The organism is Burkholderia sp. AU38729, from assembly GCF_020419725.1.
GTDB lineage: Bacteria > Pseudomonadota > Gammaproteobacteria > Burkholderiales > Burkholderiaceae > Burkholderia.
In genome coordinates this window covers 1-57,411 of sequence record NZ_JAIZQO010000003.1, presented here as the reverse complement: position 1 = coordinate 57,411, position 57,411 = coordinate 1, and the positions used below count along the sequence as shown (strand labels likewise).

Annotated in this window: 50 protein-coding genes and 1 tRNA gene (1 of these 51 only partly in view); 15 read left to right on the top strand and 36 right to left on the bottom strand. The window is 65.5% G+C overall.

Annotation, left to right across the window (positions count from 1 at the left end; translation table 11 throughout):
* The 6 genes from LGM56_RS09165 to LGM56_RS09140 form a co-directional block, all read right to left on the bottom strand.
* Window positions 1-287: the 5' portion of a hypothetical protein gene (locus LGM56_RS09165; protein ID WP_076841698.1), read on the bottom strand. Its footprint begins 40 nt before the window's first position; 287 of the gene's 327 nt are visible here — the first part of the coding sequence; its start codon is at window positions 285-287; its stop codon lies off the left edge, out of view.
* Window positions 288-369: 82 nt separating this feature from the next.
* Window positions 370-1,581, bottom strand: coding sequence for a ribonucleotide-diphosphate reductase subunit beta (locus tag LGM56_RS09160; RefSeq protein WP_039353057.1), 1,212 nt, complete (start codon window positions 1,579-1,581; stop codon window positions 370-372).
* A 365-nt stretch (window positions 1,582-1,946) separates the two neighbouring features.
* Complete coding sequence (locus LGM56_RS09155) at window positions 1,947-4,943, bottom strand: ribonucleoside-diphosphate reductase subunit alpha (RefSeq protein ID WP_226204275.1); 2,997 nt, start codon at window positions 4,941-4,943, stop codon at window positions 1,947-1,949.
* A gap of 462 nt (window positions 4,944-5,405) precedes the next feature.
* A complete protein-coding gene (gene ampD / locus LGM56_RS09150; RefSeq protein ID WP_089494056.1) occupies window positions 5,406-5,996 on the bottom strand; it encodes a 1,6-anhydro-N-acetylmuramyl-L-alanine amidase AmpD in 591 nt (196 codons plus the stop codon).
* Window positions 5,993-6,310, bottom strand: coding sequence for a PP0621 family protein (locus tag LGM56_RS09145; RefSeq protein WP_089430577.1), 318 nt, complete (start codon window positions 6,308-6,310; stop codon window positions 5,993-5,995). The genes ampD and LGM56_RS09145 overlap by 4 nt, the downstream gene beginning before the upstream one ends.
* Window positions 6,311-6,323: 13 nt before the next feature.
* Entirely contained in the window at window positions 6,324-7,217 is an 894-nt protein-coding gene (locus LGM56_RS09140; protein WP_089494055.1) for an inner membrane protein YpjD, read from the bottom strand.
* 89 nt (window positions 7,218-7,306) lie between these two features.
* Between LGM56_RS09140 and ffh the strand changes: the two genes are divergently transcribed.
* Entirely contained in the window at window positions 7,307-8,674 is a 1,368-nt protein-coding gene (ffh, locus tag LGM56_RS09135; RefSeq protein ID WP_089424440.1) for a signal recognition particle protein, read from the top strand.
* Window positions 8,675-8,768: 94 nt separating this feature from the next.
* Window positions 8,769-9,320, top strand: coding sequence for a hypoxanthine-guanine phosphoribosyltransferase (locus LGM56_RS09130; RefSeq protein WP_089424439.1), 552 nt, complete (start codon window positions 8,769-8,771; stop codon window positions 9,318-9,320).
* Window positions 9,321-9,413: 93 nt separating this feature from the next.
* Here the strand turns inward: LGM56_RS09130 and LGM56_RS09125 are convergent, their stop codons facing one another.
* Window positions 9,414-10,016, bottom strand: a complete 603-nt coding sequence (locus tag LGM56_RS09125) for a MarC family protein (RefSeq protein ID WP_011350864.1) — start codon at window positions 10,014-10,016, stop codon at window positions 9,414-9,416.
* A 21-nt stretch (window positions 10,017-10,037) separates the two neighbouring features.
* Complete coding sequence (locus LGM56_RS09120; protein WP_226204273.1) at window positions 10,038-11,774, bottom strand: proline--tRNA ligase; 1,737 nt, start codon at window positions 11,772-11,774, stop codon at window positions 10,038-10,040.
* A 218-nt stretch (window positions 11,775-11,992) separates the two neighbouring features.
* On the opposite strand from LGM56_RS09120, the gene LGM56_RS09115 reads away from it, so the two are divergent.
* A complete protein-coding gene (locus LGM56_RS09115; RefSeq protein WP_069247070.1) occupies window positions 11,993-12,640 on the top strand; it encodes an RNA pyrophosphohydrolase in 648 nt (215 codons plus the stop codon).
* Window positions 12,641-12,653: 13 nt separating this feature from the next.
* Window positions 12,654-13,262 (top strand): CNP1-like family protein, encoded by a 609-nt coding sequence (locus LGM56_RS09110; RefSeq protein WP_089424437.1) that lies wholly within the window; start codon window positions 12,654-12,656, stop codon window positions 13,260-13,262.
* 95 nt (window positions 13,263-13,357) lie between these two features.
* Here the strand turns inward: LGM56_RS09110 and proB are convergent, their stop codons facing one another.
* The 4 genes from proB to rplU all read right to left on the bottom strand — a co-directional run bounded on the left by proB (window position 13,358) and on the right by rplU (window position 16,467).
* The gene (gene proB / locus LGM56_RS09105; protein WP_089439177.1) at window positions 13,358-14,476 is read right to left on the bottom strand and encodes a glutamate 5-kinase; all 1,119 of its coding nucleotides are present in this window, start codon (window positions 14,474-14,476) and stop codon (window positions 13,358-13,360) included.
* A gap of 90 nt (window positions 14,477-14,566) precedes the next feature.
* On the bottom strand, window positions 14,567-15,679 hold the full coding sequence (gene obgE, locus LGM56_RS09100) for a GTPase ObgE (RefSeq protein ID WP_089455548.1): 1,113 nt from the start codon (window positions 15,677-15,679) through the stop codon (window positions 14,567-14,569).
* 188 nt (window positions 15,680-15,867) lie between these two features.
* A complete protein-coding gene (gene rpmA / locus LGM56_RS09095) occupies window positions 15,868-16,131 on the bottom strand; it encodes a 50S ribosomal protein L27 (protein WP_006476999.1) in 264 nt (87 codons plus the stop codon).
* Window positions 16,132-16,155: 24 nt separating this feature from the next.
* A complete protein-coding gene (gene rplU, locus LGM56_RS09090) occupies window positions 16,156-16,467 on the bottom strand; it encodes a 50S ribosomal protein L21 (protein ID WP_006025184.1) in 312 nt (103 codons plus the stop codon).
* A gap of 210 nt (window positions 16,468-16,677) precedes the next feature.
* Here rplU and LGM56_RS09085 point away from each other — a divergent pair, with 210 nt between their 5' ends.
* The 9 genes from LGM56_RS09085 to LGM56_RS09045 all read left to right on the top strand — a co-directional run bounded on the left by LGM56_RS09085 (window position 16,678) and on the right by LGM56_RS09045 (window position 24,556).
* Window positions 16,678-17,673: a polyprenyl synthetase family protein gene (locus LGM56_RS09085; protein WP_089424435.1), complete on the top strand. Its 996-nt coding sequence runs from the start codon at window positions 16,678-16,680 to the stop codon at window positions 17,671-17,673.
* A 149-nt stretch (window positions 17,674-17,822) separates the two neighbouring features.
* Window positions 17,823-17,899 (top strand) — tRNA-Pro (locus LGM56_RS09080).
* Between the two features lie 140 nt (window positions 17,900-18,039).
* Window positions 18,040-19,332, top strand: coding sequence for an HlyC/CorC family transporter (locus LGM56_RS09075; RefSeq protein ID WP_179254791.1), 1,293 nt, complete (start codon window positions 18,040-18,042; stop codon window positions 19,330-19,332).
* Window positions 19,333-19,415: 83 nt separating this feature from the next.
* Window positions 19,416-20,690, top strand: a complete 1,275-nt coding sequence (locus LGM56_RS09070) for a GspE/PulE family protein (RefSeq protein WP_226204271.1) — start codon at window positions 19,416-19,418, stop codon at window positions 20,688-20,690.
* Window positions 20,687-21,898 carry a type II secretion system F family protein gene (locus LGM56_RS09065; RefSeq protein WP_226204269.1) on the top strand — a complete coding sequence of 404 codons (1,212 nt, stop codon included), beginning with the start codon at window positions 20,687-20,689 and terminating at the stop codon, window positions 21,896-21,898. The genes LGM56_RS09070 and LGM56_RS09065 overlap by 4 nt, the downstream gene beginning before the upstream one ends.
* Before the next feature lie 45 nt (window positions 21,899-21,943).
* Window positions 21,944-22,855 (top strand): prepilin peptidase, encoded by a 912-nt coding sequence (locus LGM56_RS09060; RefSeq protein ID WP_226204267.1) that lies wholly within the window; start codon window positions 21,944-21,946, stop codon window positions 22,853-22,855.
* 1 nt (window position 22,856) lies between these two features.
* The gene (gene coaE / locus LGM56_RS09055) at window positions 22,857-23,465 is read left to right on the top strand and encodes a dephospho-CoA kinase (RefSeq protein WP_226204266.1); all 609 of its coding nucleotides are present in this window, start codon (window positions 22,857-22,859) and stop codon (window positions 23,463-23,465) included.
* Window positions 23,466-23,574: 109 nt separating this feature from the next.
* Window positions 23,575-24,330 carry a cell division protein ZapD gene (gene zapD / locus LGM56_RS09050; protein ID WP_039353119.1) on the top strand — a complete coding sequence of 252 codons (756 nt, stop codon included), beginning with the start codon at window positions 23,575-23,577 and terminating at the stop codon, window positions 24,328-24,330.
* A gap of 25 nt (window positions 24,331-24,355) precedes the next feature.
* The gene (locus LGM56_RS09045; RefSeq protein ID WP_027788444.1) at window positions 24,356-24,556 is read left to right on the top strand and encodes a DNA gyrase inhibitor YacG; all 201 of its coding nucleotides are present in this window, start codon (window positions 24,356-24,358) and stop codon (window positions 24,554-24,556) included.
* Between the two features lie 60 nt (window positions 24,557-24,616).
* Here LGM56_RS09045 and LGM56_RS09040 read toward each other — a convergent pair whose 3' ends face one another.
* From LGM56_RS09040 to secA, 4 genes are all read right to left on the bottom strand, one after another.
* On the bottom strand, window positions 24,617-25,060 hold the full coding sequence (locus LGM56_RS09040) for an NUDIX domain-containing protein (protein ID WP_089494048.1): 444 nt from the start codon (window positions 25,058-25,060) through the stop codon (window positions 24,617-24,619).
* Window positions 25,057-25,926 carry an ATP-binding protein gene (locus LGM56_RS09035; RefSeq protein ID WP_089439171.1) on the bottom strand — a complete coding sequence of 290 codons (870 nt, stop codon included), beginning with the start codon at window positions 25,924-25,926 and terminating at the stop codon, window positions 25,057-25,059. The genes LGM56_RS09040 and LGM56_RS09035 overlap by 4 nt, the downstream gene beginning before the upstream one ends.
* A 19-nt stretch (window positions 25,927-25,945) precedes the next feature.
* Window positions 25,946-27,187, bottom strand: coding sequence for a bifunctional glutamate N-acetyltransferase/amino-acid acetyltransferase ArgJ (gene argJ, locus LGM56_RS09030; protein WP_226204264.1), 1,242 nt, complete (start codon window positions 27,185-27,187; stop codon window positions 25,946-25,948).
* A 144-nt stretch (window positions 27,188-27,331) separates the two neighbouring features.
* Window positions 27,332-30,130 carry a preprotein translocase subunit SecA gene (gene secA, locus LGM56_RS09025; RefSeq protein WP_089494047.1) on the bottom strand — a complete coding sequence of 933 codons (2,799 nt, stop codon included), beginning with the start codon at window positions 30,128-30,130 and terminating at the stop codon, window positions 27,332-27,334.
* A 256-nt stretch (window positions 30,131-30,386) separates the two neighbouring features.
* On the opposite strand from secA, the gene LGM56_RS09020 reads away from it, so the two are divergent.
* Window positions 30,387-30,863, top strand: coding sequence for a DUF721 domain-containing protein (locus LGM56_RS09020; protein ID WP_226204262.1), 477 nt, complete (start codon window positions 30,387-30,389; stop codon window positions 30,861-30,863).
* A 73-nt stretch (window positions 30,864-30,936) separates the two neighbouring features.
* On the opposite strand, the gene lpxC is transcribed toward LGM56_RS09020, so the two are convergent.
* From lpxC to coq7, 18 genes are all read right to left on the bottom strand, one after another.
* Window positions 30,937-31,854 carry a UDP-3-O-acyl-N-acetylglucosamine deacetylase gene (lpxC, locus tag LGM56_RS09015; RefSeq protein WP_226204260.1) on the bottom strand — a complete coding sequence of 306 codons (918 nt, stop codon included), beginning with the start codon at window positions 31,852-31,854 and terminating at the stop codon, window positions 30,937-30,939.
* Between the two features lie 240 nt (window positions 31,855-32,094).
* Complete coding sequence (locus tag LGM56_RS09010) at window positions 32,095-32,601, bottom strand: peroxiredoxin (protein ID WP_011350844.1); 507 nt, start codon at window positions 32,599-32,601, stop codon at window positions 32,095-32,097.
* Window positions 32,602-32,789: 188 nt separating this feature from the next.
* A complete protein-coding gene (ftsZ, locus tag LGM56_RS09005; RefSeq protein WP_011350843.1) occupies window positions 32,790-33,986 on the bottom strand; it encodes a cell division protein FtsZ in 1,197 nt (398 codons plus the stop codon).
* Between the two features lie 112 nt (window positions 33,987-34,098).
* Window positions 34,099-35,331 (bottom strand): cell division protein FtsA, encoded by a 1,233-nt coding sequence (gene ftsA, locus LGM56_RS09000; RefSeq protein ID WP_006487138.1) that lies wholly within the window; start codon window positions 35,329-35,331, stop codon window positions 34,099-34,101.
* A 26-nt stretch (window positions 35,332-35,357) separates the two neighbouring features.
* Window positions 35,358-36,110, bottom strand: coding sequence for a cell division protein FtsQ/DivIB (locus tag LGM56_RS08995; RefSeq protein ID WP_011350842.1), 753 nt, complete (start codon window positions 36,108-36,110; stop codon window positions 35,358-35,360).
* 19 nt (window positions 36,111-36,129) lie between these two features.
* The gene (locus LGM56_RS08990; protein WP_089424424.1) at window positions 36,130-37,071 is read right to left on the bottom strand and encodes a D-alanine--D-alanine ligase; all 942 of its coding nucleotides are present in this window, start codon (window positions 37,069-37,071) and stop codon (window positions 36,130-36,132) included.
* Between the two features lies 1 nt (window position 37,072).
* On the bottom strand, window positions 37,073-38,470 hold the full coding sequence (gene murC, locus LGM56_RS08985; RefSeq protein ID WP_089494045.1) for a UDP-N-acetylmuramate--L-alanine ligase: 1,398 nt from the start codon (window positions 38,468-38,470) through the stop codon (window positions 37,073-37,075).
* A 94-nt stretch (window positions 38,471-38,564) separates the two neighbouring features.
* Window positions 38,565-39,668, bottom strand: coding sequence for an undecaprenyldiphospho-muramoylpentapeptide beta-N-acetylglucosaminyltransferase (gene murG, locus LGM56_RS08980; RefSeq protein WP_226204258.1), 1,104 nt, complete (start codon window positions 39,666-39,668; stop codon window positions 38,565-38,567).
* A gap of 121 nt (window positions 39,669-39,789) precedes the next feature.
* Window positions 39,790-41,073 carry a putative lipid II flippase FtsW gene (gene ftsW / locus LGM56_RS08975; RefSeq protein ID WP_089439163.1) on the bottom strand — a complete coding sequence of 428 codons (1,284 nt, stop codon included), beginning with the start codon at window positions 41,071-41,073 and terminating at the stop codon, window positions 39,790-39,792.
* On the bottom strand, window positions 41,070-42,584 hold the full coding sequence (gene murD, locus LGM56_RS08970; RefSeq protein ID WP_226204256.1) for a UDP-N-acetylmuramoyl-L-alanine--D-glutamate ligase: 1,515 nt from the start codon (window positions 42,582-42,584) through the stop codon (window positions 41,070-41,072). The genes ftsW and murD overlap by 4 nt, the downstream gene beginning before the upstream one ends.
* A 28-nt stretch (window positions 42,585-42,612) precedes the next feature.
* A complete protein-coding gene (gene mraY / locus LGM56_RS08965) occupies window positions 42,613-43,782 on the bottom strand; it encodes a phospho-N-acetylmuramoyl-pentapeptide-transferase (protein ID WP_006477019.1) in 1,170 nt (389 codons plus the stop codon).
* 16 nt (window positions 43,783-43,798) lie between these two features.
* Entirely contained in the window at window positions 43,799-45,205 is a 1,407-nt protein-coding gene (locus LGM56_RS08960) for a UDP-N-acetylmuramoyl-tripeptide--D-alanyl-D-alanine ligase (RefSeq protein ID WP_226204254.1), read from the bottom strand.
* Window positions 45,202-46,740 (bottom strand): UDP-N-acetylmuramoyl-L-alanyl-D-glutamate--2,6-diaminopimelate ligase, encoded by a 1,539-nt coding sequence (locus LGM56_RS08955; RefSeq protein WP_226204252.1) that lies wholly within the window; start codon window positions 46,738-46,740, stop codon window positions 45,202-45,204. Before LGM56_RS08955 ends, LGM56_RS08960 begins: the two co-directional genes overlap by 4 nt.
* On the bottom strand, window positions 46,737-48,584 hold the full coding sequence (locus LGM56_RS08950; protein WP_226204249.1) for a peptidoglycan D,D-transpeptidase FtsI family protein: 1,848 nt from the start codon (window positions 48,582-48,584) through the stop codon (window positions 46,737-46,739). Before LGM56_RS08950 ends, LGM56_RS08955 begins: the two co-directional genes overlap by 4 nt.
* Complete coding sequence (gene ftsL, locus LGM56_RS08945) at window positions 48,581-48,922, bottom strand: cell division protein FtsL (protein WP_009694564.1); 342 nt, start codon at window positions 48,920-48,922, stop codon at window positions 48,581-48,583. Before ftsL ends, LGM56_RS08950 begins: the two co-directional genes overlap by 4 nt.
* A complete protein-coding gene (gene rsmH / locus LGM56_RS08940; RefSeq protein WP_011350832.1) occupies window positions 48,919-49,860 on the bottom strand; it encodes a 16S rRNA (cytosine(1402)-N(4))-methyltransferase RsmH in 942 nt (313 codons plus the stop codon). The genes ftsL and rsmH overlap by 4 nt, the downstream gene beginning before the upstream one ends.
* Before the next feature lie 23 nt (window positions 49,861-49,883).
* Window positions 49,884-50,312 carry a division/cell wall cluster transcriptional repressor MraZ gene (gene mraZ, locus LGM56_RS08935; RefSeq protein ID WP_006487094.1) on the bottom strand — a complete coding sequence of 143 codons (429 nt, stop codon included), beginning with the start codon at window positions 50,310-50,312 and terminating at the stop codon, window positions 49,884-49,886.
* A gap of 386 nt (window positions 50,313-50,698) precedes the next feature.
* Window positions 50,699-51,325: a 2-polyprenyl-3-methyl-6-methoxy-1,4-benzoquinone monooxygenase gene (coq7, locus tag LGM56_RS08930; RefSeq protein WP_089424416.1), complete on the bottom strand. Its 627-nt coding sequence runs from the start codon at window positions 51,323-51,325 to the stop codon at window positions 50,699-50,701.
* A gap of 277 nt (window positions 51,326-51,602) precedes the next feature.
* Here coq7 and LGM56_RS08925 point away from each other — a divergent pair, with 277 nt between their 5' ends.
* Window positions 51,603-52,754, top strand: coding sequence for a porin (locus LGM56_RS08925; RefSeq protein WP_089494038.1), 1,152 nt, complete (start codon window positions 51,603-51,605; stop codon window positions 52,752-52,754).
* A gap of 271 nt (window positions 52,755-53,025) precedes the next feature.
* Here LGM56_RS08925 and LGM56_RS08920 read toward each other — a convergent pair whose 3' ends face one another.
* Both LGM56_RS08920 and LGM56_RS08915 read right to left on the bottom strand, forming a co-directional pair.
* Entirely contained in the window at window positions 53,026-54,699 is a 1,674-nt protein-coding gene (locus LGM56_RS08920) for a long-chain fatty acid--CoA ligase (RefSeq protein ID WP_089494036.1), read from the bottom strand.
* A gap of 136 nt (window positions 54,700-54,835) precedes the next feature.
* On the bottom strand, window positions 54,836-56,911 hold the full coding sequence (locus LGM56_RS08915) for a molybdopterin-dependent oxidoreductase (RefSeq protein WP_226204248.1): 2,076 nt from the start codon (window positions 56,909-56,911) through the stop codon (window positions 54,836-54,838).
* Window positions 56,912-57,411: the final 500 nt, after the last annotated feature.

Sequence of the window (57,411 nt, the reverse complement as noted above, 5' to 3'; positions counted from 1 at the left end):
GGACGCTGTTCAGGACGTGCGCTTCGAAGCGGGCTATTCATCGGCGTACGCGGATACCACGCGCTTACGCTAATGAATACGGTATGGCGCGCGTGACCACCCGGCCTCGCGCGCCAAATCAAGTCGGTAGCCGGCGCACCTCGCGCCGCTACCCCTAATCGCTTGATCAAGCGGACCGCCACACGGCCGTCCGCTTTTTCCGGAGGGAAGTTTGCCCATCCCACTGAAGGGTTCGCAAAGTGCCTGTCGTGTCGTCGTGCCGTTAAGGCACCGGGCATGCTTTGCATCAGGCGTTCTTGCTCCTAAACCTTGAGCCGGGGCCGAGAGGCCGCCGGCTGTTCCATCATGTGACGGGTTCGCTGCTGCGGGTTATTCCCAGGACAGCGCGCCGCCCGTCTGATACTCGATCACACGCGTCTCGAAGAAGTTGCGCTCCTTCTTCAGGTCGATCATCTCGCTCATCCACGGGAACGGGTTTTCCTCGTTCGGGTACAGCGGATCGAGGCCGATCTGCTGGCAACGACGGTTGCTGATGAAGCGCAGATAGCTCTTGAACATCGACGCGTTCAGACCCAGCACGCCGCGCGGCATCGTGTCCTCGGCGTAGCGGTATTCGAGTTCGACAGCCTGCTTGAACAGCTCGCGGATCTCGGCGCGGAATTCGGCGGTCCAGAGATGCGGATTCTCGAGCTTGATCTGGTTGATCAGGTCGATGCCGAAGTTGCAGTGCATCGACTCGTCGCGCAGGATGTACTGATATTGCTCTGCAGCACCCGTCATCTTGTTCTGGCGGCCGAGCGCGAGGATCTGCGTAAACCCGACATAGAAGAACAGGCCTTCCATGATGCAGGCGAACACGATCAGCGACTTCAGCAGCTTCTGATCCGCTTCGAGCGTGCCGGTCTTGAAGGCCGGATCCGTCAGCGTGTGGATGAACGGGATCAGGAATTCGTCCTTCGCGCGGATCGACGTGACCTCGTGGTACGCGTTGAAGATCTCGCCTTCGTCGAGACCGAGCGATTCGACAATGTATTGGTACGCGTGCGTGTGGATCGCCTCTTCGAACGCCTGGCGCAGCAGGAACTGCCGGCACTCGGGCGCCGTGATGTGGCGGTACGTGCCGAGCACGATGTTGTTTGCCGCGAGCGAATCGGCCGTCACGAAGAAGCCGAGGTTGCGCTTCACGATGCGGCGCTCGTCCTCGGTCAGACCGTTCGGGTCCTTCCACAGAGCGATGTCGCGGGACATGTTGATTTCCTGCGGCATCCAGTGGTTCGCGCAACCGGCCAGATACTTTTCCCACGCCCACTTGTACTTGAACGGCACCAGCTGATTGACGTCAGTCTGGCCGTTGATGATGCGCTTGTCGGCGACATTGACCCGCGCTTCCGAACCGCCGGCGGGAACAGCCGATGCTTGCGGGGGCACCGCAAGATCGCCTTCGAAAATGTCGCGGACCTGATGGGCGGCAGGCGTTGCAGCCTGCAGTCCGACAGCCGTTCCTGCGGAGGTGCGCATCGCGTTTTGCTGCGCTCCGCTCGCGGGAGTTACGGCAGTCTTCTCTTCATCCCAGTTGAGCATAAATTCTCACCATCAATTTAGAACGGTTTGTACCATCTTTTCCTGAGCGATAAAAGGGTTCGCTCACGAAAAATCCTTTTTTCGATTCGCGTTGCGACCTCGATACAACACTTTGAGCAACGCATCGTCGTTCATGCAGCGCGCGATGTGCGTCGCGCGTGTATCGCGAGGTGCGCTCGACGCATCGAACGCTGATCGAAACGCGACGTCGTCGGGGATGTTTCGATCGCTTGTCACTGCCTGCAACGCAGGTGCCGCGTTACAGATTCCTTATCATTTTTTTAGTTGAGAGCGGCGCACACTTCAACCTCGATCGGTCGTCGTGTGCGCCGCGCTGACCTGCTTCCCAGGTCAGGCGCACTGCGTTACTGGCACGCTTCGCATTCGTCGAAGCCAGGATCGCCCGGACGCATCGTGCACACCGGACCATCTGCCTCGACCGGCGCGAGTGCCGGTGCCGCGTCGACTGCACCCGACGACGATGCTGCGCCGCCTGCCGCACCGAAGCCGCCGGCCGTGCCTTGCGCGCCGCCGCTGCTCGAGCCGCCGCCCGTCGGCACGGCGTTCAGCGCGCCGTGTGCGACCGTCGACTTCTCGACGTGCGTCGCCGCCATCGTGCGGAGGTAGTAGGTCGTCTTCAGGCCACGCAGCCATGCGAGCTTGTAGACCTCGTCGAGCTTCTTGCCCGACGCGCCGCCCATGTAGATGTTCAGCGACTGCGCCTGGTCGATCCACTTCTGGCGACGCGATGCCGCTTCGACCAGCCACGTCGGGTCGACTTCGAACGCGGTCGCGTAGATCGCGCGCAGGTCGGCCGGGATGCGGTCGATGCGCGACAGCATGCCGTCGAAGTACTTCAGGTCGGCGACCATCACTTCGTCCCACAGGCCGCGTTCCTTCAGGTCGCGCACCAGGTACTCGTTCACCACCGTGAATTCGCCCGACAGGTTCGACTTCACGTACAGGTTCTGGAAGGTCGGCTCGATACAGGCCGACACGCCGATGATGTTCGAGATCGTCGCCGTCGGCGCGATCGCGACGCAGTTCGAGTTGCGCATGCCGTGCGTGGCGATCCGCGAACGCAGCGACGTCCAGTCGAGCGATTCGGACGTGTCGACTTCGACGTAACCGCCACGCGCTTCAGCGAGCAGCTTCAGCGTGTCCTGCGGGAGGATGCCGCGATCCCACAGCGAACCGCGGTAGCTCGAGTAGCGGCCGCGCTCCTCGGCCAGCTCGGTCGACGCGTGGTAGGCGTAGTAGCAGACCGCTTCCATCGAACGGTCGGCAAACTCGACGGCCGCTTCCGACGCGTACGGCGTGCGCAGCAGGTGCAGGCAGTCCTGGAAACCCATGATGCCCATGCCGACCGGGCGGTGCTTCAGGTTCGAGTTACGCGCCTTCGCCACCGCGTAGTAGTTGATGTCGATCACGTTGTCGAGCATGCGCATCGCGACGCTGATCGTGCGCTTCAGCTTGTCGTGATCGAGCGCGTAGCTGCCGTCGGCCTGCTTCACCAGGTGGGCGACGAGGTTCACGGAGCCGAGGTTGCACACCGCGATTTCGGTGTCGCTCGTGTTCAGCGTGATTTCCGTGCACAGGTTCGACGAATGGACGACGCCGACGTGCTGCTGCGGCGAGCGGATGTTGCACGGATCCTTGAACGTGATCCACGGGTGGCCCGTCTCGAACAGCATGCCGAGCATCTTGCGCCACAGTTGCGCCGCCGGGATCTTCTTGAACAGCTTGATCTCGCCGCGCGCGACCTTGTCTTCGTAAGCCGTGTAAGCCGCCTCGAATTCCGCGCCGAACTTGTCGTGCAGGTCCGGGCAGGTCGACGGCGAGAACAGCGTCCAGTCGGCACCTTCCATCACGCGCTTCATGAACAGGTCGGGAATCCAGTTCGCCGTGTTCATGTCGTGCGTGCGGCGGCGATCGTCGCCCGTGTTCTTGCGCAGCTCCAGGAACTCCTCGATGTCGAGGTGCCACGATTCGAGGTACGCGCAGACCGCGCCCTTGCGCTTGCCGCCCTGGTTGACCGCGACGGCCGTGTCGTTGACGACCTTCAGGAACGGAACCACGCCTTGCGACTTGCCGTTCGTGCCCTTGATATGCGAGCCGAGTGCACGCACGCGCGTCCAGTCGTTGCCCAGGCCTCCGGCGAACTTCGACAGCAGCGCGTTTTCCTTCAGCGCTTCATAGATGCCGTCGAGATCGTCCGCGACGGTCGTCAGGTAGCACGACGACAGCTGCGAGCGGTGCGTGCCCGAGTTGAACAGCGTCGGCGTCGAGCTCATGAAGTCGAAGCTGGACAGCACGTTGTAGAACTCGATCGCGCGCGTTTCGCGGTCGATCTCGTTCAGCGACAGGCCCATCGCGACGCGCATGAAGAAGGCCTGCGGCATTTCGATGCGGGTGCCTTCGACGTGCAGGAAGTAGCGGTCGTACAGCGTCTGCAGGCCGAGATAGCCGAACTGCAGATCGCGGTTCGCGTCGAGCGCTTCGCCGAGGCGCTTCAGGTCGAACTGCAGCAGCTTGTCGTCGAGCAGGCCGGCGTCGACGCCGCGCTTCAGGAACTGCGGGAAGTATTCCGCGTAGCGGGTCGACATCTCGGCCTGCACCACTTCCTCGCCGAGGATTTCGCGACGGATCGTGTGCAGCAGGATGCGCGACGTAACCTGGCTGTATGCCGGATCCTTCTCGATCATCGTGCGCGCAGCCAGGATCGCCGAGTCGTAGACCTGGCTCATCGGCACGCCGTCGTACAGGTTCTTCACCGTCTCGGCGACGATCGGATCAGGGTTAACCGCAGCGCCGAGGCCGTCGCATGCCGACACGATCAGCGCGCGCAGCGCGTTCAGGTCGAGCGGGCGCGTGACGCCGTTGTCGACGACGTTGATGCCGGTGCTCGCCTCGCCGCCGGCTGCCGCTGCGTCCTCGCCCGCATGCTGGCGCTCGAGGTGACGCTTCTCGCGATACAGCACGTACGCACGCGCGACGTTGTGCTCGCCGCCGCGCATCAGCGCGAGTTCGACCTGGTCCTGGATGTCTTCGATATGGAACGTACCGCCGTTCGGGCGGCTGCGCACGAGCGCGCGCACGACGTTGTGCGTCAGTTGCTCGACCTGCTCGCGTACGCGCGCCGATGCCGCGCCCTGCCCGCCATTGACGGCCAGGAAAGCCTTGGTCACCGCAATCGCGATCTTCGAAGGTTCGAACGAGACGACGCTGCCGTTGCGGCGGATCACCTTGTAGTCGGCGAACGTGGCCTGCGGCGCGAGCGCCTTCGCGCCCTGTTCGGTCCCGCCGAGCGGACGGCTCGAGGCGCTCTCGTACTGGGACGTCGCGTTGTCGGTGGTTTGCATGTGCAAAGCTCCTGGTGTTGGATGGTGCGGAGAGAACCGCGGATTAAAACGAACGCTGCGCAACGCGGTGCGCGAGCGGTAAGAGGCGAGCGATGCGCCGGGGAAGCCGGTTCGGTCGATGCGCGACAACCGATCCGGTCGTGTGCTTCGTCATGTGTACCCTGCCCCGTCGATGTTCGCTGCGCTGATCGCGACGCCCGGACCGCCCGGCCTGACGCGCCGCCCTGAGAACCCTGTCCGCCGGCGTTGCCCGCCGGCCGGTGCCGCTCGGGTTTCCCCTGCGACACACACTATATCTAGTGCAGAACTGCTCAACTGGCACCAAGTATAGTGGACATTCGGAGGACATCAAAATGGATAATTTGCGCTGAAGGTATTGACATCACCCCCACCCCGCGCAGGCTCAGACGCGACAAGGCATTGGTCGGGAAAAAAAATTTCGCGCCCTCAAAAACCCTGCGATCAGTGCTGACGGAAAGGAAAGTATTCGGCGGAAAAACCGGCATCGCTCGCAAAGCGTTGCCAATCGAAATGCGGGCCCGGGTCGGTCTTGCGGCCCGGCGCGACGTCCGAGTGCCCCGCGAATGCGTCGACCGGGTAGCGTGCCGCGAGCGCGCGGGAGAGCGCGGCGAGCATGGCGTACTGCGCGTCGTCGAACGGCACGTCGTCCGCGCCCTCGAGCTCGATGCCGATCGAGAAATCATTGCAGCGCGCCCGGCCGAAGAACTCGGACGAGCCCGCATGCCACGCACGCTCGTCGCACGACACGAACTGCACGAGTTCGCCGTTGCGGCGGATCAGGAAGTGCGCGGACACGCGCACGTCGCGCAGGTGGCTCTGGTAATAGGGGTGCGCATCGCAGTCGAGACGATTCAGGAACAGCGCCTCGATCGCGTCACCGCCGAATTCGCCGGGCGGCAGGCTGATGTTGTGGACGACCACGAGGGTCGGCACCGCGCCCGCGGGCCGCACCTCGAAGTTCGGCGACGGCGCATGGCGCGCTTCGCGCACCCAGCCGTGCGTGTCGACCGACAGCACCTGCGCGTCGCTCATCGTGCGTCGCGACCGCTCGACCGCGCGGCGTGGCGCTGCGCGTGCTCGGCACTGCAGAAGTATTCACCGCCCGCGGCGACGGCGTCGCCCTTCGGCGCATGCACGCCGCATTCGGCGCAGCGCACCATCGGCTCGGGCAGCGCCCGCGCGTCGCCGTTCGGGCGCCCCGAACCCGCGCCGCCGGCGCCGGGCATGCCGTCGTAACCGGCGCCGCGGCCGGTGCGCGCCTGCGCGTGCTCCTGGGCCTGGCGCAGCTTGCGCGCGATCCACGAGCCCGCGAAGAAGAGAAGAATCAGGAGAAGAATCTGTCGCATCGGAAACCTGCGTTCAAACCACGGAACGGTGCAGCAGCACCTCGAAAACGAACCGGCTGCCGACATACGCGAGCAGCAGCGCGGCGAACGACACGAGCACCCAGCGCGCGGCACCGCGGCCACGCCAGCCCGACGTCTTGCGGGCGATCAGCAGGCCGCCGAACATCAGCCACGACAGGATCGCGAATACCGTCTTGTGGTCGAGGCGCAGCGCGCGCGCGTCGACCTGCTCGCTGAACAGGATGCCCGACGCGAGCGTCAGCGTGAGCAGCACGAAGCCGGCGCCGATCAGGCGGAACAGCAGCTTCTCGAGCGTGAGCAGCGGCGGCAGCGTCTCGAGCCAGCTCGCGATCCAGCCCGTCGAGCCGTCGCGCCCGCCGCTCCTCAGCGACTGCAGGCGCCGCTCGACCATCAGCATCAGGACCGCGTGCAGCGCCGCGATCGCGAACAGGCCGTATGCGATGTTCGCGATCAGGAAATGCAGCTTGAACAGCGGCGCTGCGGCATAAGGTAGCACCCGCACGCCGCCGAACACGAGCGGCAGCAGCGACGCGCCGCACGCGAGCGGCAGTACCAGCAGGCGCAGGCTGTCGAGCGGGAAGAAGAAGCTCTCGATCCAGTAGATGCCGGCGCCGAGCCAGAACATCGCGGACAGCGCGAATGCGAAGCCGAACACCATCGCGTCGTTCGGAAAGATCGTCATGTGGAGCAGCACGCCGTGCGCGACCAGCGCGGCGAACAGCAGCGCGCGGCCGGCCCCGCTCATCCCGGACGCGGCGGACGCGGGAACCGGCACGGCCGGCACGCTCGCGACGAGCGGCGTCGCGCCCTGGCGGTGCGTGCGCCAGCCTGCGACGGCGAGGCCGCCGTACAGGAATGCGGTGAGGGCATACAGTACAATATCCATGTTCGAAGTTTACACTAGGCCCCCTTCCCGCGACGGCTCCCTTTGTTCGGTTCCGCCGCGCCTTCGGGCCCCACTGTCCATCGCTCCCCATGCTCGACAATCTCACTCAACGGATGGCGCGCGTCGTCAAGACGCTGCGCGGCGAGGCCCGGCTTACCGAGGCGAACACGCAGGAGATGCTCCGCGAGGTGCGTCTCGCCCTGCTGGAGGCCGACGTTTCGCTGCCGGTCGTCCGCGAATTCATCGCCAAGGTCAAGGAAAAGGCGCTCGGCGAAGAAGTGATCAGCAGCCTGTCGCCGGGTCAGGCGCTGGTCGGCGTGGTCCAGAAGGAACTGACCGCCGTGATCGGCGGCGACTACGAAGGCAAGGCCGCCGAGCTGAACCTCGCGGTCACGCCGCCCGCCGTGATCCTGATGGCCGGCCTGCAAGGCGCGGGCAAGACCACGACCGCCGGCAAGCTCGCGAAGCTGCTGCGCGAGAAGTACAAGAAGAAGGTGCTGACCGTGTCGTGCGACGTGTATCGCCCGGCCGCAATCATGCAGCTGAAAACGGTGAGCGAACAGGTCGGCGCCGACTTCTTCCCGTCCACGCCGGACCAGAAGCCCGTCGACATCGCGATCGCGGCCGTCGACTGGGCGAAGCGCCACTACCACGACGTGCTGATCGTCGATACGGCCGGCCGCCTCGGCATCGACGAGGCGATGATGCAGGAAATCGCCGCGCTGCACGGCACGCTGAAGCCGGCCGAAACGCTGTTCGTCGTCGACGCGATGCTCGGCCAGGACGCGGTCAACACCGCGAAGGCGTTCAACGACACGCTGCCGCTCACCGGCGTCGTGCTGACCAAGCTCGACGGCGACTCGCGCGGCGGCGCCGCGCTGTCGGTGCGTCACGTCACGGGCAAGCCGATCAAGTTCGTCGGTGTCGCCGAGAAGCTCGACGGCCTCGAGGTGTTCCACCCCGACCGGATGGCGAACCGGATCCTCGGCATGGGCGACATCCTCGCGCTCGTCGAGGAGGCGCAGCGCGGCGTCGACGTGCAGGCCGCGCAGAAGCTCGCCGACAAGGTCAAGAAAGGCGGCGACTTCGACCTGAACGATTTCCGCGCGCAGATCTCGCAGATGAAGAACATGGGCGGCCTGTCGTCGCTGATGGATAAGCTCCCTGCGCAGTTCCAGCAGGCGGCGGCCGGCGCCGACATGGGCCAGGCCGAGAAGTCGATCCGCCGGATGGAAGGCATCATCAGCTCGATGACGCCGGCCGAGCGCGCGAAACCCGAGATCATCAAGGCGACGCGCAAGCGCCGCATTGCAGCCGGCGCGGGCGTGCCGGTGCAGGAAGTCAACCGGATGCTGAACCAGTACGACCAGATGCGTACGATGATGAAGAAGCTGAAGGGCGGCAACATGCAGAAGATGATGCGCGGCCTGAAGGGCATGATGCCCGGCATGCGCTGATTCCGCCCATCGGCCGGCGCGCGGGTTTTTGCTGTAGCGCGCGGCGGCCGTTCTGCTTCATTCTTATTTGTATACCGACTGCCCGCCAGAACACATGAACCGCGAAGAAGCCCTCCACATTTTCAACCACTCCGAAGAGATCGTCTCGGCGGACGCCGTCAACGCGTCGATCTCCAAGATGGCCGATGCGATCCGCGCCGAGATCGGCGACGCGTTCCCGCTCGTTCTCTCGGTGATGGGCGGCGCCGCGGTGTTTACCGGGATGCTGCTGCCGCACCTCGATTTCCCGCTGGAATTCGACTACATCCACCTGACCCGCTACCGCAACACGACGCAGGGCAGCCCGGAGATGCACTGGCGCGTCGCGCCGCGCGAATCGGTGAAGGACCGGATCGTGCTCGTGCTCGACGACATCCTCGACGAAGGCGAGACGATGGCCGCGATCCGCGACCGCATTCTCGACATGGGCGCCAAGCGCTTCATGTCGGCCGTGCTGTGCGAGAAGACGCTCGCGAAGGCCAAGCCGCTGCACCCCGACTTCTGCGGCTTCGCGGTGCCGGACCGCTACGTGTTCGGCTGCGGGATGGATGCGAAGGGCTACTGGCGCAACCTGCCGACGATCCGTGCGCTGACCACGAACGTCTGAGCACCCCGCTCCGCACTATATAAATAGAAAGCGGCGCTCCGGTTTCCCGGAGCGCCGCTTTTTTTCGGCGTCTTGGGTGTGCGCCGCCCCGCCCTACAGCTGGTGCACGAACGCGCGGACGCCGCCCAGCATCATCTCGACCGAAATCGCGACGAGCACGAGGCCCATCAGCCGCTCGAACGCCGCGACGGTCCGCTCGCCGATCCATTGCTGGATCCGCTCGGCCAGCACCAGCGTCACCGCGCAGACGATCATCGTGACCGTCAGCGCGCCGACCCACTCGAGCATCTTGCCGGGCCCCTGCGACGTCAGCAGCATCACCGTCGCGAGCGCGGACGGCCCGGCGAGCGCCGGAATCGCGAGCGGCACGATGAACGGCTCGCCGCCCGCACGCGGATCGTTGCCGAGCGCGCCGTCCGGATGCGGAAAGATCATCCGCAGCGCGATCAGGAACAGCACGATCCCGCCGCCGAGCCGCAGCGACAGGTCGGTGAGGCTCATCATCCGCAGGAAACGGTCGCCGACCAGCATGAAGAACAGCAGGATCACGAACGCGATCCCCACTTCGCGCAGGATCAGCTTCACGCGCCGCTCGCGCGGCACATCCCGCATCGCCGAAATGAACAGCGGGATATTGCCGAGCGGATCGGTGATCAGCACCAGGAGCACGGTGGCCGACAGGAAGGTGTATTCCACCGCGTTCCCCGGTCGGTGCGCTTAGCGCGCGAGCGCGGCGCGGATCTTCTCCGCGACCGTCGCCGCAGCCGCGTCGGCCGGCAGCAGCGTCGCTTCGGCGTCGCGGCGGCCCTGATACTCGATCTTGCCTTCCTTCAGGCCGCGCTCGCCGATCACCAGGCGATGCGGCACGCCGATCAGTTCCCAGTCGGCGAACATCACGCCCGGGCGCTCGCCGCGATCGTCGAGGATCACGTCGATGCCGGCTGCGACGAGTTCCGCGTACAGCTTGTCGGCGGTCTCGCGCACCATGTCGCTGCGGTCATAGCCCATCGGGCACAGCACGACTTCGAACGGCGCGATCGACTCGGGCCAGATGATGCCGCGGTCGTCGAAGTTCTGTTCGATCGCCGCGCCGAGAATGCGCGTGACGCCGACGCCGTAGCAGCCCATCAGCATCGGCTGCGGCTTGCCCGACTCGTCGAGGAACGTCGCACCCATCGCTTCCGAATACTTGGTGCCGAGCTGGAACACGTGGCCGACCTCGATGCCGCGGCAGATATCGATCACACCCTTGCCGTCCGGCGACGGGTCGCCCTTCTTCACGTTGCGCACGTCGGCGACGTCCGGCTCGGGCAGGTCGCGGCCCCAGTTCACGCCAGCGATGTGGTAGTCGACCTCGTTCGCGCCGACCACGAAGTCGCTCATGTTCGCGACCGTGCGGTCCGCGATCACCTTCACGGGTTTCTTCGTGCCGACCGGGCCGAGATAGCCCGGCGGCGTGCCGAACCACTCGACGATTTCCTGCTCGGTCGCGAAGCGGTGGTTCTTCAGGCCCGGCAGCTTCGACACCTTGATCTCGTTCAGGTCGTGATCGCCGCGCAGCATCACGAGCCAGATGGTCGGCTCGGCGCCTTCGTTGTCGGTCGCGAGCACGATCGACTTGATCGTGCGCTCGAGCGGGATGGCCAGCAGCTCGGCGACGGCTTCGCACTTCGCCTTGCCGGGCGTCGCGACCTTCTCCATTGCTTCGGCCGGCGCCGCGCGTTCGACGATCAGCGGCAGCGCTTCGGCCGCCTCGATGTTCGCCGCGAATTCGGACGTCGGGCAGTACGCGATCGCGTCTTCACCGGTGTCGGCGATCACGTGGAATTCGTGCGAGAAGTTGCCGCCGATCGAGCCGCTGTCGGCCGCGACCGCACGGAACTCGAGGCCGAGGCGCGTGAAGATGCGCACATACGCGTCGTACATCTTGCGATACGACTCGTTCAGGCCGGCCGCGTCCTTGTCGAACGAGTACGCGTCCTTCATGATGAATTCGCGGCCGCGCATCACGCCGAAGCGCGGACGGATCTCGTCGCGGAACTTCGTCTGGATCTGGTAGAAGTTCACCGGCATCTGCCGGTAGCTCTTGATCTGGTTGCGCGCGATGTCGGTGATGACTTCCTCGTGCGTCGGCCCGATCACGAAGTCGTTGTCCTTGCGGTCCTTGAAGCGCAGCAGCTCGGGACCGTACTGCTCCCAGCGGCCCGATTCCTGCCACAGTTCGGCGGGTTGCACGGCCGGCATCAGCAACTCGATGGCGCCCGCCCGGTTCATTTCCTCGCGCACGATCGCCTCGACCTTGCGAATCGAACGCAGGCCGACCGGCAGGTAGTTATAGATGCCGCCGGCGACGCGACGGATCATGCCGGCGCGCACCATCAGCTTGTGGCTGACGATCTCTGCGTCGGCGGGTGCTTCTTTCAGGGTGCCGATAAAGAAACGGGAAGCTTTCATGCGGACGGTTCCAAAAACGGCGCCCCCAGGCAGGGCGCCCGAAAAAGTTTCAAGGTGAAAAAGCTGCGCGCGACGAACAGCGATGGCGCAGATGACGTAGCAGACTAATCAGGGACAATTCAGCCGGTGTGCCCCGCGCGGATTCGCTCCGTCACGGTGCGCAGCGCCCGTTATCTGTTTATAATCAAAGCAATTTTAAAGGATTCGAAGGTGGTTGTATGCTGGATCGTGAAGGCTTTCGCCCGAACGTCGGCATCATCCTCTTGAACGCGCGCAACGAGGTGTTTTGGGGCAAGCGGCTCCGCGAGCATTCCTGGCAGTTTCCTCAAGGTGGGATCAAGTACGGCGAGACCCCCATGCAGGCGATGTACCGGGAACTGCACGAGGAAACGGGCCTGCACCCGGAACACGTCAAGATAATCGGCCGCACACGCGACTGGTTGCGTTATGAGGTGCCTGACAAGTTCATTAAACGCGAAGTACGCGGTCATTACCGCGGCCAGAAGCAGATCTGGTTCCTGCTGCGGATGGTTGGACGCGATTGCGACATTTGCTTGCGCGCGACCGACCACCCGGAGTTCGATGCGTGGCGCTGGAACGAGTACTGGGTGCCGCTCGATGCGGTGATCGAGTTCAAGCGGGATGTCTATCAGTTGGCGCTGACGGAACTGTCGCGCTTCCTGCGCCGCCCGGCGCAGCGAGCCGAGAAGCCGCGTGGGCCGCGTCTGTCGCGCTATCCGCGCGTCATTGGCGTACAGGCCCAGCAGACGCTGACGATTGTCGACACATCGGTAGTCTGTTCGGAGATCGAAGTGGAAGCGGGCACGCTCGACGAGATGCCGCCCCATGTGATCGTCGGCAAATGACGAATCGAACTGCATGACCGGGCGCGACCTTGGTGTCGCGCCCTTTTTTTACGAGGAATGCATATTGAAAGCGATTGCTCTCGCGCTCGCATCGATTGCCGCGGTAGCCACGCTGGCAGGTTGCGCGAATTCGAAGACGCCCACCAACAAGGATGACAGCGAGTTCGTGTATCTGCTGGACCGCCAGGGCACGTGGAAGGAAAACACGGTCGACTCGCTGCCGCCGCTGCCGCAGACGGGCGACCTGCTGCCGTTCAACGTATCGCAGAACACGCCGCTCAAGTTCTTCGTCGATGCGAAGTCGCTGGCGGTCGGCACCGATGGCGTCGTGCGCTACGCGGTCGTCATCACGAGCCCGGCCGGTGCGCGCAACGTGAACTACGAAGGCATCCGTTGCGACACCTACGAATGGCGTCAGTACGCCGGCCTGAATTCGGAACACGACGGCTGGGACCGCACCGTCGAGAACGACTGGCGGCGCATCGAGAACGGCGAACTGAATGCCTACCACTCGGCGCTCTATCAGGACTACTTCTGCGCGAACAAGATGCCGCAGGGCTCGACCCAGCAGATCCTGGAGAACATCCGGTTTCACCGCACCGCGATGAGCCAGTTGCGCTGACGGCGCGCGGCGCCCACCGCGCCCCTGTTCGTCGCATGAAAAAAGCCCGCATCACGCGGGCTTTTTCGTTTGACGGCCGGAACCGGCACGAATGGTCACACGAGCACCAGGTTGTCGCGATGGATCAATTCGGGCTCCAGCATGTAGCCGAGCACGGATTCGATCTCGCCGCTCGGCTTGCGGTGAATCAGTTTCGTCTCCGCGCTGCTGTAGTTCGTGAGCCCACGCGCCACTTCGCGCCCGTCGGGGCCGACACACGCGATGACTTCGCCGCGCGCGAACGCGCCCTGCACGTCGATCACGCCGATCGGCAGCAGGCTCTTGCCGCCGGCCGTCAGCTTCTCGACCGCGCCTGCGTCGATCACGACATGGCCGCGCACCTGAAGATGGTCGGCCATCCACTGCTTGCGCGCCGCCATCCGCGCGGTACGTGCGATCAGTTGCGTGCCGATCGCCTCACCGGCCGCCAGACGCACGAGCACGTCGGCCTCCCGGCCGCTCGCGATCACGGTGTTCGCGCCGCTGTGCGCGGCGCGCTTCGCCGCGAGGATCTTCGTCAGCATCCCGCCGCGGCCGAGGCTGGAGCCCGCGCCGCCGGCCATCGCCTCGAGTTCCGGCGCGCCCGCACTGGCTTCCGCAACGAGTGTCGCATTCGGATCCTTGCGCGGATCGGCCGTGAACAGCCCCGACTGGTCGGTCAGGATGATCAGCGCATCGCCTTCGATCAGGTTTGCAACGAGCGCGCCGAGCGTGTCGTTGTCGCCGAACTTGATTTCGTCGGTGACGACCGTGTCGTTCTCGTTGATGATCGGCACGACGCCAAGCCGCAACAGCGTCAGCATCGTCGAACGCGCATTCAGGTAACGCTCGCGGTCCGCCAGGTCGGCATGCGTCAGCAGGATCTGCGCGGTGCGGATGTCGTGCTCGGTGAAGCGGCTTTCATAGACCTGCGCGAGCCCCATCTGGCCGACTGCGGCGGCAGCCTGCAACTCGTCGATTTCCCGCGGTCGCTTGCTCCAGCCGAGCCGCTGCATCCCTTCGGCGATCGCGCCCGAACTGACGAGCACGACTTCCTTGCCCTGCGCGCGCAGTGCGGCGATCTGGGCCGCCCAACGGCCGATTGCCGCATGATCGAGCCCCTTGCCGTCGTTGGTCACGAGGCTGGAGCCCACCTTCACCACCAATCGCTTCGAATCCGCGATGATCGAACGCATCCTGCACTGTCTCCTGTATCTGCTGCCTTTCCGACCGGGCGCGATTGAACGCCGGCGCCGGGCGGCACGCCCGGCGCGTTCCGGAATCGCTCAGGCGTCGTCGCCCGGCGCTGCATCGCCCTTGGCAGGCGGCGCATCGCGGAAACGCACGTCTGCCGCGAGATCTTCCGCCTCCGCGGCGCGATGCGCGTCCGAATGTTCGGAGAGGTAGTCGTAAATCGCGTAGCACAGCGCTTCACACCCCTGGCCCGTCAGTGCCGAGATCTCGAACACGGGACCGTCCCACTCGAAGCGCTCGAGGAAATCCGCGACCCGCGCCTTGCGCTCGTCTTCCGGCACCATGTCGAGCTTGTTGAGCACGAGCCAGCGCGGCTTCTCGTAGAGCGCCTCGTCGTACTTGCGCAGCTCGCCGACGATCGCCGTCGCTTCCGCCACCGGATCGACGCTTTCGTCGAACGGCGCGAGATCGACCAGATGCAGCAGCACGCCGGTGCGCTGCAGGTGGCGCAGGAACTGATGGCCGAGGCCCGCGCCTTCGGCGGCGCCCTCGATCAGCCCCGGGATGTCGGCGATCACGAAGCTCTTGCTCGGACCGACGCGCACCACGCCGAGATTCGGCGCAAGCGTCGTGAACGGATAGTCGGCAATCTTCGGCCGCGCGTTCGACACCGACGAGATGAACGTCGACTTGCCTGCGTTCGGCATGCCGAGCAGGCCGACATCGGCGAGCACCTTCAGCTCGAGCTTCAGCATGCGACGCTCGCCGGGCTTGCCGTCCGTCTTCTGGCGCGGCGCGCGGTTCGTGCTCGACTTGAAATGCAGGTTGCCGAGCCCGCCGGCGCCGCCCTGCGCAAGCATCACCTGCTGGTCGTGCTCGGTCAGGTCGGCGATCAGCTCGCCGGTATCCATGTCGCTGATCATCGTGCCGACCGGCATGCGCAGCGTGACATCGTCGCCGCCCTTGCCGTAGCAATCCGATCCGCGCCCGTTTTCGCCGTTGCGCGCCAGGTGCTTCTTCGCGTAACGGTAGTCGATCAGCGTGTTGATGTTGCGGTCGGCGATCGCGTATACGCTACCGCCCCGGCCGCCGTCGCCGCCGTCCGGCCCGCCGAACGGGACGAATTTCTCGCGGCGCATCGACGCACTGCCATCGCCTCCGTCTCCGGCGATGACTTCGATTCGTGCTTCGTCAATGAACTTCATTCGTCACTCCGCCCAGTATTTCCGCTATTGTGCCGCGCGCCGGCGCGCTTGAACAATCTGCCGTTCGGCCGATCGTACGCCGGTTGCGCGATGGCCGCCCGAACGCACACGCGCCCGGCGGCCAAATAAAAAAAGGCCCCGCGAAGACTGCGGGGCCTTTCGGCTACGAAGCCCGTGGGTGCCTGAACTTAGGCAGCCGCCGGGACAACGATGACCAGATGCTTCTTGTCCGCGCCCTTCGTCGCGAACTTGACGTGACCGTCGACCAGCGCGAACAGGGTGTGATCCTTGCCCATGCCGACGTTCTCGCCTGCGTGCATGCGCGTACCGCGCTGACGCACGATGATGCCGCCGGCATTGATTGCCTGGCCGCCGTACACTTTCACGCCGAGACGTTTCGACTCGGAGTCGCGGCCGTTCCGGGAAGAGCCGCCTGCCTTTTTGTGTGCCATCTGATTGCTCCTTTACCGAGGCGCTTACGCGTTGATCGCGTCGATGCGCAGCTCAGTGTAGTTCTGGCGGTGGCCGCCGTGCTTTTGGTAGTGCTTCCGGCGACGCATCTTGAAGATGGTGACCTTGGCATGACGACCGTGCGACACAACGGTGGCCTTGACGGAAGCCCCACTGACCAGCGGCGTACCGAACTTAATCGATTCGCCTTCGCCCACTGCGAGAACCTGGTCGAGCGTGATTTCAGCGTCAATGTCAGCCGGTATCTGTTCTACTTTGAGTTTTTCGCCAACGGCAACCTTGTACTGCTTGCCGCCGGTTTTTATGACCGCGTACATTGAGAACCTCACTCTGGATCCAATTTTTCCGCACACCACGCGCGGAAAACACGTGATTATACATGGGCTTAGCGCCCAAGTCAAAGCCGATCGCCGATTGCCGCGCGCGGGCCTCTACCGGACGGCCAAAATCGCGCCGCTGGTACGTCTGACAGACCGGCATATCGCGGATTCGACTTATAATCCGCGGCATCACCCAATTCCATCATCATGTCGTCGTCCACCGCCTCCCCCACCCTCAGCGCCGCCCATCTGCTCGCTCCGATCACCACTGACATGGAGCAGGTGAATCGCGTTATCCGGCAAAGCCTCGCGTCCGATGTGCTGCTGATCAACCAGATCGCCGAGTACATCATCGGCGCGGGCGGCAAGCGGCTGCGGCCGGCATTGCTGCTGCTCGTCGCCGGCGCGCTCGGCGAGACGTCGCACCAGCGGCACGTGCTGGCCGCCGTCGTCGAGTTCATCCACACGGCCACGCTGCTGCATGACGACGTCGTCGACGAATCCGAGCTGCGCCGCGGCCGCCAGACCGCCAATGCGCTGTTCGGCAACGCGGCGAGCGTGCTGGTAGGCGACTACCTCTATTCGCGCTCGTTCGAGATGATGGTCGGCGTCGGCAAGATGCGCGTGATGGAGATCCTGTCGGAAGCGACGACGATCATTTCCGAAGGCGAGGTGCTGCAGCTCCTCAACATGCACGACGCGGACGTCGACGAAACGCGCTACATGCAGGTGATCCGTTACAAGACGGCCAAGCTGTTCGAGGCCTCGGCACGTCTGGGCGCGGTACTCGCGGGCGCCGATGCGCCGACCGAGGCGGCCGCCGCCGAATACGGCCGCCGGATCGGCACTGCATTCCAGATCATGGACGACTGGCTCGACTACGCGGGCACCGCCGAGGCAATGGGCAAGAATGCCGGCGACGACCTTCGCGAAGGCAAGCCGACGCTGCCGCTCATCTATCTGATCGAACGCGGCACGCCCGAACAGTCGGCGCTGGCACGCGAAGCGATCGAACAGGGCGGCACCGATCGCTTCGACACGATCTTCGAAGCAATCACGCGCTCGGGCGCACTGGATCACACGCTCGAATGCGCACGCCAGGAAGCGCAGGCGGCAGCCGCGGCGATTGCCGCGTTCCCGGACTCGATCTATAAGGAAAGCCTGCTCGGGCTGTGCTCATACTCGACGTCGCGGCAATCGTAAACACGCCGCGAACGCGACGCGATGCCTTGTCTCGAAAATTTTCTTCATCAAAGTATTCCCTTTTAGAAAAAACATCGTTATAGTTACGTTCTTGCTTGTGACGACGCAGCGATTCTTAACGAAGACGGCGAAGTCCAAAGAGCAAAAATCGGGGTGTAGCTTAGCCTGGTAGAGCGCTACGTTCGGGACGTAGAGGCCGGAGGTTCGAATCCTCTCACCCCGACCAGATTTTAAAAAACCGTGCACTTCGTGCACGGTTTTTTTTTACCCGGCCGCCGCTAGCTCCTCGTGTCGCGCACGACACATCGCGGTCGCCGGCCTCTGCTATATTTCTCCCATCCCAGTCCTTCACTGCCCTTCCAACGCGTGGACCAAATTCCCTTATGGGCGCAAATCGGCGCCGTCTTCCTGCTTCTCCTCTGTTCCAGCTTCTTTTCGATTTCCGAAACCGCGATGATGGCGCTCAACCGTCATCGGCTGAAGCATCTCGCCAGCCAGGGCGCACTCGGCGCGAAAACCACGCAAGGCCTGCTCACGCGCACTGACCTGCTGCTCAGCGTGATCCTGATCGGCAACAACCTGTTCAACACGATCATCCCGGTCCTGACGACGTCGCTCGCGCTGCATACGTTCGGCCGCAACAACCTCGCGCTGTCGATCGCGACCGGCATCGTCGCGTTCCTGATCATCGTGTTCGCCGAAATCGCGCCGAAGATCGTCGGCGCGACGTTCCCCGAACGCATCGCGCTGCCCGCGAGCCTCGTGATCGCGCCGCTGATGCGCGTGTTCAAGCCCGTCGTCTGGTTCGTCAACGCCCTCGCGAACGGCGTGCTGTGGGTGCTGCGCATCAACACGAAGAAGGGTCGCGACCAGCGAATGTCGGCCGACGAGCTGCGGGCCATCGTGCTCGAGTCGAGCAGTTTCATGCCGACCAAGCACCGCAGCATCCTGCTCAACCTGTTCGATCTCGAGAACATCACGGTCGACGACGTGATGGTGCCGCGCCGCCAGATCGAGTCGCTCAATTTCTACGCGCCGCTCGACGACGTCCTGCACCAGCTCGAAACCTGCTATCACAACCGGCTCGTCGTCTACGAAGGCGACATCGACAAGGTGCTCGGCGTGTTGCACGTCCGCAAGACGCTGACCGCGCTGCACAACCAGGAATTCGACCGCGAGACGCTGCGCGCGCTGCTCGCCGAGCCGTACTACGTGCCGTCCGGCACACCGGTGGTCCAGCAGCTCCAGTTTTTCCAGGAAACCCGCCAGCGGACCGCGCTCGTCGTCAACGAGTACGGCGAACTCGAAGGGCTCGTCACGCCCGAAGACATCATCGAGGAGCTGATCGGCGAATTCACGACGTCGATGCCGCGCAGCGAGCGCAAGGGCGGCTGGGACGAGAACGGCGAATGCATCGTCTCGGCGAGCATGCCGCTGCGCGAACTGAATCGCTGGTTGCATCTGAAGCTGCCGACCGACGGGCCGAAGACGCTGAACGGCCTGGTGCTCGAAATCCTCGAGGAAATTCCGGAAGACGACGTGTGCCTGAAAATCGGCGACGTGATGCTCGAGGTGATGCGCAGCGACGATCAGGCCGTGCGCACCGTCAAGCTCTTCAAGCCGCGCAGCTCGCGCACCGCACGCGCCACGTCGCGCTAGCCGAACGGCTGACTGCCGGCGCCGCCCGCGACGCGCGACCATCTGCTGGTCACGGTCAACAGGCGGCCAGCGAGCCGGCTCACATGCATTTCCCTCCTCCCGGGGCGCCGCTGCGCACGCAGCCGCCCACCCACTCCGATACGTCGCCCGCCACCGCACCGCGCGCGCTCGACGCGGCCCAGCTCGACGATGCGCCGGCCGTGCGGCTGCTGACGGACACGCTTCACGCGGCGCGCGTACGTGATGCATCCGACATCCACGTCGAACCATTCGAAGCCGGCTGGCGCATTCGCCTGCGCATCGACGGCGTGCTGCACGAACATGCACGGCCGCCCCTTCATCTGCGCGACGCGCTCGTCACACGGATCAAGGTGCTCGCGCGCATGGACATCGCCGAGCGGCGGCTCCCGCAGGACGGCAGGCTGCGCATCGTGATCGACGGCGGTACACGCGGCGACTACCGGGTCAGCTCGCTGCCCACGTTGTTCGGTGAAAAGCTGGTGCTGCGGCGGCTCGAAACCATGCCGACCGACCTCACACTCGCCCGCCTCGGCTTCGACGCGCAGCAGGCGGCCGCGATGGAGGCCGCGATACGCGCCCCGCATGGCCTCGTACTCGTCACGGGTCCGACCGGCAGCGGCAAGACGCTGTCGCTCTACTGCGCGCTGCAGATGCTCGATCGCGACGCGCACAACGTCTGCACGGTCGAGGATCCCGCCGAGATCCAGCTCGACGGCATCAGCCAGGTCGGTGTCGCCGAAAAGGCCGGGCTCACGTTCGCGACGGCACTGCGCGCGCTCTTGCGGCAGGATCCGGACATCATCATGGTCGGCGAGATTCGCGATGCGGAGACGGCCGACGTCGCGATCAAGGCCGCGCAGACCGGCCATCTCGTGCTGTCGACGCTGCATACGAACGACGCACCGGCCGCCGTCGCGCGGCTGCTCGACATCGGTGTCGCGCCGTACAACCTCGCGGCCGCGCTGCACCTCGTCACCGCGCAACGCCTCGTCCGGAGGCTGTGCACCGCCTGCCGCGTGCACTCGGACGCACCGGCGCCCGTCCTGCGCGAAGCCGGCTGCGACCCGGCCGCCCTCGCAACCGGATGGCGGCCGTTCGTTGCGCGAGGCTGTCCGGCCTGTCACGGCATCGGCTATCGCGGCCGCGTCGGCCTGCATCAGACGATGCCGGTGTCGTCCGGGCTGGCGGAACGCATCGTCGCACGGGCGAGTGTTGGCGAGCTCGCGCAATGCGTGGCGGCCGAAGGCGTGCGCAGTCTGCGCGACGCGGCGCTTGCGCGCGTCCGTGACGGCACGACGAGCATCGCGGAAGCCCTCGCCGCGACACCTGCCGCATGAGCATGCACACGCCGCCGCGCGAAACCCGCTTCGCGTGGCGCGGCCGCCGTCGCGACGGCACATCGCGCCGCGGGACCGTCATTGCATTCGACGCCGCGGGCGCACGTGCCGCGCTCGCACGCGACGGCATCGCCGTACTGTCGCTCGATGTCCGCGGGGCGGCCCGGCCGCCCACGGCCAGCGCGCGGGACGTCACGCGCTTCACGCGCCAGCTCGCGAGCCTGCTGCAGGCCGGGTTGCCGCTCGCGCCGTCGCTCGAGATGCTCGCGCGTACGCGGCCACACGACGGTCTGCCACGCATCGCAGCCGGGCTCGCCCGCGAGATCGTCGGCGGCCGGCGCTTCGCCGATGCACTCGCACGCTATCCATCCCAGTTCGGCACGCTGTATCGCCAGCTGATCGAGGTCGGCGAAGCGTCCGGCTCGCTCGGCATCGTGCTGACGCGGGTCGCGGCACACCGCGAGCGCACCGACGCTCAGTGGCGCAAGCTGCGGGCCGCGCTCGCGTACCCGGCGGCCGTCATCCTGTTCGGGCTCGCGATCTCGGCCGCGCTGATGGTGTGGGTGGTACCGACGTTCCGCCAGATTTTCGACGGGTTCGGCGCCGCACTGCCGGCGCCAACCCGCGCGCTGCTCGCGCTGTCCTCCGCACTGTCGGCATGGGGCGGTGGGCTCCTTGCCATTGCCGCGGCAGCCGGGCTGGCCGCGCATCACGCGCTGCGGCGGTCGGCACCGCTGCGCCACGCTGTCGCGCGGCAACTATTGCACGCGCCGCTCGCGGGTAGCGCGCTCAGCCGGTACGCGGCCGCACGCTGGTGCCGCTCGCTGGCGACGCTGCTCGGCGCCGGTGTGCCGCTCGCCGACGCCTTCGCCACGCTCGAGCGCACTGCCGGCCATCCGGTGTTCGAGCACGCCACTGCGCACATCGCAGCCCGCGTGCTGCGCGGCGCACGCCTCGCGGACGCCATGCAGTCGGCCGGATGCTTTCCGGACGACGTCGTGCAGCCGATCGCCGTCGCCGAGGAGACGGGTGCGCTCGACGTGATGCTCGCCGACATCGCGGCGCTGTGCGAACGCCAGCTCGACGCGCGTCTCGATGCACTCGCCGCGCTCGGCGAACCGCTGATCGTGATCGTACTGGGCGCACTCGTCGGCGGCCTCGTGATCGCGATGTACCTGCCCATCCTTCAGCTCGGCAACGTGGTGTAGCATCGCAACCGATTCTGTCGCCTTTTAGTCCGAACCTTGAGCCTCATGACGCCAGCGCCCCTGTACTCCGTTACCGATTCGCCCGAGAGCACGCTGCTCGCGCTGGCGATGCTGCCGCCCGCGCTGCAGTATGCGTTCGCGATCGTCGTCGGCCTGTGCGTCGGCAGCTTCCTGAACGTGGTCGTCCACCGGCTGCCCGTGATGATGCAGCGTGCGTGGCAGGCCGAGATCGATGAAGCGACCGGCAACGCGAGCGCCCCGCCCGACGACGGCTACCCGCCGCGCTACGATTTGTGGCGCCCGCGCAGCGCCTGCCCGCATTGCGGCCACGTGCTGCGCGCATGGGAAAACATCCCGCTCGTCAGCTTTCTGATGCTGCGCGGGCGCTGCCGGCGCTGCGGCCACGGGATCGGCATCGTATATCCGCTCGTCGAGTTCGCGTGCGCGCTGCTCGCCGCCGGCTCACTCGCGGTATTCGGCCCGACCGTCGCCGCGCTTGCCGCGTTCGCGCTGTGCGCCGCACTGCTCGCGATGAGCGCGATCGATATCCGGACGGGCTACCTCCCCGACTCGATGACGCTACCGCTCCTCTGGGCCGGGCTCGTGCTGAACCTCGGCGGCACGTTCACGTCGCTGCGCTCGGCGGTGATCGGGGCCATGGCCGGCTACCTGTTCCTGTGGGCAATCTACTGGCTGTTCAAATGGCTGCGCGGCATCGAGGGCATCGGTTTTGGCGACCTGAAGCTGCTCGCCGCGCTCGGCGCATGGATGGGCTGGGCCGCATTGCCGCAGGTCGTGCTGTTCGCCGCGGTGACGGGCGCGATCGTCGGGCTCATCGCGACCTGGCGCGGCCGCATGCGCTTCGAGGAGCCGATTCCGTTCGGCCCGTTCCTCGCGGCAGGCGGCGCCGCGACGCTGTTTTTCGGCACCCCGTTCTATTCGGCGCTCGGAGGCTGACATGTTCGCCATTGGACTCACCGGCGGCATCGGCAGCGGCAAGACGACCGTCGCCGACCTGTTCGGCGCCCGCGGCGCGTCACTGGTCGATACCGATCTGATCGCCCATCGCATCACCGCACCGGGCGGTCTCGCGATGCCCGCGATCGAACAGGCATTCGGCCGCGACTTCGTTGCCGCCGACGGCTCGCTCGATCGTGCGAAGATGCGCGCACTGATCTTCAGCGACGACGCCGCGCTCCGGCGCCTTGAAGCGATCACACATCCGCTGATCCGCGCGGAGACCGATCGCGAAGCCCGCGAAGCGCAAGGCCCGTACGTGATGTTCGTGGTGCCGCTGCTCGTCGAGTCAGGCAACTGGAAGGCGCGCTGCGATCGCGTGCTCGTCGTCGATTGCCCGGTCGACACGCAGATCGCACGCGTGATGCGGCGCAACGGCTTCACGCGCGAGCAGGTCGAAGCGATCATCGCGAAACAGGCGACGCGCGAAGCACGTCTCGCGGCGGCCGACGACGTGATCGTCAACGACGCGACGACACCCGACGCGCTCGCCGCACAGGTCGATGCACTGCACCAACGCTATCTCGGGTTTGCGGCCGCCGCGCGCTGAAGCTCGTGCCCAATCGTGATGGTGTACGAAATTGGCGCGTTGCTAGGGTAGAGAGTGAGCATTAGAATGTCCTGCATTGTTTCAATCCCTACCCAAGAGGCGAGCGCGCTTGATTCTTTACGAGTATCCGTTCAACGAGCGAATTCGCACGCTGTTGCGCCTCGAAGATCTCTTCGAGCGCTTCGCGTTCTTTTTGGCTCAGGAGGACCCGCGTGAACACCACGTCGCGCTGACGACGCTGTTCGAAATCGCCGAGGTAACGGGCCGCGCGGACCTGAAATCGGATCTGATGAAGGAGCTCGAACGTCAGCGCCAGACGCTCGCCCCCTTTCGCGGCAATCCGGGCATCGAGCAGAACGCGCTCGAAGCCGTGCTCGGCGAAATCGAGCAGACGCTCGCGAACCTCGCGCAGATGCAGGGCAAGACCGGGCAGCACCTCGTCGACAACGAGTGGCTCGCCAGCATCCGCAGCCGTGCGGTGATTCCCGGCGGCACGTGCAAGTTCGACCTGCCGTCGTACTACGCATGGCAGCAGTGGCCCGCCGAGCAGCGGCGCCAGGACATCGCGAAGTGGATCCTGCCGATGCTGCCGCTGCGCGACGCGGTGACGATCGTGCTGCGGCTCGCGCGCGAATCGGGCCAGGCGTCGAAGGTCATGGCGATGCAGGGCAGCTACCAGCAGATGCTGTCCGGCCGCACCTACCAGCTGATGCAGGTGCGCGTGCCGCCGGAGTTGCGCGTCATTCCCGAAGCGAGCGCGAACAAATACATGCTGTGGGTACGGTTCACCATGCAGGACGGCGATGTGCGTCCGCGCGCGGTGGATATCGACGTGCCGTTCCATCTGACATTGTGCAATCTGTAACGGCCGCGGGCCGGATCGCTTTCGTATGACTACCGTTGTGAAATGCCCGTCGTGCGGCGCCGAAGTGCGCTGGACGCCCGAAAATCAGTTCCGCCCGTTCTGCTCGGCCCGCTGCAAGCAGCTCGACCTCGGCGCATGGGCCGCGGAAAAGTACCGGATCGGTGGATCCTCCGACGAGGGCCCCTCGTCGGAAGAAGACGGCACGGACGGCCGCCGCGACAGCTGAGCGGCGCACAGCACCGCCTGCTAGTGATATGGCCCGCCTTTCCGGCAGGCCATCATGGCGTCAGTTCGACGCGGCTTCCTTCTCGAGCAGTTCGAGCACCGGCAGCGCGGCCGGCAACAGCGGCGCGACGGCGACCGGCAGTTGCTGCCACACGAACGCCTGCCCTTCCTTGCTGTGCGGCTCGCCCGTCCAGCTCGTCACCTTGCAGAAATACAGCCGCACGTACGCATGCGGATAATCGTGCTCGAGCGTGTGCCAGCGGTGGCTGGCCGTGACTTCGATGCCGAGCTCCTCGTGCAGTTCGCGCGCAAGCGCGTCCTCGACGCTTTCACCGGCCTCCAGCTTGCCGCCCGGAAACTCCCAGTAGCCTTCATACGGCTTACCTTGCAGCCGCTGCGCGAGCAGGTAGCTTCCGTCCGGCTGCACCATCACGCCGACCGCGACTTCCGTCACCTTGCGGCCATCGGGCGCGCGCACCGCGCCTTGTGCGAGATCCGCGCTCATGCCTGCTCCTTGCGGCCCGACCAGTCACGCGCAAACTGCCACGCGACGCGTCCCGACCGCGAACCGCGCTCGAGCGCCCACACGAGCGCATCGCCGCGTGCGGATTCGATTTCCGCATCCGGGCAGCCGAAATGACGCAGCCAGTGCCCGACGATGTCGAGGTAGTCGTCCTGCTTGAACGGATAGAAGCTGACCCACAGGCCGAAACGCTCCGACAGCGAGATCTTTTCCTCGACGACTTCGCCGGGGTGAATCTCGCCATCCGGAAGATGCTTGTACGACTCGTTGTCGCTCATGTACTCGGGCAGCAGATGGCGGCGGTTCGACGTCGCGTAGATCAGCACGTTGTCCGACTGCGCGGCGATCGAGCCGTCGAGCGCGACCTTCAGCGCCTTGTAGCCCGACTCGCCCTCCTCGAACGACAGGTCGTCGCAAAACACGATGAATCGCTCGGGACGCTGCGAGATCAGGTCGACGATGTCGCCGAGATCGTGCAGGTCGTCCTTGTCGACTTCGATCAGGCGCAGGCCGTCGTTCGCATACGCGTTCAGGCACGCCTTGATCAGCGACGATTTGCCGGTACCGCGCGCGCCGGTCAGCAGCACGTTGTTGGCCGGCTTCTGCTGCACGAACTGCCGCGTGTTCTGTTCGATCAGCCCTTTCTGGCGATCGATGTTGTGCAGGTCACCGAGCGTGATCGACGACACGGCCGGCACCGGCTGCAGATAGCCGCGCCCCTGGCGCTTGCGCCAGCGGAACGCATGCGCGGCATTCCAGTCGACCGCGGCCGGCGCGGGCGGCAGCATCCCCTCGAGACGGCCGAGCAGCGCTTCGGCGCGCGTCAGAAACTGTTCAAGCTTGTCCATGTCGTTCGAACGCTCCCGATCAGGAGCGGTAATCCGCGTTGATGCTCACGTAGTCATGCGACAGGTCGCACGTCCAGATGGTGGCCTGCGCGTCGCCGCGGCCGAGCAGCACGCGAATCGTGATTTCGCTCTGCTTCATCACGCGCTGGCCGTCTTCTTCCTGGTAAGCCGGGTTGCGGCCGCCCGCCTTCGCGACGAGCACGTCGTCGAGATAGAGGTCGATCTTGTCGACGTCCAGATCCGCGACACCTGCGTAGCCGATCGCCGCGAGAATCCGGCCGAGGTTGGGGTCGGATGCATAGAACGCCGTCTTCACGAGCGGCGAATGGCCGATCGCATAAGCGATCTGGCGGCATTCCGCGACGTTCTTGCCGCCTTCGACGTGCACCGTCATGAATTTCGTCGCGCCTTCGCCATCGCGCACGATCAATTGCGACAGCACCTGCGCAACTTCCGTCACCGCATCGCGCAGCACCGCGTAGGCCGGCGAATCGGTCGACGTGATCGCCGGCAGCGTGCTCTTGCCCGACGCGATCAGGATGAACGAGTCGTTCGTCGACGTGTCGCCGTCGATCGTGATGCAGTTGAACGAGCGATCCGCGACTTCCTTTACGAGCGTGTCGAGCACCGGCTGCGCGACGTTCGCGTCGAACGCGAGGAAGCCGAGCATCGTCGCCATGTTCGGCTTGATCATGCCCGCGCCCTTGCTGATGCCCGTCAACGTGACCGTATGGCCGTCGATCGTCACCTGGCGCGACGTGGCCTTCGGCAGCGTGTCCGTCGTCATGATCGCCTGCGCGGCGTCGAACCAGTTCGCGGCCTTGCGGTTCGCGAGCGCGGCCGGCAGGCCGGCCTTCAGGCGATCGATCGGCAGCGGCTCGAGGATCACGCCGGTCGAGAACGGCAGCACCTGCGCCGGCTCGATGCCCGCGAGGCGCGCGAGTTCCGTGCAGGTTTCGCGTGCGTTCACGAGGCCCGGCTCGCCGGTGCCCGCGTTCGCATTGCCCGTATTCACCACGAGCGCGCGAATGCCCGCGCCGCCCGCGCGCACCTTCGCCAGATGCTCGCGGCAGACGGTGACCGGCGCTGCGCAGAAACGGTTTTCGGTGAACACGCCCGCGACCGTCGCGCCTTCGTCGACGGAGATGACCAGCACGTCCTTGCGATTCGGCTTGCGGATGTTCGCTTCCGCCCAGCCGAGCGTGACGCCGGCGACGGGATGCAGTTGGGCGGGATCGATCGACGGAAAATTGACAGCCATGGGGCACACCTGCCGGATGGAAAATGCCGGCATGCGCCGGCATCGATTGGAAGAACCAGCGGCCGCACGCGCGGGCCGCCGCAACTCACATCACTCACGCGAAGCTGCGAATGACGCGGCACGCGCGATGCGCGCCGCCGTCGATCATGACAGCTTCCCGTGACATTGCTTGTACTTCTTGCCGCTGCCGCACGGGCACGGGTCGTTGCGGCCGACCCTCGGCATTTCGCCGCCGGGGCCGCTGTGCGTCATCGCGCTACCGACCATGTCGGCTGTCGCCGTGGCCGCCACGGCAGCCGCGACGTTGGCCACCGGCGCACCGGCTTCCGCGTAATCGGCGTGCTGGTACTCGACGTTCTCGAGATGACCGCCACGCTCTTCGATCTGCTCGGCGGCCTGCTCGAGCTGTTCCGGCGACTGGATCTGCACGTTCATCACGACGCGCGTGACTTCCTGCTTGATCGCTTCGAGCATCGCGGCGAACAGTTCGAACGCTTCGCGCTTGTATTCCTGCTTCGGATTCTTCTGCGCATAGCCGCGCAGATGGATGCCCTGGCGCAGGTGGTCGAGCGCCGCGAGATGCTCGCGCCACAGGCGGTCGACCGTCTGCAGCATCACCGAGCGCTCGAACGCACTGAACGATTCGCGGCCGACCATCGCGACCTTCGCCTCGTACTGCTCGTCGGCGGCCGTCATCACCGCGTCGAGGATCTCCTCGGCCGTGATCGACGAGGACTCGTTCACCATTTCCTGGATCGCGAGGTCGAGCTGCCAGTCGTTGCGCAGCGCTTCCTCGAGCTCGGGCACGTCCCACTGCTCTTCGATGCTGCCTTCCGGCACGAACTGGCGGACGACTTCGGTAACGACGCCGTGACGCATCGCGGTGATCGTCTCGGTGATGTCGTGCGCTTCGAGCAACTCGTTACGCTGCTGGTAGATCACCTTGCGCTGGTCGTTCGACACGTCGTCGTATTCGAGCAGCTGCTTGCGGATGTCGAAGTTGCGCGCTTCGACCTTGCGCTGCGCGGACTCGATCGAGCGCGTGACGATGCCCGCCTCGATCGCCTCGCCTTCCGGCATCTTCAGGCGGTCCATGATCGAACGCACGCGGTCGCCCGCGAAGATGCGCAGCAGCGGATCGTCGAGCGACAGGTAGAAGCGCGACGAGCCCGGATCGCCCTGGCGGCCCGCACGGCCGCGCAACTGGTTGTCGATCCGGCGCGATTCGTGGCGCTCGGTGCCGATGATGTGCAGGCCGCCCGCGGCCTTCACCTGCTCGTGCAGCGTTTCCCATTCGTCGTGCAGCTGCTGGATGCGGCGCGCCTTCTCGTCGGCCGGGATCGCTTCGTCGGCCTCGATGAATGCGGCCTGCTTCTCGGCATTGCCGCCGAGCACGATGTCGGTACCGCGGCCGGCCATGTTGGTTGCGATCGTGACGCGCTTCGGGCGGCCGGCTTCCGCGACGATCGCCGCTTCGCGCTCGTGCTGCTTCGCGTTCAGCACCTCGTGCGGCAACCCCGCCTGCTTCAGCAGGTGCGACAGCAGCTCCGAGTTCTCGATCGACGTCGTGCCGACCAGCACCGGCTGACCGCGTTCGTAGCATTCGCGGATGTCGCGGATCACCGCGTCATAGCGCTCCTTGGCCGTCTTGTAGATCTGGTCCTGCTTGTCGATCCGCTTCGGCGGACGGTTGGTCGGGATCACGACCGTCTCGAGGCCGTAGATCTCGTTGAATTCGTACGCTTCGGTGTCGGCGGTACCGGTCATGCCGGCCAGCTTCGCGTACATCCGGAAGTAGTTCTGGAACGTGATCGACGCGAGCGTCTGGTTCTCGCTCTGGATCTTCACGTGCTCCTTCGCCTCGACCGCCTGGTGCAGGCCGTCGGACCAGCGGCGGCCGGCCATCAGGCGGCCCGTGAATTCGTCGACGATGACCACTTCGCCGTTCTGCACGACGTAGTGCTGATCCTTGTGGAACAGCGTGTGCGCGCGCAGCGCCGCGTACACGTGGTGCATCAGCGTGATGTTCTGCGGTGCGTACAGGCTCTCGCCCTCGCCGATCAGGCCCCATTCTGCGAGCAGGCGCTCGGCCTTCTCGTGGCCCGATTCCGTCAGGAACACCTGGCGCGCCTTCTCGTCGAGCGTGTAGTCGCCCGGCTTCTCGACGCCCGTGCCGTCGGCCTTCTCTTCGCCGATCTGGCGCTCGAGCAGCGGCGGCAGTGCGTTCATCCGCACGTACAGCTCGGTGTGATCCTCGGCCTGGCCCGAAATGATCAGCGGCGTACGCGCCTCGTCGATCAGGATCGAGTCCACTTCGTCGACGACCGCGAAATTCAGGGCCCGCTGCACGCGCGCGTCGGTCTCGTAGACCATGTTGTCGCGCAGGTAGTCGAAGCCGAATTCGTTGTTCGTGCCGTACGTGATGTCCGCCGCGTAGGCCTGCTGCTTCTGGTCGTGCTCCATGCCGGACAGGTTGATGCCGACCGACAGACCGAGGAAGTTGTAGAGGCGCGCCATCCATTCGGCGTCGCGCTGTGCGAGGTAATCGTTGACGGTCACCACGTGCACGCCGCGGCCTGCCAGCGCGTTCAGGTACACGGGCAGCGTCGCGACGAGCGTCTTGCCCTCGCCGGTGCGCATTTCCGCGATCTTGCCGTAGTGGAGCACCATGCCGCCGATCATCTGCACGTCGAAGTGCCGCATCTTCAGCACGCGACGGCTGGCCTCGCGGCAGACCGCGAAGGCCTCGGGCAGCAGCTTGTCGAGCGACTCGCCGGCCGCGACCCGCTGGCGGAATTCGTCCGTCTTGCCGCGCAACTGGTCGTCCGTCAGCTTCTCGATCTGCGTTTCGAGCGCATTGATCGTCGTGACGGTCTTTTGGTATTGCTTGACGAGCCGCTGGTTGCGGCTGCCAAAAATTTTCTGGAGAAAACCGGTTGTCATCGGATCGGATCCTGCGTCGCAGCACCGGCGCCCGGCGCGTGTTGCGCGCCCCGGCGCCCGAGCCTCGGCGGCTTAGCGAATTAGTGGACTCAAACGATGAATTTTAGCACGCGGGGAAGCGTGCGCCCGTGTCTCGGCCGGACGGACACTGCGCGCAGACCGCCGGGCCGTCGGGGCGAAAGCCGCCCGTGCACGGGCCCGCACGGGTACAATCGGCGTCAACGTCCGCGCGCGTGCGCGCCCGAAGAATGTCTCGATGAACCGATTTTCCAAGCATTTCGGCCCGCTCGCCCCGTATCGCCCGCAACCCGTGTCCGAAGTGCTCGGCCGCACCGACGCGTTCGCGGCGCTGCGCGCCGGCGTCGAACAGATCGCATCGCTGCAGCGCGATCTTGCCGCGCTCCTGCCCGACTATCTGGCGAACCATATCGAGCCCGGCTTCGTGAAGGATGGCACCCTGACCCTCTTTGCTGCGCACAACGCGTTGGCCGCTCGTCTGCGACAGGTCGAACCGCGGTTGCTCGGCGATCTGCAAAAACGCGGCTGGCCGGTCTCGACGCTACGCGTACGCGTACGCCCGAAGGATGCGCCGGAGCCGCCCCACGTGAAGCAGGCGCGGATGACGTCGGTCGGCGCGGCCGCGTTGCGCGACCTGGCAGATCATCTCGAACCGTCACCGCTGCAGGACGCGCTCGCGCGGATGGCGGCCCGGCATGGCGCTAAACCACGCTGACGGCACGCCCCGCAGCCGGCCAATAAAAAAGCAGCCCGAAGGCTGCTTTTTTATTGCTTGCGTCGAACGCAGATCAGGCGAAGGCCGTCTGCATGTCGAACGCGAAGCCTTTCGGTGCGGCTTGCGGATCGTCGAACGTGACGATCTCGTACGCATCTTCGTTCACGAGCAGTTCGCGCAGCAGCGCGTTGTTCAGCCCGTGGCCCGACTTGTACGCCGTGTACGACGCCAGCAGCGGATGGCCGATCACGTACAGGTCGCCGATCGCGTCGAGCATCTTGTGCTTCACGAACTCGTCGTCGTAGCGCAACCCGTCGTTGTTCAGGATGCGGTACTCGTCGAGCACGATCGCGTTTTCCATGCTGCCGCCACGGGCGAGACCCATCTCGCGCAGCATCTCGGCTTCATGTGCGAAGCCGAACGTGCGTGCACGCGCAATCTCGCGCACGTACGACGTATTCGCGAAATCGACCTCGAGCTCCTGGCCGGTCTTGTCGACGGCCGGGTGACGGAAGTCGATCGAGAATTTCAGCTTGAAACCGAAGTACGGATCGAGACGCGCGAACTTGTCGCCATCACGGATTTCGACCGTCTTCTTCACCTTGACGAAGCGCTTCGGCGCGTTCTGCTCCTCGATCCCGGCGGACTGGATCAGGAACACGAAGGTCGCCGCGCTGCCGTCCATGATCGGGATTTCCTCGGCTGTCACGTCGACATAGAGGTTGTCGATACCGAGGCCGGCACATGCCGACATCAGGTGCTCGACGGTCGACACGCGCACGCCATCCTTCTGCAACACCGACGCGAGCCGCGTATCGCCGATCGACGTCGCCGCGGCGGGAATGTCGACGGGCGTGGGAAGGTCGACGCGCGAGAAGACGATGCCCGTGCCGGGTGCGGCAGGACGGAGCGTCAGCTCGATCTTGCGGCCCGAGTGGACACCGATACCCACGGTCTTCACGATGGATTTGATGGTGCGCTGCTTCAGCATGATGTTCTTCGTCGTGATTGAAGATATCAATCAGGAGTTATATTCGATAGGGGAGATTATAGCGTAATTCCCTATTCAGCGTCGTTTGAAACTGCGTATCAATCTGTTTCAACTGTTTACCCGCGCCGATACGGGACGGGCCGATGCCCGGAACGGAGGCGTTTCCGGTCATCAGCCCGTGTTACAACTGCCCTGAGGCCGGTGAGCAGCGTTGCCGGAAGGCAACGGCGCACCGCACGATCAGGACGTCAACGTCGCGAGAACACTCGCCGCATCGCTCACTTCGAATTTGCCCGGCGCCTCGACGGCCAGCGTCTTGACCACACCGCCGTCAATCACCATCGCGTAGCGCAGGGAACGAATTCCCATGCCACGCGCGGACAGATCCTGCGTCAGCCCCAGCGCATGAGTGAAAGCCGCGCTACCGTCCGCCATCATGCGCACCTTGCCCGCGGTGTGCAGATCACGTCCCCATGCGCCCATCACGAATGCGTCGTTGACGGACACGCACCAGATCTCGTCGATGCCCGCCGCGCGCAATTGCTCGGCGTGTTCGACATAGCCCGGCACATGCTGCGCCGAGCAGGTCGGCGTGAAAGCGCCCGGCAATCCGAAGATCACCACCCGCTTTCCCGCAACCTGGTCGCGCACGCTGTAGGCATTCGGCCCCAGCGTGCACCCTTCGCGCGCGTCGTCGATGTACTCGAACAATTGCGCGTCGGGCAGCGCGTCGCCCACTTGAATCATGGCTGGTCCCTCATAGCGATACGGTTTTTCAGCGTGTCGCGGACAGCACGGTCCATCCCGCCCCGCTTGAGCGGAGAGGGCACGTTTCCCGGCCCGGCGTCGCAGCCGACGCGGCCTGTCGTGGTCCGTAGCATCCGTCACGCCGGCGTTACCGCGGCAGATTCGCCGCGGCTTCGCCTGTGTGTGCGTCAGTCAGCCTGCTTGCGCAGGAAAGCCGGGATGTCGTACGTGTCGACACCCTTCTCCTGCAGCGCCTGCACGTGCGATGCCGCGGTTTCGCGCGAATTGCGCCACACCGCCGGCGTGTCGAGCGCGCCGTAGTCTGCCGTGCTGACGTGATGCGTCGGCGCATAACCGTGCGATACCGCGCTGACCGGCTGGTTGTCCGTACCCGTGCGCAGCAGCGTCATCGGTGCCGATTGCTGCTTCTTCGCCGCACGGCCCAGACCCGTTGCCACGACCGTCACGCGTAGCGCATCGCCCATTGCGTCGTCGTACACCGCACCGAAGATCACCGTCGCATCTTCCGCCGCGTAGCTCTTGATCGTGTTCATCACTTCGCGCGTTTCCGACAGACGCAGCGAACGGCTCGACGTGATGTTGACCAGTACGCCGCGCGCGCCCGACAGATCGACGCCTTCGAGCAGCGGGCTCGCCACGGCCTGTTCCGCCGCGAGGCGTGCGCGATCGACGCCGGCGACCGTCGCCGTGCCCATCATCGCCTTGCCCTGCTCACCCATCACCGTCTTCACGTCTTCGAAGTCGACGTTCACGAGGCCATCGACATTGATGATTTCAGCGATGCCTGCGACCGCGTTGTTCAACACGTCGTCCGCGCACTGGAAGCACTTGTCCATCTCGGCGTCGTCGCCCATCACGTCGAACAGCTTGTCGTTCAGCACGACGATCAGCGAGTCGACGTGATCCTCCAGTTGCTGCGAACCGGCTTCAGCGACGCGCATGCGCTTGCCGCCTTCGAATTCGAACGGCTTGCTGACGACACCCACCGTCAGGATGCCCATCTCCTTCGCGATCTGCGCGACCACCGGTGCCGCGCCCGTGCCCGTGCCGCCACCCATGCCGGCCGTGATGAACACCATGTGCGCGCCGCGCAGTGCGTCGGCGATGCGCTCACGCGCTTCTTCCGCTGCCGCACGACCCATTTCCGGCTTCGCACCGGCGCCCAGGCCCGTGTTGCCGAGCTGGATCACCGACGACGCGCGCGAACGCGACAGCGCCTGCGCATCCGTGTTCATCACGATGAAGTCGACGCCCTGCACGCCGCGGTTGATCATGTGCTGGACGGCATTGCCGCCAGCGCCGCCAACGCCGACCACCTTGATGATGGTGCCGTTGGTCTCGGTTTCCAGCATTTCGAATTCCATTGTTGCCTCCGTCAAGAGAATGACTGCTACTCGGCCGTTATTCGGCAGGAGATCGGGCAACCCCCTGTCGCGCGCCAGCCGCCGGCACCAGCGCGAATTTCGATTCGGTATGTCAGAAGTTGCTCAGGAACCATTCCTTCATCCGCGAGAACACCTGTCCCGCGTTGCCGGACTGCACGGCGACCTTGCGGCCGCGCATGCGCTGGGCACTGCCTTCGACGAGCAGCCCCATCGCCGTCGAGTAGCGCGGATTGCGCACGACGTCGGAAAGGCCGCCTGCATACTCCGGCGCGCCGATGCGCACCGGTTTCAGGAAAATGTCTTCGCCGAGCTCGACCATGCCGGGCATCATCGACGCACCGCCGGTAATGACCACGCCGGAGCTCAGGAGTTCTTCGTAACCGGATTCGCGCACGACCTGCTGCACGAGCGAGAACAGCTCCTCGACGCGCGGCTCGATCACGGCTGCCAGCGCCTGGCGCGACAGCGTGCGCGGGCCGCGTTCGCCGAGGCCCGGCACTTCGACCATTTCGTCCGGATCGGCCAGCGCCTGCTTCGCGATCCCGTAGCCGACCTTGATGTCTTCCGCATCCGGCGTCGGCGTGCGCAGCGCCATCGCGATGTCGCTCGTGATCTGGTCGCCGGCGATCGGAATCACCGCGGTGTGGCGGATCGCGCCTTCGGCGAAGATCGCGATGTCCGTCGTGCCGCCGCCGATGTCGACCAGCACCACGCCGAGATCCTTCTCGTCTTCCGTCAGCACGGCCAGCGACGACGCGAGCGGCTGCAGGATCAGGTCGTTCACTTCGAGCCCGCAGCGGCGCACGCACTTGACGATGTTCTGCGCGGCACTCACCGCGCCCGTCACGATGTGCACCTTCACTTCCAGCCGGATGCCGCTCATGCCGATCGGCTCGCGCACGTCTTCCTGGCCGTCGATGATGAATTCCTGCGTGAGGATGTGCAGCACCTGCTGGTCGGTCGGGATGTTGATCGCCTTCGCGGTCTCGATCACGCGCGCGACGTCGGTCTGCGTGACTTCCTTGTCCTTGATCGCGACCATCCCGCTCGAGTTGAAGCTGCGGATGTGGCTGCCCGCGATCCCCGTGAACACGTTGGTGATCTTGCAGTCGGCCATCAGCTCGGCTTCCTCGAGCGCGCGCTGGATCGACTGCACGGTGGCCTCGATGTTGACCACCACACCTTTCTTCAGACCCTTCGACTCGCTCTGGCCGAGGCCGATCACCTCGTAGTGGCCTTCGCCCTTCAGCTCGGCGACGATGGCCACCACCTTCGACGTGCCGATGTCGAGGGAAACCAGCAGATCCTTGTAGTCTTTGCTCATAAAGTGCTCTTGCGTGTGATCTCTCGTTACTTCTTGCGCTTGTCGGTATCGGTCAGGAACCGCATGCCTGCCGCGCGAATCGCGAATCCGTTCGGATAGCGCAGGTCCGCGTACTCGATGTCGTTGCCCCAGCGTTCCGTGACGGCCGGCCATGCGGCGACCAGGCGCTGGCTCCGGTCATGCAGCGACTCGCTGTTGCGTTCCTTGCCCAGCTCGACCTGCATGCCGTTCGACAGCTTCACCGTCCACGCGTACCGCGCCGACAGCGTCACTTCTTCCGGCGCCGCCTTCAGCGGCGCAAACCATTTCCCGAAGTCGCGATACCGCGTGACGACTTCCTTCGCACTGCCCTCCGGACCGTCAAACGCCGGCAGTTCCTGCTCCAGCTCGCCCTGGTTCGCGGTGAACAGCTCGCCATCGACGCTCACGAGCTGGTCGCTGCCCCAGGTCCCGAGCGGTTTGTACTCCTCGAGCGTGACAGCCAGCGCATTCGGCCACACCCGGCGCACGCTCGCATGGCGCACCCAGGGCATCTGCTCGAACGCGGCGCGTGCGGCGTCGAGATCGACCGTGAAGAAATTGCCCTTCAGCCGGCCGACCACGCCCGCGCGCACCGTCGGTGAATTGATGTGCTCGGTGTCGCCGTCGATCCGGATTTCCCGCAGCGCGAACGTCGGGCGCTGGATCAGCCAGTAGCAACCGGCCGCCGCCAACACGAGCAGCAGCAGCGCATACAGCGCGCTGGCGGCAAGGTTGAGTTGGCGAACGTTGTTCCACATACGTCGTTCCGTTCCTGCGTCAGTCGTTGAGCGTGAGCGACAGCACCTTCACGACCAGCTCCGAATAGCTGATGCCGACCGCGCGCGCGGCCTTCGGCGGCAGCGAGTGGTCGGTCATGCCCGGCGCGGTGTTCACTTCCAGGAAGTACGCGTTGCCGTCGGCGTCGAGCATGAAATCCGCGCGACCCCAGTCGGTGCAGCCGAGCACGTCGAACGCCCGGCGCGCGACGCGCTTGAGCTCCGCTTCCTTGTCGGCGGGCAGCCCGCACGGAATCAGGTATTGCGTGTCGTCGGCGACGTACTTCGCGTGATAGTCGTAGAACTCGCCGGCCGGTACGATCTTGATCACCGGCAGGTCGAGATCGCCGGCGATGCAGGCGGTGTACTCGCCGCCGCCCTCGATGCTCTTCTCGACGATCACGATCGGGTCATGCTTGGCGGCTTCCGCGAGCGCGGCCGGCAGCGCATCGGCCGTCTTCACCTTCAGCACCGCCACGCTCGAGCCCTCGCTCGCCGGCTTCACGAACAGCGGCAGGCCGAGCTTCGCGACGATGTCCGTCGCCCGCGCCGCGAGGTCGTCGCCGCGCAGCACCGTCTCGAACGGCGGCGTCGGCACGCCCGTCTGCTGCCACACGAGCTTCGTGCGGAACTTGTCGAGGCCGAGCGCCGACCCGAGCACGCCGCTGCCCGTGTAGCGAATGCCGTAGAAATCGAGCGCGCCCTGGATCTGGCCGTTCTCGCCGTAGCCGCCGTGGAGTGCGTTGAACGCGCGCACGAACCCTTCATCCTTCAGCGCCGCCAGCGGGCGCTCGGCCGGGTCGAACGGGTGCGCGTCGATGCCCGCGTCGCGCAGGCCCTGCAGCACGAGCTTGCCCGACGTGAGCGACACCTCGCGCTCCGAGGACTCGCCGCCGAACAACACCGCCACCTTGCCGAAACGTTTCGGATCAATCCCGCTCATGTCATGCCTTCTGTTGAGTGTGCTGCGCAACCTTCGCCGGCACGCCGCCGATCGAACCCGCGCCCATCGTGATCACCACGTCGCCGTTCTGCGCGACCTTCGCCAATGCGTCCGGCACGTCGTCGACCGTCGCGACGAACACCGGGTCAACCTTCCCCACCGCGCGCAGCGCACGCGACAGCGCGTCGCCATTGGCGGTCGAGATCGCCGCCTCGCCCGCCGCGTAGACTTCGGTCAGCACCAGCGCGTCGACCGTCGACAGCACGTTGACGAAATCGTCGAAGCAGTCGCGGGTGCGCGTGTAACGGTGCGGCTGGAACGCCAGCACGAGGCGGCGCCCCGGGAACGCGCCGCGCGCGGCCGCGATCGTCGCGGCCATCTCGACCGGGTGATGGCCGTAGTCGTCGATCAGCGTGTACTGGCCGCCGTCCGCGGTCGGCACCTCGCCGTAACGCTGGAAGCGCCGGCCGACGCCGTTGAATTCCGCCAGCGCCAGCTGGATCGCGTCGTCCGACACGCCGAGATCGGTCGCGATCGCGATCGCCGCGAGCGCGTTCTGCACGTTGTGCAGGCCCGGCATGTTCAGCACGACCGCGAGCGGCGCGCGCCCTTCGCGGATCACCGTGAAATGCATGCGGCCGTCGCGTGCATCGATGTCTTCGGCGCGCACCTGCGCGTCCGGCGACAGCCCGTAGCGCACGACCGGCTTCGAAATGAACGGGATGATCTGCCGCACGTTCGGATCGTCGACGCACACGACCGCGCTGCCGTAGAACGGCAGGCGCTGCGTGAATTCGATGAACGCCTGCTTGAGCCGCGCGAAATCGTGGCCGTAGGTGTCCATGTGGTCGGCGTCGATGTTCGTGATGACTTCGATCACCGGATACAGGTTCAGGAACGACGCGTCCGACTCGTCGGCCTCGGCGACGATGAAGTCGCCCGTGCCGAGCCGCGCGTTCGCGCCGGCGCTGATCAGGCGCCCGCCGATCACGAAGGTTGGATCGAGCCCGCCCGCCGCGAGCACGCTCGCGACGAGGCTCGTCGTCGTGGTCTTGCCGTGGGTGCCGGCGATCGCGATGCCCTGCTTCAGGCGCATCAACTCCGCCAGCATCACCGCACGCTGCACGATCGGCACGCGCTTCGCGCGCGCGGCCAGCACTTCCGGGTTGTCCGAACGCACGGCCGTCGACACGACGACCGCGTTCGCGCCCTCGATGTTCGCCGCGTCGTGGCCGATCGCGATCCGCGCGCCGAGCGCCTGGAGACGATCGGTCACCGCGTTGCGTGACAGGTCCGAGCCGCTGACCTCGTAACCGAGGTTGACGAGCACTTCGGCGATGCCGCTCATGCCCGCGCCGCCGATCCCGACGAAATGAATGTGTTTGACGATGTGTTTCATGTCAGCCTCCGCCGGGCCGCCCCAAATCCCGATGGACAGGCTTTATGGGGGGGCTGCGCCCCCCCAAGCGAACGAAGTGAGCGTCGGGGTTGTTTCATTTAAGTGGTTCCAGGTTCGCGCCGGCCGCCTTCGCGCACACGCGCGCGACTTCGTCGGTGGCCTCGGGCTTCGCCAGCGAGCGCGAACGTTCCGCCATGTCCGCGAGCGATGCCCGCGACTGGCCGCGCAGCCAGTCGGCAAGCAATTCCGCCGACAGGTCGCGTTGTTGCACCAGCACGGCCGCGCCCGCATCGGCGAGGAACGCGGCGTTGCTCGTCTGGTGATCGTCGACCGCGTACGGGAACGGCACGAACAGCGCCGCCACGCCCACCGCCGCGATCTCCGACACCGTCATCGCCCCTGACCGGCAGATCACGAGATCCGCCGCCGCATACGCGGCCGCCATGTCGTCGATGAAGGGCACGAGCCGCACGTCCTCGCCGGCCGCGAAACCGGCCGCTTCGTAATTCGCCTTCAATGCTTCGATGTGCTTCGCGCCGGCCTGGTGCACGATGCGCGGGCGTTCGCCCGGCGCCAGCATCGCCAGCGCGCGCGGCACGACTTCATTCAGCGCGGCCGCCCCGAGGCTGCCGCCGACGACCAGCACGTTCAGCGGGCCGCTGCGCGATGCATAGCGTGCTTTGGGCGCTTGCGTGCCGGCAAGTTCCGCGCGAATCGGGTTACCCGTCCATTCCGCGTGCGGCAGCGCGCCGGGGAACGCGACGAGCACGCGCTTCGCGAATTTCGCGAGCACCTTGTTCGTCAGGCCCGCGATCGAATTCTGTTCATGCAGCACGAGCGGACGGCCCGACAGCGCGGTCATCACGCCCGCCGGGAACGTGATGTAGCCGCCCATCCCGAGCACGACGTCGGGCCGCACGCGGCGCAGCGCGGCGAGGCTTTGCCCGCATGCGCGCAGCAGGTTGAACGGCAGCGTCAACTTGGTCTTCAAACCCTTGCCGCGCAGCCCGCCGAACCGCACGTACTCCATCGGAATGCCGTGCTTCGGCACGAGCGTCGCTTCCATCCCGGCCGGATTGCCGAGCCACACGACGCGCCAGCCCGCCGCTTCCATCCGGTGCGCGACCGCGAGCCCCGGGAACACGTGGCCGCCGGTGCCGCCTGCCATCACCATCAGCGTGCGTTGCGACGCGGTCATACCTTCCCTCCCCGCATCAGCAAGAATGAACGAATGTTTTGGCTACGGCCGCTTCGCTTAACTTCGCGCGCTCCGCGCACGAAGTTAGCCTTCACCGAAATCGCGTACTGACGCGGGGAGGTCATACCTTCCCTCCCCGCATCAGTACGCGATTTTCATAGTCCACCCGCAGCAGCACCGCGAGCGCGACGCAGTTCAGCAAAATGCCCGAGCCGCCGTAGCTCACGAGCGGCAGCGTCAGGCCCTTGGTCGGCAGCAGCCCGAGGTTCACGCCCATGTTGATGAAGGTCTGCGCGCCGAACCAGATACCGATACCCTTCGCCATCAGGCCCGCGAACGTGCGATCGAGCGCGAGCGCCTGGCGGCCGATCTCGAACGCGCGGCGCACGATCCAGTAAAACAGCAGGATCACGACCAGCACGCCGACGAAACCGAGCTCCTCGCCGATCACCGCGAGGATGAAGTCGGTATGCGCTTCCGGCAGGTAGTTCAGCTTCTCGACGCTGCCGCCGAGGCCGACGCCGAACCACTCGCCGCGGCCGAACGCGATCAGCGAATGCGTGAGCTGGTACGCCTTGCCCTGCGCGTAGCGCTCGTCCCACGGATCGAGGTACGCGAAGATCCGCTCGCGACGCCACGGCGACAGCCACACCAGCATCGTGAAGGTGCCGATCGCGGTCGCGACGAGGCCGCCGAACAACTTGCCGTTCACACCGCCGAGGAACAGCACACCCATCGCGATCGCCGCGACCACCATGAACGCGCCCATGTCCGGCTCGAGGAGCAGCAGCGCACCGACCAAGCCGACCGCGAACGCCATCGGCAGGAAGCCCTTGGCGAAGCTCTGCATGTATTCCTGCTTGCGCACCGTGTAGTTCGCCGCGTAGATCGTCACCGCGAGCTTCATGATTTCCGACGGCTGCATGTTCGTGATGCCGAGCGGAATCCAGCGGCGCGCACCGTTCACACCCTTGCCGACGTGCGGGATCAGCACGATCACGAGGCCGACGAGCGCGATCAGGAAGAGTTGCGGCGCGTATTTGTCCCACGTCGACACCGGCACGCGGAACGCGACCACCGCCGCGACGAACGCGACGGCGAGCGAGATGCAGTGGCGCATCAGGAACGCGTAGTCGTGATACGACGCGTATTTCGGCGAATCGGGCATCGCGATCGACGCCGAATACACCATCACGACGCCGAGCCCGAGCAGCGCGATCGCGACCCACAGCAGCGAGTAGTCGAAGTCGAGCATCCGCGAACGGCTCGGGCGCACGCCGTTGACGACGCTCGCGAGGCCGCCCGTCGCGGCGCGCGTGGCCGACGCGACGCGGCCGCCCGCGGCATTGCCGCCGGTGTCGCGACGATCGTTGAAACGGGAGACGAGGCGATCGGACCAGCTCATGGCGTCGCTCCTTTGTCGATGGCGATTTCGTCGACCGCCGCGCGGAACACATCCGCGCGATGGGCGTAGTTCCTGAACATGTCGAGGCTCGCGCAGGCAGGCGACAGCAGCACCGCATCGCCGGGCTCCGCGAGGTCGGCTGCCGCGTGCACCGCACCTTCGAGCGTCGTGTGGTCGGCGAGCGGCACGCCTGTTTCGGCGAGCGTGTCGCGGATCGCCGGTGCGTCGCGGCCGATCAGCATCACCGCACGGCACCAGCGCGCGACCGGCGCAACCAGCGGTGCGAAATCCTGCCCCTTGCCGTCGCCGCCCGCGATCAGCACGATCTTCTGCGCCAGCCCGTCGAGTGCGGCAACCGTCGCGCCGACGTTCGTGCCCTTGCTGTCGTCGACGTAGTCCACGTCGTCGATCGTCGCGATCACTTCGACGCGATGCGCTTCGCCGCGGTACTCGCGCAGCGCGTGCAGCAGCGGCGCGGCCGGCAGGTCGATCGCGCGTGCGAGCGCGAATGCGGCCAGTGCGTTCGCCGCGTTGTGCAGCCCGCGGATGCGCAGCGCGTCGGCCGGCATCAGGCGCTTCTGCGCGATGTCGGGCGTATGCGCAGCATCGCGCTTGCGCCGACGGGTCGTCGTCGCGGTTTCATCCGGGGCGTCGCGATCGACCGCTTCGACCAGCCACGCGATACCGTTATCGCGCGACAGCCCGTAGTCGCCGTCCTGCACCGGTTCGCTCAGGCCGAACGTGACCGTGCGCGGCGCGTCGGCCGCGCCGGCTGCCGGGGCGAACCTCATCACCGTCGCATCGTCGCGGTTCAGCACGCGCGTGGTCGTCGCGCCGAAGATCCGGCCCTTTGCCTGCGCGTACGCGTCGAAGCTGCCGTGCCAGTCGAGGTGGTCCTGCGTGATGTTGAGGATCGCGGCCGCATCGGGCGCGAACGTGCGCGCGGTCTCGAGCTGGAAGCTCGACAGTTCGAGCACCCACACGTCGGGCAGCGCGGTCTCGTCGATCGCACTGGCGAGCCGGTCGAGCATCGCAGGACTGATATTGCCTGCGACGGCGACCTTCTTGCCCGAGCGCTGGCACAGCAGGCCGGTGAGGCTCGTCGTCGTGGTCTTGCCGTTGGTGCCCGTGATCGCGAGCACCTTCGGCTGGTAGCCGCTCGTGCCGAGCGCACGCAGTGCCTGCGCGAAGAATTCCAGCTCGCCCCACACCGCGACGCCCTGTTCGTTCGCGGCCGCGACCAGCGACGCGAGTGCCGGTTCGAGCGGCGACAGCCCGGGGCTCAGCCCGACGAGCTCGACGCCGCCGTCGAGCAGCGCAGGCGTGAATGCCCCGCCGACGAATTCCGCATCGATGCCTTCGGCCTGCAGCGCGGCAAGGTTCGGCGGCGCCTCGCGGGTATCGGCAATACGCAGCCGGCACCCGTGCCTCGCGCACCATCGCGCGATCGCGAGACCCGATTCCCCGAGCCCCAGTACGAGCACCATCGGCCGTTGCCGATCTCCAAACATCTCGCCAGACATCCTTGTTACCTTTCCTTTACCGCAGCTTGAGGGTGGTCAGACCGAACAGGCACAGCATCAGTGTGATGATCCAGAAACGCACGACCACCTGCGTCTCCTTCCAGCCGGACAATTCGAAATGGTGATGCAGCGGCGCCATCTTCAGCAGGCGCCGCCCTTCGCCGTAGCGCTTCTTCGTGTACTTGAACCACGAAACCTGCAGCATCACCGACAGCGTTTCCGCGACGAAGATGCCGCCCATGATGAACAGCACGATTTCCTGGCGTACGATCACCGCGACCGTGCCGAGCGCGCCGCCGAGCGCCAGCGCGCCGACGTCACCCATGAACACCTGCGCGGGGTGCGTGTTGTACCAGAGGAACGCGAGCCCTGCCCCTCCCATCGCCGAACAGAAGATCAGCAATTCGCCCGCGCCCGGAATGTGCGGGAACAGCAGGTATTTTGAATAGACCGCGCTGCCCATCACGTACGCGAACACACCCAGCGACGCACCGACCAGCACGACCGGCATGATCACGAGGCCGTCGAGGCCGTCGGTCAGGTTCACCGCGTTGCTCGCGCCGACGATCACGAAGTACGTCAGCACGATGAAGCCCCACACGCCGAGCGGGTAGCTGATCGACTTCAGGAACGGCAGCATCAGGTCGGCACGTGCCGGCAGCCCCATCGACAGGCCGCTCCTCACCCATGCCATGAACAGGTCGAACACGCGCACGTTGTTCGCCTCGGACACGCTGAAGGCGAGGTAGACGGCCGCGAACAGCCCGATCACGGATTGCCAGAAATACTTCTCGCGCGACGACATCCCGCGCGGGTCCTTGTGGACGACCTTGCGGTAATCGTCGACCCAGCCGATCACGCCGAAACCGAACGTCACGAGCATCACGATCCAGATGAAACGGTTCGTCAGGTCGCCCCACAGCAGCGTCGCGACCGCGATGCCGATCAGGATCAGCACGCCGCCCATCGTCGGCGTGCCGGACTTGACCAGGTGCGTCTGCGGGCCGTCCTTGCGCACGGCCTGACCGACCTTCATTTGCGTCAGCTTGCGGATCACCCACGGTCCGCACACGAGCCCGATCCCGAGCGCGGTGATGGTGGCCATCACCGCACGGAACGTGAGGTACGTGAACAAGCGCAAAAAGCTTGCGTCTCCTTGCAGCCATTGCGCCAGCGCCAGCAGCATGCTTCCTTCCTTCTACTCAGTGTGCAGCGGGCGTCGTGCCCGCCGCGGGTTGGTTCGTCAGCGCGTCGACCACGCGCTCCATCTTCATGTACCGCGAGCCCTTCACGAGCAGCGTCGCCTGCGCGCCGTAACCCGCCCCGAGCAATGCGCCGACCAGCGCGCCGACGTCGCCGAAATGGCGGGCCGTGTCGCCGTACGCGGTGCAGGCATCGCGCGACGCGTCGCCGAGCGCGAACAGCGCGTCGATTCCGCGCTCGCGCGCGTAGGCACCGACCTCGCGATGGAAGGCCGGGCCTTCGTCGCCGACCTCGCCCATGTCGCCGATCACCAGCACGCGCGGCGCCGGTTGCGCGGCGAGCACGTCGATCGCGGCACGCATCGAATCGGGATTCGCGTTGTACGTATCGTCGACGACCGTTGCGCCCGCGAGGCTGCCTGCGATCGCCTGTTTCACCTGCAGCCGGCCCTTGACCGGTTCGAACGATTCGAGGCCCTGCTTGATCGCCGACAGCGCGACGCCGGCGCCCAGCGCCGCGGCCGTAGCGGCCAGCGCGTTGCGCGCGTTGTGCTCGCCGAGCGCACGCAGCCGCACCGTGACGGCGCCCGCGGGCGTGTCGATCGCGAGTTCGCCGCCGTGCAGGCGGCCCGTGACCTGCGCGTCGCTTTGCCGTTCGGCATCGTGCAGCGCGAAATCGAGGATCCGGTTGCCGGTTGCCGCAACGCGCCAGATGCCAGCGTATGCGTCATCGGCCGGGAACACCGCGACGCCGTCCGGCGGCAGCGCGTGAATCACGGCCGCGTGCTCGAGCGCGACGGCTTCGACCGTCGCCATGAACTCCTGGTGCTCGCGCTGCGCGTTGTTGACGAGCGCGACCGTCGGGGCGGTAAGGCGCGCAAGGACTTCCGTCTCGCCCGGGTGATTCATCCCGATCTCGATCACCGCGAGACGATGCGCGGCCGACAGGCGCAGCAGCGTCAGCGGCAGGCCGACATCGTTGTTCAGGTTGCCGGCCGTCGCGAGCCGCGCATCGGCGCCGACCGCCGCCGCGAAGATCGACGCGATCATTTCCTTGACGGTCGTCTTGCCGTTGCTGCCCGTCACCGCGACGAGCGGCAGTGCGAATCGTTGGCGCCAGCCATGCGCAAGCGCGCCGAGCGCAGCACGCGTTTCACCACCTTCGATCACCGGCATCGTGACGCCCGCCGGCACGTGCGCGACCAGCGCCGCGGCAGCCCCGCGCGCGGCGACATCGCCGAGGAAGTCGTGCGCATCGAAGCGCTCGCCTTTCAATGCGACGAACAGGTCGCCGGGGCCGGCCGTGCGGCTGTCCGTCGACACGCGGTCGAACGTGACGCCCGCGTCGCCGTGAACAGTTGCGCCGGGGATCAGGCGAGCGGCTTCGCCGAGACTGAGCATCGTCATTCGGCGCCTCCCTTGCCGTGCGTCGCGCGTGCTGCCAGCGCGAGCCGCGCGTGATCCTGGTCGGAGAACGTGCGCTTCTTGCCCATGATTTCCTGCGTGGCCTCGTGGCCCTTGCCGGCCAGCACGACGACATCCTCGCGTGCCGCGCCGCGCACGGCCTGCAGGATCGCGCTCGCGCGATCCTCGATACGGCGTGCGTGATCGGGCGCGGTCATGCCTGCGACGATCTGGTCGATGATGCGCTGCGGATCCTCGCTGCGCGGGTTGTCGCTCGTGACGACGGTTTCATCGGCGAGCCGCTCCGCGATCGCGCCCATCAGCGGGCGCTTCGTCGCATCGCGATCGCCGCCGCAGCCGAACATGCAGACGAGCCGCCCGCCACGCGCCGTGGCGATCGGGCGCAGCGCGTCGAGCGTCTTTTCGAGCGCGTCGGGCGTGTGTGCGTAGTCGATCACGACCAGCGGTTCGTCGTTCTGCAGCCGGCCGCCGAGCCGCTGCATCCGGCCGTTGACGGACTCGAGCCGTGCGATCTCGGCGAGCGCCGCGTCGAACGGCACGTCGGCCGCGAGCAGCGAGCCGAGCACCGCGAGCAGGTTGCTGACGTTGAACGTGCCGAGCGTGCCGACCTCGACGTCCGCGTCGCCCCACGACGAACGCAGGCGGAACGCCGTGCCGGTCGCGGTGGCGCGCACGTCGAGCGCGACCAGTTCGCGATCGGCGTCCGGCACCGGTGCATCGCCGATCCCGTACGCAATCGTACGCACGCGACCGGCCAGTTTCTCGAGCAGGCGCCGACCTGCTGCGTCGTCGCGGTTGACGACCGCCGCGCGCAAGCCCCGCCATGCGAACAGCTTCGCCTTCGCGGCTTCGTACGCGTCGAACGTGCCGTGATAGTCGAGGTGATCCTGCGTGAGGTTCGTAAACACCGCGATGTCGAAAGCCGTACCGTTCACGCGCCCCTGGTGCAGCGCGTGCGACGACACCTCCATCGCCACGGCCTTCGCGCCCGCGTCGCACAATTGCGCCAGGCTGCGCTGCAGTTGCGGTGCGTCGGGGGTCGTGAAACCGGTCGGCACCAGCTGGCCGGGCATCCCGGTGCCAAGCGTGCCGATCACCGCGCACGGCTGGTGCAGCGCCGTCAGCGCGGTGGCGATCCACTGCGTGCACGAGGTCTTGCCGTTCGTGCCGGTCACCCCCACCGCGAGCAGGTTGTCGCTCGGATCGCCGTACCAGCCGCTGGCGATCTCGCCGGCGAGCTGGTCGAGCACCGGCACGGCCAGTGCGACAGGCACCGCCGGCGCAGCGGCCAGCCCTTCGGGCTGATACAGCACGGCGGCCGCACCGCGCGCGACGGCTTCGGCAATGAATGCGCGGTTGTCGGCCCCGTCGACTGCATACGCAAAAAACACGTCGCCCGCCTCGAGGCTGCGCGTGTCGGCATGCAGTTGCGCTGCGGGGGCCACATGCTGACGCAGCCACGCAAGCGCGGCTGCGATCTGCTGATGCGCCGGATGGGAACTGCGAGCGGCGCTCATCGAACAACTCCTGGTGAATTACGCGTCGTGCTGGACACGATCATATGCTTCGCACCGCCACCCGCGGGCAGCTTTTGCGCCCCCGTCGCGGAAGGTGCTGCCGGCGAATCGTCAGACACGACGAGCTGCTTGATCGGCATGTTCGGCGGCACGTTCAGCGCACGCATCGTGTCGCCGGCGATCGCCGAGAATACGGGGCCGGACACCTGGCCGCCGAAGTGGCTGCCGGCGGTCGGCTCGTCGACCGATACCGCGACGACGATGCGCGGATTCGGCATCGGCGCCATCCCGACGAACGACGCGCGGTACTTGCGCGTGTAGCCGTGGCCTTCATGCTTGTACGCGGTACCGCTCTTGCCGCCGACGCGATAGCCCGGCACGGCCGCATCCGGCGACGTGCCGCCCGGCGCCACCACCGTCTCGAGCATCGCGCGCACTTCGCGCGCGGTGGTCGGGTTGAACACCTGCGTGCCGACGACCGGCTGGTTGGGGTCGGTCTTGAAAATGGTCACGGGCATCAGCTCGCCGTCATGCGCGATCGCCGTGTAGGCGCGCGCGAGCTGGAACAGCGACACCGACAGGCCGTAGCCGTACGACATCGTCGCCTGCTCGATGCGGCGCCAGCTCTTCCACGGACGCAGGCGGCCGGCCACCGCCCCCGGGAACCCGACCTTCGGCGCCTGGCCGAGGCCGATGCTCGTATACATATTCCACATTTCCTCGGGCCGCATCGTCATCGCGATCTTCGTCGCGCCGATGTTGCTCGACTTCTGGATCACGCCGCCGACCGTCAACGTGCCGAAACCCGCGTCGTCGGTGATCGGCGCGCCATCGAGCACGAAATGCCCGTTGCCCGTCTCGACGAGCGTGTTCGGCGTCACGCGGTGCAGGTCGAGCGCGAGCGACACCGTAAACGGCTTCATGATCGAGCCGGGCTCGAACACGTCGGTCATGATCCGGTTGCGCAACTGCTCGCCCGTCATGCGCGAGCGGTCGTTCGGGTTGTACGTCGGGTAGTTGACGAGTGCGAGTACCTCGCCGGTGCGCACGTCGACGACCATCGCCGCGCCGGCCTTCGCCTTGAACTTCTCGACGGCGGCCTTCAGGTTCGCGTACGCGATGTACTGGATCTTGCTGTCGATCGACAGGTCGACGTCGGTGCCGTTGTGCGGCGGGATCTGCTCGGCGACGTCCTCGACGATGTGCCCCATCCGGTCCTTGATCACGCGACGCATGCCCGACGTACCGGACAGCATCTTCTGGTCGCCCAGCTCGACGCCTTCCTGCCCTTCGTCCTCGACGTTCGTGAAGCCGATCAGGTGAGCGGTGATCTCGCCTTCCGGATAGAAGCGCTTGTATTCGTTGCGCTGATAGATGCCGGGAATGTCGAGCGCGGCGACCTTGTCCGCGACGTCGATCGGCACCTGGCGCTTGACGTAGACGAAACCCTTGTCTTCCGACAGCTTCACGCGCAGTTCCTTCGACGTCATGCCGAGGAGCTTGCCGAGCTGATTGACCTTGTCGGCATCGAGATCGTCCGGCACCGCGTCGGGAATCGCCCAGATCGCGCGCACGGGCAGGCTCGTCGCGAGCACGAGCCCGTTACGGTCGAGAATCTTGCCGCGCGTCGCCGGCAGATCGATCGTGCGCTGGTAGCGGCTTTCGCCCTGCTTCCGGTAGAACGCGTTGCCGGGCCCCTGGATCCAGAACGCGCGCGCGGCCAGCGCGACGAACGCCATGAACAGCAGGAACACGACGAGCTTCGAGCGCCACATCGGCAGATGCACGCCCAGCACGGGGCTCGACGAGAACTTGACGTTCTGGCGCTTCTGGGACGGCTTCATCGCGCGCCTCCCTTGCCCTTGCCGGCCGTGTCCGCCGAAGCCGGGATCGGCGCATCGATCGCCTTCGCGGCGCCCGGCGGCAGCGTCAGGTATTGCGTGCGGCCGGTCGTGATCGGCTGCATCTTCAGTGAATCGTTCGCGAGCTGCTCGATGCGCGACGTCTTCGACAGCGCGCTCTGCTGATATTGAAGCTGCGCGTAGTCCTGCTGGAGTTGACGCTCCTGCGACTGCGCACGCTGCAGCTGGATGAAGATCTGGCGCTGCTGGTTCGTCGAATTGACGACCGACAGCGCGCAACCCATCACGATGATCAGCAGGAAGATGTTGAAGCGGCTCATGGCGTGACGCGCTCCGCAATGCGCATCACGGCGGAGCGGGCGCGCGGATTCGCAGCGACTTCCGCTTCACTCGGAAACTGGCGGCTGATGATCTTGAGCGGCGGGCTCGGGAGGTCGACGGCGCGGATCGGCAGGCGACGATCGACCGCAGGCGCACTCGCGTGCGCCTGCATGAATCGCTTGACGATCCGGTCCTCGAGTGAATGAAAGCTGATGACCACCAGCCGCCCCCCTTGCTCCAGCAACGACAGTGCCGCGTCTAGTACGACTTGCAGGTCCGCAAGCTCTTGATTGACGTGAATCCGTATAGCCTGAAAGGTGCGGGTTGCCGGATCCTTGCCCTTCTCACGGGTTTTGACGACGTGACCCACGATTTGGGCAAGCTCGCCCGTGGTGTCGAGAGGCCCAAGACGGTCGGACTCTGCCCGGCGAGCAACAAGCGCCTTTGCAATCTGAAAAGCAAACCGTTCTTCCCCATAATCCCGTATCACCTCCGTCAATTCCTGCACCGAAGCCCGTGCGAGCCATTCCGCCGCCGACTCGCCGCGCGTCGGATCCATCCGCATGTCCAGCGGACCATCGGCGCGGAAGCTGAAGCCGCGCGCCGGATCGTCCACCTGCGGCGAGGACACGCCCAGGTCGAGCAACACCCCCGACACCTTCTCGACGCCGCGCGCCGCAAGCGCGTCACGCATCGATGCAAAGCTGTCATGCACGATCGAGAAGCGCGCATCCTCGATACCCTGCGCCGTCTCGATCGCCCTCGGATCCTTGTCGAACGCGATCAGCCGCCCGCCCGGCGCCAGCCGCGCGAGCACCGCGCGGCTATGGCCGCCGCGCCCGAACGTACCGTCGACATAAATGCCATCCGGTCGCGTCACGAGCGATTCGACCGCTTCGTCCAACAACACGGTCCGATGCTGCAATTCGTTTCCCATCGCGGGCGTCTCCGTCACCGCAATCAGAACGTGAAATTCTTCAGCGCGTCGGGCATGCCCTGCGCCATCGCTGCCTGCTCCTTCGCGTTGTAGGTTTGCGAATCCCACAGCTCGAAGTGACTACCCATTCCCAACAACATGACTTCCTTTTCCAGTCCGGCTGCCATGCGCAGCTCGGGCGATACGAGAATCCGGCCCGCGCTGTCGAGATCGACATCCATCGCATTGCCGAGAAAAATGCGCCGCCACCAGTGCGCGTCCATCGGCAGCGCGGCGATCTTGGCGCGGAATACCTCCCATTCGGGGCGCGGAAACAGCAACAGGCAGCCGTCCGGGTGCTTGGTCACAGTCACCCGTCCTTCTGCCTGTCCTTGCAGCGCTTCGCGATAGCGAGCCGGCACCGACATCCGCCCTTTCGCATCGAGCGTCAGCGCCGACGCCCCTTGGAACACTTTCCGCTCTCCCGTTCAGGGCACCGAAGCACCCGCTACATGCTGAGAATTTAGCCGGAATAGCCCGCCAAATCACACAAAAATACACTTTCTCACACTGTCTCCCACTTTAGAGGAAGGGTGTGGCACGGTCAAGGGAGCGGCCCGCTTTTTTGACGAATTTTGTTAGTTAGAACAAGGACTTACGCGCACATGCTCATGCGCCCCCTCATTCTAAAAACCGTTATAAATGAATGAGCTAGTGCAACTTGTGAAGGTGATACGTGAGAAAGACAGGCCAGACGGGTGTGCGGACGGGGCTTTCGGGGGCGGGAAAACGAGGAATAAACGGGCGGTATCAGCGGCGGGGAACCGGGGCGACGTCACGCATCGCCCCGGTGGGAATCTCACAGATAGTACGCAGTGCTCGTCATGACTTTCGACGCGGCGCGCATCAGCATCCGCGCGGGCAGCGGCAGCTCGATCCCGCCTGCGTCGGCCGCGGCCTTGCCGTGCTTCACCTCGTCGATACGCATCTGGTCGACGATCGCGCGCGACGCGGTATCGGCCGCCGGCAACTCGGACATGTGGCCTTCGAGATGGCTCTCGACCTGCCGTTCGGTCTCGGCCATGAAGCCGAGGCTGACCTTGTCGCCGAGCGCGCCGGCCGCCACGCCGATTGCGAGCGAACCCGCATACCAGAGCGGGTTCAGCAGGCTCGGGCGCGAGTCGAGTTCTTTCAGGCGATGCGCGGTCCACGCGAGGTGATCCTCCTCCTCGCGTGCGGCCTCCTCGAACATCGCCTTCGCCGACGCCGTGCGCGCGGTGAGTTTCTGCGCCTGGTACAGCGCCTGCGCGCAGACCTCGCCGACGTGGTTCACGCGCATCAGCCCGGCGGCATGCGTACGCTCCGCAGGCGTCAGCTCGACGGCCGGCGCCTCCGCCGGCGCGGGCACCGGCCGGCTCATCCGGCTAATGCCGGTCAGCGATCGCAGGCCGCGATCGAATTCGCTGATCAGTTCATCCAACACCATCCTGTTCTCCTGGCTGCAGGTGCTGCCGCGAGCGGCAAGGGCACGAGTCCGCTGCGTAACCGACTTGATTATTCAGCGGAAATTGCGGTTAACCCGTGATTTTAACCATTGTTGCATAAAGGAAACATGGCGACCTTGAGCTGCGGCATTTCGCTTTGTGGCAAAAAACGGTTTTGCTACATTACGTGCGACTTCTTGCGAAGTTGATGGGGCCCGTCAACAGAACATAACTATCCGCCCCGCCAGAAAAAATTCAGTGAATTTTGGAGATCCGTTAATGAAAAAGTCGCTTCTCGCGCTCGTCGCGCTGGGCGCGTTTGCTGGCGCTGCCCATGCGCAAAGCAGCGTGACGCTTTACGGCATCATCGATGAAGGCCTGCTCTTTAACAACAACGCGGGCGGCAAGCACCTGTACAGCATGGCCAGCGGCGTGATGCAAGGCAGCCGCTTCGGCCTGCGCGGCACCGAAGACCTCGGTGGCGGCCTGAAGGCGATCTTCACCCTCGAAAACGGTTTCGACGTGAACAGCGGCAAGCTCGGTCAGGGCGGCCTGATGTTCGGTCGTCAGGCTTACGTCGGCCTGTCGAGCCAGTACGGTACGGTCACGCTGGGTCGTCAATACGACTCCGTCGTCGACTTCGTCGGCCCGCTCGAGGCAGGCGACCAATGGGGTGGCTACATCGCTGCTCACCCGGGTGACCTCGACAACTTCAACAACGCGTATCGCGTGAACAACGCAGTCAAGTTCACGAGCCAGACCTACGGCGGCTTCTCGTTCGGCGGCTTGTACAGCTTCGGCGGTCAGGCAGGCCAGTTCTCGAAGAACCAGGTCTGGTCGCTCGGCGCAGGCTACAACAACGGCCCGCTGGTCTTGGGCGTGGGCTACTTGAACGCACGCACGCCGAACCAGTTCGGCGGCATGTTCAACAACGGCTCGGCGTCTTCGTCGGTCTCGTCGCCGATCTACGGCGCGTACGCGAACAACGCGAACACGTACCAGGTCATCGGTGCCGGCGGCGCCTACACGTTCGGCGCAGCGACGATCGGTGCAACGTACTCGAACACGAAGTTCAAGGGCTTCTCGGCAGGCCCGTTCGTGAACCAGTCCGCGACGTTCAACAACGGCGAACTCAACTTCAAGTATCAGCTGACCCCGGCGTTGATTCTCGGCGCAGCGTACGACTACACGCAAGGCAGCAAGATCAACGGCAGCTCGGCAGCCAAGTACCACCAGGGCTCGCTGGGTGTCGACTACTTCCTGTCGAAGCGCACCGACGTCTACGCGATCGGCGTGTACCAGCACGCATCGGGCAACGTGCTCGACGCGAACGGCAACGTGATCCAGGCAACCGCAGCGATCAACGGTCTCGCAGGTTCGAGCACCAGCAACCAGGTCGCAGCACGCGTCGGTATCCGTCACAAGTTCTAATCAGCTTGCCTGACAAGCCGCAGCATATTGAAGGCGCCTTCGGGCGCCTTTTTCTTTTCCGGTCGGTGCAGCCGCGAAGCCGGAGCGCAGCGAATCGTATCGACTACGATGCGCTCGTCGAGGAGGCACCGTGCCGTCCTTGCCGCGTCGTAGCGCATTACCGCCGTATCGAACACCTCCCCCAGAAGCCGCCTCGCGCGGAAACAGTCTCTTCCGGTCGCAAACAAAAAACCCGGCACAGGCCGGGTTTTTTCGTTCCGATCGGCCGCCGTTACGCGCGTCCGTCACGCAGTTCGCGCCGCAGGATCTTGCCGACGTTCGTTTTCGGCAGCTCCGTACGGAACTCGACCAGCTTCGGCCGCTTGTAGCCGGTGAGCCGCTCCTTGCAGTAAGCGAGGATGTCCTTGTCGGTGAGCGCCGGATCCTTCTTCACGACGAACAGCTTCACGGCTTCGCCGGAATGCTCGTCGGGCACCCCGACCGCCGCCACCTCGAACACGCCCGGATGCGACGCCACCACGTCCTCGACTTCGTTCGGGTACACGTTGAAGCCCGACACGAGGATCATGTCCTTCTTCCGGTCGACGATCTTCACGTAACCTCGCGCGTCCATCACGCCGACGTCGCCCGTCTTGAAGAAGCCGTCCGCGAACATGACCTTCGCGGTCTCGTCCGGCCGGTTCCAGTAACCGGCCATCACCTGCGGGCCGCGGATGCAGATCTCGCCCGGTTCGCCGAGCGCGACGTCGTTGCCCGCGTCGTCGCGAATCGCCACCTCGGTCGACGGCAGCGGCAAGCCGATCGTCCCGCTGTACTCGGTCGCCGTCACGGGGTTGCAGGTCGCCACCGGCGACGTTTCAGACAGCCCGTAACCTTCGATAATCGCGGTATGGGTCTTTTCATACCAGCGTTTCGCGACACCTTCCTGGATCGCCATGCCGCCGCCGTTGGCGATCACGAGCTTCGACAGGTCGAGCTGATTGAATTCCGGGTGGTTCAGCAGTGCGTTGTACAGCGTGTTGACCGCCGGGATCGTCGAGATCTGGTAGCCCTTCAGCTCCTTGATCATGCCGGCGATGTCGCGCGGATTCGGGATCAGGATGCCCATGCCACCGGTACGCATCGTCAGGAAGCCGCAGACGGTCAGCGCGAACACGTGATACAGCGGCAGCGCGACAACGGTCACGAACTGTTTCACGTCCGGGAACTTCTCGTGAGCCGGATGATGCCAGGCGCCCGCCTGCAGCACGTTCGACACGATGTTCCGGTGCAGCAGCGTCGCCCCCTTCGCCACGCCGGTCGTACCGCCCGTGTATTGCAGGAACGCGACGTCATCGGGGCCGATCTTCTGCGCCTTGAATGCCTGGCGCGCACCTTCCGACAGCGCGGCCTTGAAGCGCGTGAACGACGGCAGCTGCCAGGCAGGCACCATCTTTTTCACGTTGCGCACGACGTAGTTGACGAGCCATCCCTTGATGCCCAGCAGATCGCCCATCGAAGCGACGACAACGTGCTTGACGCTCGTATTCGCGATGACGGCCTGCAGCGTCGATGCAAAATTCTCGAGGATGACGATCGCCTCCGCACCGCTGTCCTTCAGTTGATGCTCGAGCTCGCGCGGCGTATAGAGGGGGTTGACGTTGACGACGGTGTAGCCCGCGCGCAGTACCGCGGCGATCGCCACGGGGTATTGCAGCACGTTCGGCATCATGATCGCGACGCGCGCCCCGCGCGCAAGCCCGCGCGATTGCAGCCATGCGCCGAACTGGCGCGACAGCTTGTCGAGTTCGCCGTACGTGATGCCCTTGCCCATGCAGACGAATGCCGTGCGGTCGCGATACTGCCGGAAGCTTTCGTCGAGCAGGTCGGGAACAGAGGGATAAGGAGACGCGTCAATTTCGGCTGGAACGCCGGGTGGGTACGATTTCAGCCAAATTTTGTCCATACCGCGCGTCTCCTCACTGATTTTCGAATGGTCGTGCTAAAACGCATCGTAACGGCTCGCTCGTTCCGAGACAACAGGGTTAGATGTCCACTTCGAACTTCCTTGGAAATTCGTCTGATCATACGGGGATATCCGATCAAATGCGCTCAACTTCCACAAGGCAGTCGTAGAACGTCGCCGAATTGCCGAGATCGGTGAGTGCCTGGCTCGTCACTTCGTTCGCGTTCCTGCCGTCCGGCGACAGCTTCTTCCACCAGATCGACAGCCCGACGACGAGCCCCGCGCGGGCGCGATCGGTAACTCTCGCGAGCGCCTGCATCGATCCGCGGTCGTTGAAGATGCGAACGACGTCACCTTCCGCGATCCCGCGCGCGTCGGCGTCAGACGGGTGGATGTCGAGATGTGGCTCGCCTTCGGTATGACGCAGGCTGTCGACGTTCACGAACGTACTGTTCAGGAAGTGGCGAGCCGGCGGCGAGATCATCGCGAGCGGATAGCGCGCGGCGAGCTCGGGCGCGGCCTCGGCCGACTCGAATGGCGGCAGGTAGTCGGGCACGGGATCCGCGCCCATCTGCTCGAGTCGGGGGCTGTAGAACTCACACTTGCCGGACGGCGTGCGGAAACCACCGTTCGCGAACGGCGCCTCCGGCAGCTTGAGCTTCAACCAGCCATCGCGCTTGAGCGTGTCCCAATCGCTATCGAGCACCGGATCGTCCCAGCGGAGCGCCGCGCGCGCGACCTCTTCGTCGCTGTGATAAAGCGCCGGCTCGTCGAGCCCCATGCTGCGCGCGATGCCACGAAAGATCTCCGTATTCGGCCGTGTCTCTCCCACCGGAGGAATCGACGGCAGATTCGCCATCACGTAGGTGTGACCGTACGATTTGTGGATGTCCAGATGCTCGAGCTGGGTGGTGGCCGGCAACACAATATCGGCGAAATCGACGGTATCTGTCTTGAAATGCTCGAGAACAACTGTGAACAGATCGTCACGCGCAAACCCTGCCGCGACCTTCGATGAATCCGGTGCGACCGCTACCGGATTCGAGTTGTATACGATCACCGCTTCGACCTTCGGCCCGAAGGTGGCATCGCCCGGATGCAGTAGCGCGTCGCCGATTGCGTTCATGTTGATGATGCGCGGCAGTTTGTGCGGCCAGCCCGGCATCAAATCCGGGCGAAGCAGCGCAGCCTGGTTGACCGGCGCGGATTCCGACGACGAGAGCAACAGCCCGCCGGCGCGGTCCCGCCAGGCGCCCGTCAGCGCTGGCAGGCTTGCGATCGTGCGTACGGCGTTGCCACCGCCGCGAACGCGCTGCATGCCGTAGTTGAGGCGGATCGATGCCTTGCGGGTGGCACCGTAACGACGTGCAAGGTCGATCAGCTCCGACGCGTCGATCCCGCAGATCTGCGCAACGCGTTCCGGCGGATAGGACATCGCCCGCTCCTTGAGCGCGTCGAAGCCGAGCGTATGGCTTGCGATGTATTCGTGATCGAGCAGGTCTTCGGTCATCAGCACGTGCATCATGCCGAGTGCGAACGCGCCGTCGGTACCAGGCTTCAACGCGATGTGCTGATGACACTTCTCGGCCGTCAGCGAACGATACGGATCGATGGCGACAAGACGTGCGCCTCGGCGCTTCGCTTCCTGCGCGCGCGTCCAGAAGTGCAGGCTCGACGCGATCGGGTTTGCTCCCCAAATCAGAATCAGCTCGCTTTCCTCGAAATACTCGAGGTGCATGCCGAGACTGCCGCCATAGGTGTAACGTAACCCCGCTGCACCGGCCGCCGCGCAGATCGTGCGCTCGAGCCGCGAGGCGCCGAGCTTGTGGAAGAATCGCTGGGCGATGCCCTCCCCCTGCACGAGCCCCATCGTCCCTGCGTAGCTGTACGGCATGATCGCTTCCGGCGCGCGCGCCGCGATTTCACCGAGACGACGACCGATCTCATCGAACGCCTCGTCCCAGCTGATGGGTACGAAATGCCCCTCCCCTTTGGCGCCGACGCGCTTGAGCGGGACGGTGAGGCGGTCGGGGTGATGAACGCGATCGGCGTATCGACTGACTTTCGTACACAACACGCCTTGTGTCGGCGGATGGTCGGGATCGCCCGTGACCTTGATCGCCTTGCCGTTTTCGACAGTCACACGCATTGCGCACGTGTCCGGACAATCATGCGGGCAAACGGCCCTAGCTACCTGAATGGCGGCGTTCATCGTTTTGTGTGCAGAGATGGGGATTCGCAAATTTTACGTGGACACGCCGAATAAAGCGTTCATTCCGTGCGGTTTCTGAGGTATTTGGCCGGAACGCGATGGGGGAGTCGATCCAGTTTCGGTGGTTCGGTGCGTCGTCCCGGCGTATTTGCATGGCGACCCGACGCTCGTTGTCGACTTTGGCAAGCTAATCACCTACGAGTGTGCTGCCCGAGGTGCGGGAGAGAGAAATTGCAGCCTTGATCGGAGATAGCAGCAATAGGCCAAGGGATCGCGGATGATACTGGCTGATTGGCGTGCCGGGAGCGGCGAGCGCTTCTACTTGGACAGGCGATGGGGAAACTCCAGCCAGGCTACCACTCCGCGCCCCCGTGCATTTCCGCCGCTGAAATGCAAAAACCCCCGCCTTTCGGGCGGGGGTTTCTGGCTTAGGGAGCCTGACGATTACCTACTTTCACACGGGAATCCGCACTATCATCGGCGTAGAGTCGTTTCACGGT

Excerpts from the sequence above, each read along its gene's own strand:
- coq7 (WP_089424416.1), bottom strand. The coding sequence starts at position 51,325 with ATGGTGTTGGATGAACTGATCAGCGAATTCGATCGCGGCCTGCGATCG.
- ftsA (WP_006487138.1), bottom strand. The coding sequence starts at position 35,331 with ATGAGCAAAGACTACAAGGATCTGCTGGTTTCCCTCGACATCGGCACG.
- LGM56_RS08920 (WP_089494036.1), bottom strand. The coding sequence starts at position 54,699 with ATGGACAAAATTTGGCTGAAATCGTACCCACCCGGCGTTCCAGCCGAA.
- murC (WP_089494045.1), bottom strand. The coding sequence starts at position 38,470 with ATGAAACACATCGTCAAACACATTCATTTCGTCGGGATCGGCGGCGCG.
- coaE (WP_226204266.1), top strand. The coding sequence starts at position 22,857 with ATGTTCGCCATTGGACTCACCGGCGGCATCGGCAGCGGCAAGACGACC.
- LGM56_RS09085 (WP_089424435.1), top strand. The coding sequence starts at position 16,678 with ATGTCGTCGTCCACCGCCTCCCCCACCCTCAGCGCCGCCCATCTGCTC.
- LGM56_RS08995 (WP_011350842.1), bottom strand. The coding sequence starts at position 36,110 with ATGTGGAACAACGTTCGCCAACTCAACCTTGCCGCCAGCGCGCTGTAT.
- ffh (WP_089424440.1), top strand. The coding sequence starts at position 7,307 with ATGCTCGACAATCTCACTCAACGGATGGCGCGCGTCGTCAAGACGCTG.
- LGM56_RS09070 (WP_226204271.1), top strand. The coding sequence starts at position 19,416 with ATGCATTTCCCTCCTCCCGGGGCGCCGCTGCGCACGCAGCCGCCCACC.
- LGM56_RS09130 (WP_089424439.1), top strand. The coding sequence starts at position 8,769 with ATGAACCGCGAAGAAGCCCTCCACATTTTCAACCACTCCGAAGAGATC.
- rpmA (WP_006476999.1), bottom strand. The coding sequence starts at position 16,131 with ATGGCACACAAAAAGGCAGGCGGCTCTTCCCGGAACGGCCGCGACTCC.
- LGM56_RS09115 (WP_069247070.1), top strand. The coding sequence starts at position 11,993 with ATGCTGGATCGTGAAGGCTTTCGCCCGAACGTCGGCATCATCCTCTTG.
- LGM56_RS08950 (WP_226204249.1), bottom strand. The coding sequence starts at position 48,584 with ATGAAGCCGTCCCAGAAGCGCCAGAACGTCAAGTTCTCGTCGAGCCCC.
- LGM56_RS08990 (WP_089424424.1), bottom strand. The coding sequence starts at position 37,071 with ATGAGCGGGATTGATCCGAAACGTTTCGGCAAGGTGGCGGTGTTGTTC.
- LGM56_RS08960 (WP_226204254.1), bottom strand. The coding sequence starts at position 45,205 with ATGACGATGCTCAGTCTCGGCGAAGCCGCTCGCCTGATCCCCGGCGCA.
- obgE (WP_089455548.1), bottom strand. The coding sequence starts at position 15,679 with ATGAAGTTCATTGACGAAGCACGAATCGAAGTCATCGCCGGAGACGGA.
- ftsZ (WP_011350843.1), bottom strand. The coding sequence starts at position 33,986 with ATGGAATTCGAAATGCTGGAAACCGAGACCAACGGCACCATCATCAAG.
- LGM56_RS09155 (WP_226204275.1), bottom strand. The coding sequence starts at position 4,943 with ATGCAAACCACCGACAACGCGACGTCCCAGTACGAGAGCGCCTCGAGC.
- LGM56_RS09060 (WP_226204267.1), top strand. The coding sequence starts at position 21,944 with ATGACGCCAGCGCCCCTGTACTCCGTTACCGATTCGCCCGAGAGCACG.
- LGM56_RS08915 (WP_226204248.1), bottom strand. The coding sequence starts at position 56,911 with ATGAACGCCGCCATTCAGGTAGCTAGGGCCGTTTGCCCGCATGATTGT.
- LGM56_RS08955 (WP_226204252.1), bottom strand. The coding sequence starts at position 46,740 with ATGAGCGCCGCTCGCAGTTCCCATCCGGCGCATCAGCAGATCGCAGCC.
- LGM56_RS09040 (WP_089494048.1), bottom strand. The coding sequence starts at position 25,060 with ATGAGCGCGGATCTCGCACAAGGCGCGGTGCGCGCGCCCGATGGCCGC.
- lpxC (WP_226204260.1), bottom strand. The coding sequence starts at position 31,854 with ATGCTGAAGCAGCGCACCATCAAATCCATCGTGAAGACCGTGGGTATC.
- rsmH (WP_011350832.1), bottom strand. The coding sequence starts at position 49,860 with ATGGGAAACGAATTGCAGCATCGGACCGTGTTGTTGGACGAAGCGGTC.
- LGM56_RS09045 (WP_027788444.1), top strand. The coding sequence starts at position 24,356 with ATGACTACCGTTGTGAAATGCCCGTCGTGCGGCGCCGAAGTGCGCTGG.
- LGM56_RS09020 (WP_226204262.1), top strand. The coding sequence starts at position 30,387 with ATGAACCGATTTTCCAAGCATTTCGGCCCGCTCGCCCCGTATCGCCCG.
- murG (WP_226204258.1), bottom strand. The coding sequence starts at position 39,668 with ATGACCGCGTCGCAACGCACGCTGATGGTGATGGCAGGCGGCACCGGC.
- LGM56_RS09120 (WP_226204273.1), bottom strand. The coding sequence starts at position 11,774 with ATGAAAGCTTCCCGTTTCTTTATCGGCACCCTGAAAGAAGCACCCGCC.
- LGM56_RS09035 (WP_089439171.1), bottom strand. The coding sequence starts at position 25,926 with ATGGACAAGCTTGAACAGTTTCTGACGCGCGCCGAAGCGCTGCTCGGC.
- LGM56_RS09065 (WP_226204269.1), top strand. The coding sequence starts at position 20,687 with ATGAGCATGCACACGCCGCCGCGCGAAACCCGCTTCGCGTGGCGCGGC.
- murD (WP_226204256.1), bottom strand. The coding sequence starts at position 42,584 with ATGTTTGGAGATCGGCAACGGCCGATGGTGCTCGTACTGGGGCTCGGG.
- LGM56_RS09145 (WP_089430577.1), bottom strand. The coding sequence starts at position 6,310 with ATGCGACAGATTCTTCTCCTGATTCTTCTCTTCTTCGCGGGCTCGTGG.
- LGM56_RS09160 (WP_039353057.1), bottom strand. The coding sequence starts at position 1,581 with ATGCTCAACTGGGATGAAGAGAAGACTGCCGTAACTCCCGCGAGCGGA.
- ampD (WP_089494056.1), bottom strand. The coding sequence starts at position 5,996 with ATGAGCGACGCGCAGGTGCTGTCGGTCGACACGCACGGCTGGGTGCGC.
- mraY (WP_006477019.1), bottom strand. The coding sequence starts at position 43,782 with ATGCTGCTGGCGCTGGCGCAATGGCTGCAAGGAGACGCAAGCTTTTTG.
- ftsW (WP_089439163.1), bottom strand. The coding sequence starts at position 41,073 with ATGAGCTGGTCCGATCGCCTCGTCTCCCGTTTCAACGATCGTCGCGAC.
- LGM56_RS09110 (WP_089424437.1), top strand. The coding sequence starts at position 12,654 with ATGACCGGGCGCGACCTTGGTGTCGCGCCCTTTTTTTACGAGGAATGC.
- LGM56_RS08925 (WP_089494038.1), top strand. The coding sequence starts at position 51,603 with ATGAAAAAGTCGCTTCTCGCGCTCGTCGCGCTGGGCGCGTTTGCTGGC.
- secA (WP_089494047.1), bottom strand. The coding sequence starts at position 30,130 with ATGACAACCGGTTTTCTCCAGAAAATTTTTGGCAGCCGCAACCAGCGG.
- LGM56_RS09010 (WP_011350844.1), bottom strand. The coding sequence starts at position 32,601 with ATGATTCAAGTGGGCGACGCGCTGCCCGACGCGCAATTGTTCGAGTAC.
- proB (WP_089439177.1), bottom strand. The coding sequence starts at position 14,476 with ATGCGTTCGATCATCGCGGATTCGAAGCGATTGGTGGTGAAGGTGGGC.
- argJ (WP_226204264.1), bottom strand. The coding sequence starts at position 27,187 with ATGGCTGTCAATTTTCCGTCGATCGATCCCGCCCAACTGCATCCCGTC.
- LGM56_RS09140 (WP_089494055.1), bottom strand. The coding sequence starts at position 7,217 with ATGGATATTGTACTGTATGCCCTCACCGCATTCCTGTACGGCGGCCTC.
- rplU (WP_006025184.1), bottom strand. The coding sequence starts at position 16,467 with ATGTACGCGGTCATAAAAACCGGCGGCAAGCAGTACAAGGTTGCCGTT.
- ftsL (WP_009694564.1), bottom strand. The coding sequence starts at position 48,922 with ATGAGCCGCTTCAACATCTTCCTGCTGATCATCGTGATGGGTTGCGCG.